Source organism: Billgrantia gudaonensis (genome assembly GCF_900100195.1).
Taxonomy (GTDB): Bacteria; Pseudomonadota; Gammaproteobacteria; order Pseudomonadales; family Halomonadaceae; genus Halomonas; species Halomonas gudaonensis.
This window is the reverse complement of the sequence record NZ_FNES01000002.1, coordinates 281104-337666: the sequence shown is the minus strand read 5'-3', so window position 1 is coordinate 337666 and position 56563 is coordinate 281104. Positions and strand designations below refer to the sequence as shown.

The window sequence follows — 56563 nt, the reverse complement described above, 5'->3', positions numbered from 1 at the left end:
CGAGCCCGTTCACCCAGGAGCCGCGGGTATGCTGATTCATGCCCATGGTCCACAGCGACATCACCTTGCGGTTGGGGTCGGCATAGGCCTGGGCCAGGCGCTCCAGCTGACGCTTGGGCACGCCGGAGAGCTCGTGGACATAGTCCAGCGTGTACTCGCTGACCGACTCGGCATACTCCTCGAAGCCGATCTCGGTGAGCGCTCCCGACCCCGCATTGGCCGCTTCCTGCTCGCGCGGATCTTCGGGGCGCAGCCCATAGCCGATATCGGTGGCGGTACGATGGAAGGTGACGTGGGCCTCGATGAAGTCGCGGTCGTAGGCCTCGTTCTCGATGATGTAGTTGGCGATGTAGTTGAGGATCGCCAGGTCGGTCTGCGGCTTGAAGGTGATGCCCTCGTCGGCCAGCTCGAAGCTGCGGTGCTGGTAGGTCGACAACACCATCACTTCCGTGCCGGGCTTGGTGAGGCGGGTATCGGAGAGACGCGACCACAGGATGGGGTGCATCTCGGCCATGTTGGAGCCCCACAACACGAAGGTGTCGGCGTGCTCCAGGTCGTCGTAGACGCCCATGGGCTCGTCCGAGCCGAAGGCGCGCATGAAGGCCACCACCGCCGAGGCCATGCAGTGGCGGGCATTGGGATCGATGTTGTTGGAGCGCAGCCCCGCCTTCATCAGCTTGACCGCAGCGTAGCCCTCCCACACCGTCCACTGACCGGAGCCGAACATGCCGACCGAGGTGGGGCCTTTCTCCTTCAGAGCGGCCTTCCATTTATCGGCCATGATGTCGAAGGCTTCGTCCCAGCTCACCGGGGTGAATTCGCCCTCCTTGTCGTAGCGGCCGTTGCGCTTGCGCAGCAGCGGCTGCTGCAGGCGGTCGGCACCGTAGAGGATCTTGGCGAGGAAGTACCCTTTGATGCAGTTGAGGCCGCGGTTGACCGGCGCATCCGGATCGCCCTGCACGGCCACCACCCGGCCATTCTGGGTGCCCACCAGCTCGCTGCAGCCGGTGCCGCAATAGCGACACGGCGCCTTGTCCCAGCGGATCTCGTCGCGGCTGCCCGCCACCGCCTGGCTCATGCCGGGCAGCGTCACGCCGGCTGCCGATGCCGTGGCGGCAATGGCACTGGTCTTGATGAACTCTCGTCGCGTCTGTTCCATGTCACGCCTCCTCAACGGGATCACGATAGTGGTAAACCAGGGCCGCACACTGGACGTGTTCCAGCCGCTCGAGGCTGCCAAGCGCCTCCTGAGTCTGTTCGTCGGTCTCCGCTTCCAGCGTGACCACCAGTTGGCCGGCCGGTGTCTGCGCATGCACTTCCACGCCGGTCAGCGTTTCGAGACGCTGCTGCAAATGGACAGAACGCCCCGGCGATGCCGTTACCAGAACCCCTGAAATGTTCATTTCCCCCTCCACGCTTGGTATCGCGCGATCGCGCCATGTCGGGCGCTATCATTCTCGGTTCGAAAAGCACGGCGATACGGTTTTTCCCCACCTTTCCTTACGAAAATTTTCCGCAATTCGGCTGTCGACAAACTCTCCGAGCGCCCCAGTGCTTTTCGCCAAAAACCGCAAAAACCGACATGTCGTATCGAGTTTTCACCGCCCTAACGCGTCATTCATGGCACTAATGAACACTCTAAAGGGGTCATGGCACCCTCATACCTTGACCACCATCAAGAGCGTTAGATGGAAATGGCATTTGAAAAACATTGACAGGCATCAACAGACGATAAAAACCCGACTGTTTTCATCGGGTTAAAAAAAGAGCGACTTGGATTAAAACGAATCATCTCAGCCGGTTATGAAAGCTGCACTTCCATAGGTAGTATTCTAAAATGGCCTCCTAACCCTTTAGAGGTACCTCCAATTATCCGGCTTGAAAAAACTAAAGAGACACTGGATTCGTCGCTCGCATTTCTTCGCTGGTTGAGCATCGATATTCCAAACGATGCCCTACCAAAATACTTGGAAAAATCCCTGCGAGAGACATAGCGAGACGGCATTCATTCACCCGTGACTTGCGGTCCCCTGGCCCGCCTCGGCATGATGGCCAGGAACTCCGCTCCCCTGACGAGGCCCCAATGACGACGCTATTCACTCGCCTACAGGAAGTCGCATCTCCCCGCATCGGCCTGGGCGCCATGAACCTCTCCCACGGCTACGGTCAGCCGGTGCCGGAAGCCGAGGCGGTACGCGCCTTGCACGAAGCCTTCGAGATGGGCTACCGCCACTTCGATACCGCCACCCTCTACGGCGCCACCGCCAACGAACGGGTGGTGGGCAAGGCGCTCGCCGCCAGGCGCAGCGAGATCCTGCTGGCCAGCAAATGCGGCCTGTTCAGCGACCCGCAAACCGGCCGTCGCACCATCGACGGCCGCCCCGAGACGCTGCGCCGGCAGTGCGAGGAAAGCCTCGAACGCCTGCGCACCGACCATATCGATCTCTATTACCTGCACCGCTGGGACAAGGGCGTGCCCATCGAAGAGAGCGTCGGCGCACTGGCACGCCTGGTGGAGGAAGGCAAGATAGGAACGGTGGGTCTTTCCGAGGTATCGGCGGCCACCCTGCGCCGGGCGCGAACCGAGCACCCCATCGCCGCGGTGCAGTCGGAGTATTCGCTGTGGACCCGCAACCCGGAGATTGCGGTGATCGAGGCGTGCCGTGAGGCGGGCACGGCGCTGGTGGCTTTCAGCCCGCTGGGCCGTGGATTTCTGGCCGGAGCCATCCAGGATCCGGAACGCCTGGCGGAAAACGACATGCGCCGCAGCATGCCGCGCTTCAGCACCGACAACTATCCGCGCAATCTGCGCTTGCTGGCCGAGCTCGAAGCCGTGGCGAGAGAGCTCGATGTCACCAGCGGGCAACTCTCTCTGGCCTGGCTACTAGCCAAGGGCGACGACATCCTGCCGATCCCGGGGTCACGCTCCATCGACCACATGCGCGAGAACCTGGCGGCGGAAAGGCTCCGGCTGGATATGGCCACCGTCGCCCGGCTGGACGCCATCATGACGCCTGAGCGGATCGTGGGCGAACGCTACGGCGAGGAGCAGCTGGCCCAGGTCGATACCGAAGCGTTCGCATAGACGACGTCAACCGTTCAGCCACCAGACGCCGGCATTGAGGTAGGCAGCAAGGCTGACCCACGCCAGATACGGGGCCAGCAGCCAGGCGGCGAGCGGCGAAACGCCGGCAAAGCGGCGAATGGTCAGCACGATCAGCGCCCACAACAGCAGCAGATCCGCCAGCGCCAGTCCCATCCAGTGCAGGCCGAAGAACAGCGGCGACCACAGGGCGTTGGCCGCCAGCTGAGCGACGAAGGGCCACAGCACCGTAACCCGCTGCCCCGCCGGCGCGACCCGTGTGGCCCGCCAGGCGGCCAGTGCCATCAGCAGATAGAGCAGGCTCCAGGCAATGGGAAAAGCCAGGTTCGGTGGGGTGAACGGCGGTTTGGCGAGGCTGGCATACCACTCGCCGGGAGGGGTGAAGATGCCCGTCAACGCGGCGAGACCAACCAGCAACAGCCAGGCGAGAAGCAGAGAAAAGGAGCGAATCGGGCGAGGTGGCATGGTGGACATCCATTGCGAGTCGAAGCTGAAGCACGGCCTGCTAGGCTATTAAGATTCTATTCGCCGTTGCGGAGTGCCGTCATGCACCGTCTACCCCTTTGCTGTCTATGCCTGCTGCTCGCCCTGTCGATATCGACGCCCTTGCTAGCCCAGTCACCCCGCGCGGAATACCGCGCCTACGAGCAAGCCCTGGCGGATGGCGCCCGCCAGGCCGACTACTGGCAGGCGGGCTGGGCGACGGTCTACGCCGGGAGCCTGGCCGTGAATGCGTGGCAGGCGAGCGAAGCCAGTGATCGCGACGACCGCTACGACGCCCGCATCGGGGTGGTCAAGTCGGCGCTGGCGCTGGGCGGCGTGCTCACCGACCCGCAACCGCATCCGGCGGCCTACCGCGCATTGCGAGAAGGCGCTGACGATGTCGAAGGGGCCCGGCGACTGCTCGAAAGCGTGGCGGCGGAAGAGCGGCGGCGCCGAAGCTGGCAGGCTCGCCTGAATTCGCTGGCCGTGAACGCCGTGGCCGGCCTGGTGATCGGCGTGGGCGACGGCCGCGGCCGCGACGGCGCGCTCAACTTCGCCACCGGCATGCTGATCGGCGAACTGCAGCTGCGCACCCAGCCGCACCAGGCCACGGCCGCCATCAACCGTTTCCAGCCCGTCGACGTCTCGTTCGGTGACATCCGCCTGGAGGGAGAGTACGCCTGGCTGGTGGGGCCGAATCAGCTCGGCGTGGCGGTGCGCTACTGACGCACGAAGGCCGCACCCCGAGGGGTGCGGCCCTTTCCTGGAGCCGCCTGAAAGGCCGGCTCAGTCGCCGATGGCTGCCGTGTAGGCGTCGGGCGTTTCGCGCTCGACCCACAACGGGTTGCTCCAGGCGGTGTCGCCGTCCCGGTCGTCGACTTCCACGGCGACCCAGCCTTCGGTTTCCTCGCCCAGCGTCAGCGTCAGCTCGGCTTGGCGCCCATCCAGCTCGACGCTTTCCAGCACCTCGCCGCCAGGGCCGATCAGCCGCGCCTCGGCCAGGCCGTCCACGGCCTCTGCGTCGAGCTTCCAATCAAAGGTTTCGCCCTCGGTCAGGCGCAGGGTGTCGCCGAACAGGCCGTTGCGCGGATAGAGCAGCGGCCCCTGGGTGGCGTAGCCGTGGCCATCCTTGATCGCCCGGGCGAAGGCGCGTGGCGTCAGCTCGCCGGGCACCCGGGCCATCATACGGATTCGACCGGTGAGGTCGTTCCAGGCATCGTGGGTATCGGTGCCGGCAGTAAAGTAGATCCGCGTCCCCTGGTCCCAGAGGTTGTGGGCCGTGGCACGGGTCGGCGCGTTGTCGACCTCGGCGTTGAGCTCGAGCAGGTCGAAGCCTGCCGTGAAACCGCCGGGCACGCTGTCACCGGCCAGGTTGCGCAGGTAGCCGTAGTCGTTGAACGGGTGATTCAAGGGGATGACCTCGGCGTTGAGACGCCGGGCATCGGCGAGAATCTCCTGCACGCTGTCGGTACCCGGATCCACCTCGAGTTCGCCGCCCAGATCGATGGGGAAGGGGTTGATGTGACCCCAGGAGGGCGACACCTCGACGGAGGGAATGAAGGGCACGCCACGCCGCTCGGAAAGCGCCTGGAACTCCGCATGATTGACCGTGGAGTCGTGATCGCTGATGAAGGTCAGGTCGAGGTCGGTGGCCAGTTGGGCGCGCACTACCATCTCCGGCGGCGTGGTACCTTCCAGAATGTTGGCGTGGTGGTGCAGGTCACCGCCGTACCATGCTTCGTCGTTGGGCTCGGCGAGCCGCTCGATCTCCAAGTTCTCTTCCACCGTCTCGCCGGAGGCCAGGCTCACCTCGAGTTCCTGTTGCTCGGCGGTGAAGCCGGCACCGGCATCGACACTGAGCCGATAGTCACCGGGCGCCAGCGCCAGTTCGGCACGGCCCACCGGCTCCAGCTCGGTGAAGAAGGTCTGCTTGCCGAGAAACTCCACCGGTGGCTGCTGGCCCTCGAGGATCGCCAGACGGGCATCGCGCGGCTCACCGCTGCCGGCCTCGCGCACCTCGAGGCTGAGCGTACCGGGGCCCTGCAGGCCGTCGAAGTCGAGTGTCCGTTCGTCGTCCGCACCGACTTCCAGGCTTACCGGCTCGCTATTGGCGTGGCCCAGAGCCGTGGCATAGGCGTCGTATTCACCCGCAGGCAGCTCGATGGCGAACTCGCCTTTCTCAGCCAGCGTCCAGGCGTAAGGGTGGCCCTCCTTCTCGATCATCACCAGGCCATCCGGCGGCGCCTCGCCCCGATCGTTGCTCAGGCTGCCGCTGAGGCGTCCGGTGTCCTCGCCGCGACGTTCGGCCTCGGCCGCCACCACCGGCGCCAGATCGCCGTCGGGCACCACCTGCAGCCAGCCCTCGAAGGTACGCGACTCGCCCGGGGCCAGGTCGTGCTCCCGATACATGTCCTGGCCTTCGTAGTTGACGCGGTCGAAGTAGGGGGCATGCAGGGCGAATACCCAGTCGCGGTCGTAGGCCACCATGCGATCGCTGAGCGCGTCTTCGGCGGTGGTTTCCTTGGCATCGCCGAGACCGGGAATGCCGAACAGGTAGCCGGTATCCGGCCACAGGGTGAAGCCGGAGCGAATCGCGTCCAGCGACTCGTCGCCGGCATTCTCGAGCTCGGTCTCGAGATGGATGCGATCGCTACCGGCTTCCAGGGTGTAGGTGGTGGTCACCCAGGCATCGGCCCAGTTGCGACGGATGCGCACCACGGCTCGCTCGGGAGAATCCTCGACGACCTCAACCTCCTTGCCATCGTTGGGCCAGGAGGACCAGTTGTTGGGGATGAAATCGGCGAAGGCGATGCGATCCAGGTCGACCTCGCCCTCCTTCACGGCGGCCAGGTCCACCAGGGTGCCGCGCGGCACCCCCCAGGGCGGACGCGACTCCACGGCGATGGCGAAGGCCAACCGGTCGTTGGCGACGGTCAGGTCCTCCTCAGCCAGCGCTTCGCCATCGGGGATGTCGGTGGCGCCACGGGTGATGCTGACATCGGCCTGGGCAACGGGAATACCGGTCAGAAGGCCGGCCAGTACCAGACGATGGACTCGCTGGTTCATCAGGGCTTCTCCTTTTTTATGACTGGTTGTCATCGAAATGTCACACGGCCAGGGTGATTTATTTTGAATGAACATTCAAATAATCAAGAACCAGGCCGCTTCGCTGACAAGGGATTCCACCCCAACAGCCACGCGGTGAAGCGCTCCACCTCGGGGTCGCCCTGACGATGGCGCCGGCAGGCCAGCCAGTAATGGCACCCCGTGCTCACCTGATGCTGCCCCAACCGCTCTAAGGTGCCCGCCGCCAGGCGGGCATCGACCAGGTGGCGGGTGCCCAGCGCCACGCCCTGACCGTGCTCGGCGGCATCCAGCAGCAGGGAATAGCTGTTGAATACCGCTTCGCGCACGGGCACTGCCTCCTCCATGCCCATCGCGGCGAACCAGCGGCCCCAGTTGACCCAGTTGGGCTCGATGCGCTCGAAGTCGAGCAAGCGATGCTCGAACAATGCCTCGGGCCCCGCGAGATCACGACCGTGCCGATCCAGGTAAGCCGGTGCTGCGACGGGAAACAGGCACTCCTCGAACAGCGGCACCAATACCCAATCCTGGCGGGGCGGGCTGTCGTAGAGGATGGCGATGTCGATGTCGTCGGCAACCAGATCGCTACTGTGATCGCTGGTGACCAGGCGGCAATGAATGGACGCCGCCGGATGGCGACGCCAGAAAGCATGCATGGCGGGGCTCAGCCAGAGATGCGATACGGCGGTATTGGCGGCCAGGCTGAGGTCCAGAGTGGCTTGCGGCGCGCTGACGGTTTGCACGGCATCCACCAGATAGCTGAGCGCGGCGTTGACCCTCTCCTGCAGCTGTTCGCCTTGCCGGGTCAATGCCACCCCTCGTCCCGCTCGGCGAAACAGCGCCGTTTCCAGATAGGCCTCCAGTGCCCTGACCTGTTGACTCACGGCCGCCTGGGAGACGTGCAGTTCGCGAGCCGCCCGCGAAAAGTTCTGCTGGCGGGCGGCCGCCTCGAAAACCAGCAGGGAGTACAGCGGCGGGAGTCGGTGGCGAAAGCTTTTCATCAGATTATCTTATTAGTTTCGATAACAAGGTAAGCCATACACTGACATCTTAGGGACCCATAGACTAACGGAACAGCCAAATTCAAAGCTCAGCTTATCGAAAGCCCTTTTCAGCGAGTCCCTATGCCCTTGATCGATTGGCACGCCGAACGCAGCGACCGTACCCCGCTGGAAGTGGAGGAACCCGCTTCCACCATCGACCTGGTCGCGGTGCGTCGCTACCGCCTGGCCAGGGTGAGAGAGCAGATGCGTGGCCTCGGCATCGGTGCCGTGATCCTCTCCGACCCGATCAACATTCGCTATGCCACCGGGGCACGCAACATGCAGGTGTTCAGCGCCCGCAACGCCCCTGCCCGTTACTGCCTGATCACCGAGCAGCGCGTCATCTTGTTCGAGTTCACCGGCTGCGAGCACCTGGCCCGCGGGCTAGAGACCATCGACGAGGTTCGCCCCGCGCTGACGGCCAGCTTCGTCGCCGCCGGGCCCGAGATTGCGGCCCGTGAAAAAGCCTGGGCCCGCGAGATGGCCGCCCTGATCACCGCCGAGGTCGGTGCCGGCGTACCGGTCGGCATGGAGCGCATGAACGCCGGCAGCGCATTGGCCCTGGCCGCCGAGGGCTTTCCGCTGATGGATGCCCAGCACCCTCTGGAGCTGGCCCGCAGCATCAAGTCGGCTGAAGAGGTCAAGTGTGCCGTCGCCTCGCTGCGCGCCACCGAGGCGGGCGTGGCCGCCCTGCGCGAGGCGATTCGTCCGGGCATCACCGAGAATGCCCTGTGGTCGGTGCTGCACCAAACCATCATCGAACGCAACGGCGACTACTGCGAAACGCGGCTGCTCAATTCGGGCGAGCGCACCAATCCCTGGTTCCAGGAAACCGCCGACAAGCCTCTCGAGGTCAATGAACTGGTAGCCCTGGATACCGATGTCGTGGGCTGCTACGGCTACTACTCGGATTTTTCGCGCACTTTCCATGTCGGCCCGGCACGCCCCTCTCCCGCGCAACGCGAGCTTTACCGACTGGCCCACGAGCAGGTGCACCACAACATGGCCATCATCGAGCCGGGGCTGAGCTTTCGCGAATACGCCGAACGCGCCTGGGACATACCGGCACGCTTCCATGCCAACCGCTACTACCTGTCCGCTCATGGCGTCGGCATGACCGGCGAGTATCCCTACCTCTACCACCGCACCGACTTCCCCGATGCCGGCTACGACGGCGTGATCGAGCCCGGCATGACCCTCTGCGTGGAGAGCTACATCGGCGCCGAAGGCGGCCGAGAGGGCGTCAAGCTCGAGGAGCAGTTGCTGGTGACCGAGACCGGCACCCGGCTGCTGTCGCGCTTTCCCTTCGAGGAAGCGCTGCTGGCGCCCTGACCCATCCTTCCACTTCCGTGACAACAAGGAGATCGCATGACAATGATTCGCCCCCTTTCCCTGAGCATCGTCGGCGGCCTCGCCCTGGCAGGCAGCGGTTTCTCGTCGGTACAGGCCGAGCAGCGCGAGCTGACCATCGGCACCAACAACTGGGCCGAGAACGTCGCCGTGGCCAACATGTGGAAGCTGGTCCTGGAAGAGGAGCACGGCTACGACGTCAGCCTGCAGGATGCCAGCAAGAGCGTCATCTACAGCGGCCTGGCCAATGCGGATTTCGATATCTCGCTCGAGATCTGGCTGCCCGTCACCGATGCCGAGTTCCTGGCCCCCCATGAAGAGCGCATCGACGTTCACGACGGCTGGTACGAAGGTACGGGGCTGGGGCTGGTCGTCCCCAGCTACGTGGACATCGACACCATTCCCGAGCTGGCCGACAGCGCAGACGAGTTCGACTACCAGGGTCGGCCGACCATCCTCGGCATCGACTCCGGCTCGGCCATCGCCGGGCTGACGGAAGACGCCATCGCGGAGTACGACCTGCCGCTCGAACAGGTCAACAGCTCCGACCCGGCCATGATGGCCGCGCTGGACGACGCCATCTCCCGCGAGGAGCCGCTGGTCGTGACCCTGTGGAGCCCGCACTGGGCCTTTGCCGAGTACGATCTGAAGTACCTCGAGGACCCGAAGGGCGTCTACGGCGAGAGCGAAACCATCTACTGGTTTTCGCGCAAGGATTTCGCCAGCGACGACCCCTGGCTCACTGCCGTCCTCGATGCCTGGGAAATGGACGACGACAGTCTCGGCGGCCTGATGGCCGAGATCGAGCAGCGCGACGACCCGGTGGCCGGCGCTCGACATTGGATCGAGGAAAACCGCGACCTCATCGACGAGTGGGTCGCTGCAGGCGAGGCAGCGACAGCCGACGACTGACCCCTTCGTTGCCCCACCAGGAGGGCCGAGGCGATCTCGCCGTCATGCCGTCTGCCAAGTATCCGGCATGGTTGGCACCGCCGAGGCCCTCTCGACTGCCCCTGCGGAAGCTGTCCAGCGCCTGAAACGAGCATGGTCATTTCATGGCTTGTTATGTTATAACCTCCTGCGCAGATTGATGGAGGTCAGCATGGCGCACCAACGACATCGGCACCGCCCGGAAGGGCCGTGCCATTTCTCCCTGATGTCGCTCTCCGCGACGCGACGGCTGCTGCTGGTCGCTACCCCGTTGGCCGGCCTATGGCTGGCGGTCAGCTGGGCTGCAGGATGGTGGAGCTGATGGCGACACCCACCGAGGGCCCGCGCCTGCAGCTGGACGACCTACAGCTCGCCCAGGGCAATCGCACCGTGCTCCAGCATGTCGACGGCGCTTTTCGCGACGGCGCCATCACCGCTCTGGTGGGCGCCAACGGCACGGGCAAAAGCACCCTGATACAGGGCATCATGGGCCTCCTCAAGCCGGTCGCCGGCCGCGTGCGCTGCCGCGTGTCCAAGGAGCGGCGGGCCTGGCTACCCCAGCAGCTGGCACTCGACCTCACCTTCCCGATGAGCGTGGAGGAGCTGGTGATGACCGGCAGCTGGCCTAGCCACGGCGCCCTCAAGGGCTACTGCGCCGCCCATTACCGGCGCGGGCGCGAGGTCATGGCACGCTTGGGCATCTCGCACCTGGCACACCGGCCGCTGGGCGAACTCTCCGGCGGGCAACGCCAGCGCGCGCTGATCGGCCGTACCCTGATGCAGGAAGCCGAGCTGCTGCTGCTCGACGAACCCTTCGCCAACGTGGATGCCGAGACTGTCGACGTACTGACCACGGTGCTGCGCGACATGGCCGACAGCGGCGCGACCCTCATCGTGGTGCTCCACGACACCGAACAGCTCGCCCGTCTCGCCGACGAGGTGGTGGTACTGTCTCACGGCCACGCCCACTGGACCTCCACCGAGGCGGTACTCAAGGGGCACGGGCCGGCGTCGCCGGTGGCCCCCATGTCGCTGGGCCTATCGGGGGTGAGCGCATGCTAGCCCTGCTCGATGCCTGGCTTCTGGCTCCCTTCGATTACGGCTTCATGCGTCGCGCCCTGGTCGCCGGTTTGGCACTGTCGCTGGCCGCCCCGCCGCTGGGCGTCTTCCTGATGCTGCGCGGCATGAGCCTGATCGGCGACGCCATGGCTCATGCCATCCTGCCCGGCGTGGCGCTGGGCTTTCTGCTCGCCGGTTTCTCGCTGCCGGCGATGAGTCTCGGCGGCGTGCTCTCGGGCCTACTGGTGGCGATGCTCGCCGGAGGCGTGTCGCAGATGACCGGCCACCGCGAAGACTCCGCCATGGCCAGCTTCTTTCTGATCTCGCTGGCCGCCGGAGTGATGCTCGTCTCGCTGGGCGGCAGCAGCGTCGACCTCACCCACGTGCTGTTCGGCTCGGTGCTGGCGGTCGATTCCACCGCCCTGCTGCTGATCGCCGCCATCAGCAGCGTGATCGTGGTCACGCTGGCCACGATCTTCCGCGCCCTGGTGGTGGAGAGCCTCGACCCGCTCTTCCTGCGCGGTCAGGGAGTGCACGCCAGCCTGGTTCACGGCATCTTCCTCGGCCTGCTGGTGCTCAACCTCACCGCTGGTTTCCAGACGCTGGGCACGCTGATGGCGGTGGGACTGATGATGCTGCCGGCCACCACGGCACGCTTCTGGAGCCAGCGCCTGGAGGGCTTGATCGGCATCGGCATCGGCATCGGCATGGCAGCGAACGTCTGCGGTCTGCTGCTCTCCTATCACCTGAGCATCCCCTCCGGCCCTGCGATCATCCTGTTCGCCGGCGTCGGCTACCTGGCCTCGGCCCTCTTCGGCCGGCACCACAGCCTCACTGCACGCCTGCGCCGCCGTGCGGCACCGTTGGGCGCCCCGGAACCCCACTGACGATCTCTGCAAGGAGTCCACGCATGCGCACTGTCACCCTCGCCGCCCTGGCCTTCGGCGCCTCGACGCTGCTGGCGCTGCCCAGCGCCCTGGCCGAAGAACGCCTCCAGGTGGTCACCAGCTTCAGCATTCTCGGCGACATGGTCGAGCAGGTCGGCGGCGATCGAGTCAGCGTGACCTCGCTGGTCGGCCCCGACAGCGACACCCATGTCTACTCGCCCAGCCCCCGCGATGCACGCGCCCTGGCCGAGGCCGACCTGGTGGTGTTCAACGGCCTGCGTTTCGAAGGCTGGATGGAGCGGCTGATCGATTCCAGCGACTATGCCGGTCCCCGGGTGACCGCAAGCGACGGCATCGAACCGCTGGACGTTGCCGGTCATGACGACCATGGCCACGATGACCATGGGCACGGCCATGACGATCACGCCGACTCGGACGCGCATGACGACCACGCGCATGGCGACCAGGATCCCCACGGCTGGCAGGATCTGAGTCAAGGCGTCGTCTACGTGAGCAACATCCGCGACGGCCTGATCGAGGCCGACCCAGCCAACGAAGCCAGCTACCGCGAGAACGCCAAGCGCTATATCGGTGAGCTCGAGGCCACCGACGCCGAGATTCGCGAGTGGCTGGCCGAGATTCCCACCGGCACCAGCGTGATCACCGGCCACGACTCCTTCGGCTACTTCGCCAGCGCCTACGGCCTGCGCTTCTTGTCGCCGGTGGGGCTGTCCAGCGAGGCCGAGCCCAGCGCTGCCGACATGGCGCGGCTGATCGACGTGATCCGCGAAGAGAACGTGCACGCGCTGTTCCACGAGAACATGACCAGCCCGGCGATCATCGAGCAGCTCGCCGAGGAGACGGGGCTCTCCATCGCCGGCACGCTGTATGCCGACGCCCTGGCCGTCGAGGGCGAGGCGAGCACTTACCTCGGCATGATGCGCCACAACGCCCGAACCCTGCACGACGCCCTGGCCGAGCCGGGGCATGACGGCCGCGATGACGATCATGGCCATGACGATCATGGTCACGACCACGACCACAGTCATGATCACGATGACCATGAGCACTGACCGCCTAGCCTGAAGGTACCGCCGAGGGATGCCGGATAGCATCCCTTGGTCTTGATAAAAAGCCGTCGCCCCCGCCTCAGACGCTCAGGCGAAGGAATGCTAGACTCAGCATGCCACCATTGGAGTCATCGGCATGCGTTTGACGTCTCATCAGATCTCCACAGTGCTCACCGTTTCACACCGCATTGCCGGCACCGAGGCCGAGGTACGTCTGTTCGGTTCCCGGCTGGATGACAGCCGGCGGGGCGGAGACCTGGATCTGCTAATCATCACGCCACACAGGATGTCGCGCCTGCAGCGCGCCGAGCTCAAGGAAAGTCTCGAAGAGGCCCTCTCCATGCCTGTGGATATCCTCAACTACGTACAGGACAGCCCGCCCACGCCATTCCAGGCCATTGCCTTGGCCCAGGCCCACTCGCTGGACGATGCCGCATGACATCCGACGTACTCGAGGAACAACAGCGCCATCTGGCAAGGCTTCTGGAAGCGATTCAGCGCTGTGCCTGGTTCCTTCATGAGTCGGAGCGCAAGCTCGACTGGCCCATTGACGCCGACTGGCTGGCCAGACACAAGAAGGATGTCGATCTCTTCGAAACCCTGGCCGCCATCAACGAGCGCTTTGCCAAGCTGCAAGACACCCTTGCATCGGCCATGCGCCATACCGCCTTGCTGATGGGCGAGTCCACCGACAGTTTCCTGAAGGTGCTCGCATTCTTCGAGAAGCAAGGCGTCATCGATTCCTTGGAAGGCTGGCAGCGCTGTCGCACGGTGCGCAACATGGCAGCCCATGACTACGATACCGAATACCCGGAGATCGCCGAGCACTTCAACTTGCTGCATCAACAGACGGCCATGCTCTTCCGGGCAGCCCGGCAGTTGATAGCCCTGTGTCATGACCTCCTCGATATTTCGCCCGCCTCCCAGGACTTTTCGACGGAATTCGAGCGCCTCTTCGCCTGAGCATGGCCGACACTCTCCACTGCCAGCCCCCTGACGCGGTATCCTGATGGCGTGACGCACCCACCAGGAGACACGCATGGACGAGACGCAGGACGCGATCATCATCGGCGGCGGCATGGTCGGGGCGGCCGTGGCAGCGGCGCTGGGCCAGGTGGGCATGACGGTGACGCTGATCGAGGGCGGCGCCCCACCGGCGCCCATCGCCGACGGCGAGCCCTTCGACCTGCGCGTCTCGTCGCTGAATCTGGCCTCGCAGCGGCTACTGGAAAGCGTGGGCGCCTGGCCCTTCATTCCCGAGACGCGCCGCTGTCCCTTCCGTCACATCGAGGCCAGCGACGCTGCCGAGCGTCGTCATATCCGCTTCAGCGCCGCCGATCTGGGGCTCGCCGATTTCGGCCACTTCGTCGAGAACCGGATGATTCGCCGCGCCCTGTGGCAGCGCCTGGCCGAGCTGCCCAGCGTCACGACGCTATGCCATGCCAGCCCCACTGCACTGATCCGCGGTGGACAGCACGCACTGGTCGAACTCGAAGACGGTCGCCTGCAGGCCGCTCGGCTGGTGGTCGGCGCCGACGGGGCCGGGTCGCGTACCCGCAAGCTGGCTGGCATCGCCACCCGGGATGCGGATTACCGGCAGCGGGCACTGATCGTCAACGTCCGCACCTGCCGGCCCCAGCAGGACGTGAGCTGGCAGCGCTTCACACCCACCGGGCCCCAGGCCATGCTGCCGCTGCCCGGCCCCCACGCTTCGCTGGTGTGGTACGACACCGACGCGACCACGCGCGAGCGCGAAGCGCTGGATGACGAATCGCTGCGTCAGGCCGTCGAAGCGGCGTTTCCTGCCCGCCTGGGCGGCATCGACGCCGTGCTCGGGCGCGCCAGCTTTGCCATTCGCCGCCGCCACGCCGAGCGCTACACGCGCCGCCGCCTCGCCCTGGTCGGCGATGCCGCCCACGTCATCCATCCGCTGGCCGGCCAGGGGCTCAATCTCGGCTTGCAGGACGCCGCCGAGCTGGCCAGGCAGGTGACCGCCGCCCATGCCGCTGGCGAGGATCCGGGCAGCCGACAGGCATTGGCCGCCTATGCCCGCATCCGCCGCCCCCAGACCCTGGCGATGATGGCCGCCATGGAGACCTTCCACCGGCTCTTCACCGGCCCGGCGCCGCTGCGCCAGGCCGGCTCTGCCGGCCTGGGAGTCGGGGAGCGTCTCGGCATCGCCAAGCAGGGGGTGATGCGCCGCGCCCTCGGCATCTGAAGGACACCCGTCATGCTGGAATTCCGTCAGGTCCGCAAGGCCTACGCCACGCCTCAAGGGCCGCTGCCGGTGCTACGGGGCGTCGATATGTCGCTCGGCCGCGGCGAAAGCCTGGCGCTGATGGGCGAATCGGGCAGCGGCAAGTCGACCCTGCTGCACCTGGCCGCGGGGCTCGACCTGCCCGATGATGGCGAGGTTCGGCTCGCCGGCCAGGCGATCTCCTCGCTCGGCGAACCCGCCCGGGCGCGGCTGCGCCGCGACACCCTGGGGCTGGTGTTCCAGCAGTTCCACCTGGTGCCGAGCCTGAACGTGGCCGACAATCTGCGCCTGCAGGCGCGCCTGGCCGGACGCGAACGCCCTGACTGGTCGACGTATCTCCTGCAGCGCCTGGGGTTGGCGGGACTCGAGACGCGCTACCCGGAGCAACTCTCCGGCGGCCAGCAGCAACGCCTGGCCATCGGTCGCGCCCTGGCACCGCGCCCGTCGTTGCTGCTCGCCGACGAGCCTACCGGCAACCTCGACGAAACCACCGCCGACGCCGTGCTCGCCCTGCTGCGCGAGCTGGTGAGCGAAGCCGACAGCGCCCTGCTGGTGGTCACCCACAGTCCCCGCGTCGCGGCCCCGCTCGACCGCTGCCTGCGCCTGACCCATGGGCGGCTAGGGCCAGCAACGCTCACGGAGCCTGCCAAGTAATGCTCACTGCGCTGGCAACGCTGCTCTCCCACTACCGCCGCCATCCCGGTCAGCTGGTCCTGCTGCTGCTCGGCCTGTGGGTGGCCAGCGCGCTGTGGAGCGGCGTGCAGGCGATCAACGCCTCGGCCCGCGACAGCTACGCCCGCGCCGAAGCGCTGTTCGCCACCGGTCTGGATCGCCTGGAGCGACGCGACGGCGAACCCCTGACCCGCGACGACTTCCTGCGCCTGCGCCGCGCCGGGCTGCCCGTCTCGCCGCTGCTCGAAGGCGAGGTGAAGACGCCGGACGGCTCGCGCCTGACGCTGATCGGTATCGACCCACTCACCCTGACCGGCGACAGCGCCTTCGCCACCGCCGGCAACCGCGGTGAGCTCAGCGGCTTTCTCACCCCGCCCTGGCAAACCCGACTCGCCCCGGATAGCCTCGCTGCGCTGGGCCAGAGTGCCAGCGAAGCCTCTGGTGCCGAACCGCGACTGGCCGACGGCCGGCGCCTGCCACCGCTGGCTCTGGTGTCGAGACTGCCGCCTGACACCCTGGTCATGGACATCGCTGCGGCGGCGAGGCTTCTCGAGCACGGCGAAACGCTCAGCCGACTGGTCGCGGCGCCGGGGGCCCTGCACGAGGCACCATCCGGCTTCCTGCTGACCCGCGCCGACACTCGGCTCGAACCGGGCCAGCTCACCGGGAGCTTCCACCTCAACCTCACCGCCATGGCGCTGCTGGCACTGGTAGTGGGGCTGTTCATCGTCCAGGCGGCGCTGGGCCTGGCGCTGGAGCAGCGCCTGGGGCTGCTGCGCACGCTGCGTGCACTCGGCGTCTCCGCTCGCCAGTTGGTGGGGCTGCTGGCACTCGAGCTGGTGCTGCTCGGTGCGCTGGGAGCGCTTGCCGGCATCGTCAGCGGGGTGTGGTTGGCCCGGCTGCTGCTGCCCGACGTGGCCGCCACCCTGGAGAGCCTCTACGGAGCCCAGGTCGCCGCCGAGCTACGGCTCCCCTGGCACTACTGGCTGGGTGGGCTGGGCGTGACCCTCGGCGGGCTCTTCCTCGCCGGCAGCGGCGTGCTGTGGCGAGCGGCACGGCTCAGCATACTGGGCCTCGGTCAGGCCCAGGCGTGGCGTGCGGGCTTCGTGCGCCAGCTGCGCAGCCTGGCGCTGGCCGGGGCGCTGGTTGCCGTGGCGGGGCTCGCGCTGTGGATCTGGCTCAGCCGTCAACCATCCGGCGAGGGGCTCATCGCCAGCTTCGCGCTGATCGCCGCGCTGCTGCTGGCCAGCGCCCTGTGGCTGCCACCGCTGCTGGGGCTGCTGATCGCCGGCCTGGCCCGGCTGCTCCGTCACCGGCCGCTGGCGCAGTGGGCATGCGCCGACCTGCAGCTTCAGTTGCCGCGACTCTCACTGGCCATGATGGCACTGCTCATCGCGCTTTCCTCCAACCTGGGCATCGGCAGCATGGTGGGGGGCTTTCGCCTCACCTTCCTCGACTGGCTCGACCAGCGCCTGGTCGCCGATCTCTACCTGCGCCCACCGCCGGAACGCTTCGCCACGCTCGAGGCCTGGCTCGACGAACGCGCCGAGGTGGCCGAGACGCTGCCCACCCGCCATGCCGAAGGAACCCTGCGCGAGGCCGAGCGCGATGGCACCGCTCGCCCGCTCGACCGGCCGGTGAGTCTCTACGGCATCACCCCCGGGGCGGCGCTAACTCCCCACTGGCCGCTGCTCGAAACCCAGGCCGGCCGCGACGCTGCCTGGCAGGCCTTTCGCGAGGGGGCGGCCTTCGTCAACGAGCAGCTGGCCATTGCCGCAAGGCTGGCCCCGGGCGACGAGATCGTTGTGAACGCCGGAGGGCGCCGCGCGACGCTCGTCGTGGCAGCGGTCTACCCCGACTACGGCAACACCCGCGGCGAGGTGCTGCTCGCCACGCCGCAACTCGCCGCGCGCTTCGGCGGCGAGGCGAGCTCCATCGGCATCGTGCTTACCGCGGGGGCGAGCGGCGAGGCGCTGGACAATGCCCTGCGCGAGCGCTTCGCGTTCGGCCGCGATGCACTGGTCGACCAACGCGAGGTGAAGCGGCTGGCAGTGACGATCTTCGAGCGCACTTTCACCATCACTCGCGCGCTGAGCGCCCTGACCCTGGCCGTGGCCGCCTTGGCGCTGCTGGCCAGCCTGCTCGCCCAGGCAAGGCAGCGCCGCCGACAGTTGGCGCCGATGTGGGCGCTGGGAGTGCCGCGGGCACGCCTGGCGGCGGTGCAGCTCGCTCAACTCGGCGGGGCGGCACTCGCCACCGGCCTGCTCGCGTTGCCGCTCGGCAGCCTGCTGGCCCTGGGGCTGGTGGCAGTGATCAACGTCGCCGCCTTCGGCTGGCGGCTGCCGCTGCACCTCTTTCCTGGCGAGATGGCGCTGACGCTCGCCACCGCCGTGGGCGTCGCGCTCGCCGCCGCCGCCCTGCCGGCCCTGCGGCTGTGGCGCACGCCGCCTCGCGCCCTGCTCGCCGAGGAGGAATGCCCATGAGCTGGCGTCTCCTGGCCCTGGCCCTCCTCTGCGCCCTGCTGGCCGCGCTGTGGCTGGGCGGCTGCGATACCGACCGAAAGGCCGACCTGGACGCCGGTTTTGCCGGCCTGGGCGAGGCCGCCGGCGACTTCGCCCAGGCCCGCCCCGGCACGCCACTGCACTTCCCCGACGACCATGGCCCGCACCCCGATTACCGCATCGAGTGGTGGTATCTCACCGCCAACCTGGAGGATGAAGCGGGCGAGTCCCTGGGTGCCCAGTGGACGCTGTTCCGCCAGGCGCTGGTGCCGCCCGATGTGCGCCCGAAGCCCACACCCTGGGCGGCCGACCAGCTGTGGATGGCGCACCTTGCAGTGTCGCAGGGCGGCACCCATCGGGTGGCGGAGCGCTTCGCGCGCAGCCATTCGGCTCGCGGTGACGGCCAGGCCGGCGTGCGGTCCAGCCCCTTCCGGGCCTGGCTCGACGACTGGGAGTTACGCGCACGAAGCGAAACGCCCCAAGCGGATGGCTTCGAGCGGCTCACGCTCACCGCTCACCAGGACGACGAGCGTGGCGGCTTCGGCTATGACCTGACGCTGACCGCCGAGGGTCCACTGGTGCTGCACGGCGACGGCGGCTTCAGCCAGAAGGCTGCCGGCGGCCAGGGCTCGATCTCCTCTGGCTCGATGTACTATAGCCAGCCGTTCTGGCGGGTCGATGGCGAGATGACGCTGGACGGCGAGACCCGCACGGTGCACGGCCGGGCGTGGCTCGACCGCGAGTGGAGCAGTCAACTGCTCAATGAGCGCCAGCAGGGCTGGGACTGGTTCTCGCTGCATCTCGACGACGGCCACAAGCTGATGGCCTTTCAGCTACGTGGCGGCGGTGAGGCCGGCAGCGACTACCGCTCGGGCACCTGGGTCGCTGCCGACGGCACGACCACGCCGCTCGCTCCGGACGCGCTCGCCCTCACGCCGCTGGCCACCGCCAAGGTCGAGGGGCGCGAGCTGCCCACCCGCTGGCGTATCGAGATACCGGCCCAGGGCGTCGACGTGGTCGTCCAGGCGCCTCATAGCCAACGTTGGATGAGCACTTCCGTGCCCTACTGGGAAGGCGAGGTGACGGTGACCGACCGCGAAAGCGGCGAGGCGCTGGGCGAAGGCTATCTGGAAATGACCGGGTATTGAGGCGAGCGCACCGGCTCAATGCCGCGCGCGGAAGTGCTGCTCGCCCGGGGCGATGTCGTTGCGTAGACGGTCGCGGAGTTCAGGGTCGAGCGTGGGATCGTCAGGTGCCACCAAACCGCATTGCGAGAGCGCGCGTCGCACGCTCATCCTTTCTCCCAGGCGCTCGTAGACGACACGAACGCAGCAGGGCATGCGTTCGCTGTTGTCAGCGACTCCAAGCTTCAAACCGGTCAGACGATGCACCTGGCTCTGGAAGCTGGGAAACAGGATGGTTTGGGTCACTTCGTTGCCGTTGAGCGTTTCATGATCGACCAGAAAGAGGCGATCTGCCAAACGGACGGCAAGACCATGGTAACGGTTGTGGCAAGTGCGAGCACCGGAGCGTACCCGCATGCGTTCGGTACGCTGGTAGACCACACCCTGCTCACGAGCTTCCAGACAGACCAGCGTGCGGATCAGCCAACCGGGCTGGGACATCGAGTGGTAATACTCGAAGTAGCACCCGAGGTATCGCGCCATCCCCTCCTGCCCTCGGGACAGCAATTCGCTCGGCCATTCCGTGGGCAGCCCAAACGCCGCCGAGCGAGCATGGCGGCCGGCCTGAACCAGAGTGCGAAACTCCGCATGGGGCAGGTCGAGTTCGTGCGACTCGACACCGAACAAGTCGCAAATGCGCTGCAGGGCGACGTGGCGCGGACGGTGGCGTCCGCTGAGGTAGCGATTGAACTGGGCTCGGTTGATATCTAGCCGCCGGCAAACCTCGGCAATGGAGGGGTAATACCCACACAGCAGGCGCAGATTGGCTACGAAATCGTCTTGCATGCCGCTGGCTCCAGGCCACTGAACCGGGCTAGATGGTGCAGACTGGTGCACTCCGAGTGCGCCAAGTATGCACCGCTGTGCGCCAGTGCGCCAAGTTTCCACCGCCAGATCAGCTGCTTCAATGGCCAAGCGCTACCAACAAGACAACAGCGGAGACCCATCATGCTCGATCTGCTCAATGAACTTCTTTGGGGCAAAGTGCTTCTCGTTCTGCTGGTCGCCGTGGGCATCGGTTTCACCATTGCCTCGCGTTTCGTCCAGTTTCGCTACTTCGGCCGCATGTTCCAGATCCTCGGTTCTCGCCAGGCCTTCCGCCATGACAAGCATGGACACCTCAGCAGTTTCCAGGCACTGGTACTGTCCGTGGCCGGGCGTGTAGGCGGCGGCAACATCGCCGGCGTCGCCGTGGCCATCACCCTGGGCGGCCCGGGAGCGGTATTCTGGATGTGGCTGGTCGGGGTGATGGGCATGGCCACGAGCTTCCTGGAATGCACCCTGGCTCAAACCTTCAAACAGCCTCAAGATGACGGCACCTATCGCGGTGGCCCAGCCTATTACATCGTCAAGGGCCTGGGCCGCAACTGGCGCTGGCTGGCCGGTTTCTACTCCGCGTTGCTGCTGCTGACTTTCGGTTTCGCCTTCACCGCTCTGCAGTCCTACGCCGTCTCGACCTCCTTCAACGACGCCTTCGGCGTGCCGGTCTTTTACAGCGGCATCGCCCTGGCCATGCTGGTTGGCCTGATCATCTTCGGCGGCATCAAGCGAATCGCCCGCATCTCGGAAGTGCTGGTACCTTTCATGGCCGTGGGCTACCTGCTGATCGCGCTGATCGTCGTCGGCATGAATATCGACCGCGTGCCCGAGATCGTGACCCTGATCGTCAAGAGCGCCTTCGGTCTCGAGCCGGCCATCGGTGGCGGCATCGGCGCGGCCATCATGATGGGCCTCAAACGCGGGCTGTTCTCCAACGAGGCCGGCCTCGGCAGCGCACCGAACGTGGCCGCCGTGGCTTATGTTCCGCACCCGGCCAACCAGGGCATCGTGCAGGCCTTCTCGGTGTTCATCGACACAGTCATCATCTGCTCATCCACCGCCTTCTTGATTCTGCTCAGCGGCGTTTATGACCCGGGAGCCGGAGGCAACGTCGAGGGCATCGCCCTCACCCAGGCGGCGCTGGCCGATCACGTCGGCGAGTGGGGCCGCTCCTTCGTCAGCGTAGCGTTGCTGCTGTTCGCCTTCAGCACCATCCTCTACAACTACTACCTGGGCGAGAACAGCCTGAATTTCTTCAGCCGCAACAATCAGAACCTGTTCAACGCCTTCCGCGTAGCCATCGTCCTGCTGGTGTGCTGGGGCGCCACCACCGACCTGGGCACGGCATTCGGCTTCGCCGACGTGACCATGGGCCTGCTGGCGGTGACCAACCTGGTCGCACTGATCCTGCTGTTCAAGAAGGGCCTTCGCATCCTCAAGGACTATGACGATCAGCGCCGCCAGGGCGTCTCTCAGCCGATCTTCGACGCCAGCCAGCATCCCGACCTGAACCTCTATCCGCAGGCTTGGGAACTCGAACCGGAGGACCGGGAACGTCTGCGGGCCAGCGGCGCCAAGGCCCAACCCGCTCCTTCAACAACCAAGGCGTGAGCATGGCGCGCCTGTTGGTCCTCTACACTGGCGGCACCCTGGGCATGGAACCCTCGTCGGGGGGCTACGTGCCCTCGCCGCATTTCGCCGAGAGGCTGCAGGCGGTGCTGGCGGCCCAGCCGTCAGATCGCCTACCCAACCATGACCTGCTGGCCCTGAACCCGCCGATCGACAGCGCCGACCTGGAGCCCGCGGCCTGGAACCGGCTGATCGACGCTCTGTCCGCGGCATGGTCGAGCTACGACGGCTTCGTGATCCTGCACGGCACTGACACCCTGGCCTACACTGCCGCCGCACTCTCCTTCCTGCTCGACGCCCTGGACAAGCCGGTGGTGCTCACCGGCGCCCAAATCCCGCTGGGCGAGCCGCGCAGCGACGCCCTGAACAACGTGCTCCTGGCCCTGCAGGCGGCCGGGCACCCATGCGCTCCCCGCGAGGTGTGCATCGCCTTCCATGACCGCCTGCTGCGCGGCAACCGCGCACGCAAATGTCGCACCCAGGGCCTGGACGCCTTCGACTCGCCCAACGCGCCCTGGCTCGGCGAGGCGGGCATCACGCTGCGCCTCGCCGAGCTACCCGCGCTGCCGGCTGGCGCCCCCAACCTGACCCCGGCCGCCTTCGAAGCGGGCCGTGTCGGCGTGTTGCACTGCCACCCTGGGCTGGCAGCGGGGCAGGTCGCCCGGCAACTCGACGATCCGCAGCTGCAGGGTCTGGTGCTGCTGACTTACGGCATGGGCAACCCGCCGGGACTCGACGGTCAGCTGCTCGCTTGCCTGCGCCAAGCCGTCGAACGCGGCCTGGCCATCGTCAACGTGACTCAATGCAGGCAGGGCTCCGTGCAGCAGGGCGCCTACGCCAGCGGCGGGCGACTCAACGACATCGGCATCATCGCCGGGCACGACATCACCCCCGAAGCGGCGATCACCAAGCTGGAGGTGCTGTTAGGCCGCGCAAAGCGCGGCCAGGTGCTGCGCGACGCCCTGTCCCGCCCGCTACGCGGCGAGATGAGCACACCACCGTGACGGAGTCGCCAACTCCCGGCGTTCTGATTCTGATGGTGCAGGCCAGGCCGATGAGCGGTATCTTGACGCTGAGCCGCCACTTCGCTCGAGCTGTCTAAGGTCATACGACGCCTGCTCATCCGGCCAAGCGTGCCCATGTCCCAGGAGATCCGCCATGCAGCCCAGCCTGTTCATTTCCCACGGCTCGCCCATGCTGGCCCTGACCGAGACGCCGGCCCACGAATTCCTGCGTGAACTCGGCCAGGCCCTGGCCCCCGAGGCCGTGGTGGTGGTGTCGGCCCACTGGACCACCGACCGCCTCGCGATCAGCACGAGCGCGCGTCCCGAGACGATTCATGACTTCGGCGGCTTTCCCCAGGAGCTCTTCGAGATCCAGTACCCGGCTCCCGGCGAGCCGGAATTGGCGATGCGCCTGGCCCGGGCGCTCAACGCCGTGCCCACCGAGCGCGGCCTCGACCATGGCGCCTGGGTCCCGCTGTCGCTGATGTTTCCCAACGCCGAGGTGCCGGTAGTCTCGCTGTCGCTGCCGCTGACCTGGTCGAATCAGGCCCTGATGGAGCTTGGCGAAAAGCTGGCGGCGCTACGTGATGAGAACGTGCTGGTGATCGGCTCGGGTAGCCTGACCCACAACCTGGGCGAGCTGCAGGCCCCGGACGCCGCCATGCCGGCCTGGGTGGGCGAGTTCGCCGACTGGGTTCACGCCCGCCTCTTGGAGAACGACCGGGCCGCGCTGCTCGACTGGCAAACCGCGCCTCAGGCCAGGCGCAATCATCCCACCCCGGAACACTTCCAGCCGCTGCTGGTGGCACTAGGGGCAGGCGGCCGGGCCGAGCGGCGCCACCACAGCGTCGAGCACGGCGTACTGGCCATGGACGTCTACGCCTTCGCCTGACGATCAGACCCAGCGCCGGCGGTGCTGGGCAACCGGGGGCGCGGCGGCGTACAGTGTGAAAGGGTCGCTATCGTCTCGTGAGAACCGTCATGACGCCTCAGCGCTCATCACCCCTTCACCACAGCGTCGTACCCTGCCGGACCGCTCGGCTGATGTTGGTGGTCTGGCTTGCCGTGCTGGCGCTCTCGGGCTGCGCCAGCCGTGAACTCTCCACCCGCGATGCCGAGGGTCTGAGCATGGAGCGGGCGCTGATCCTGGCCGAGGCGAAGCGGGCACTGGGTACGCCGTACCGGCCGGGCGGCAGCGACCCACGCGGCCTGGACTGCTCGGGCCTGGTGCAGATGACGCACTCGCGCGCCGGCATCGAGGTGCCGCGTACTGCCGCGCAGCAGTTCGAGGCCTTGCCTTCGGTCGACTCGGCGCGCCCCGGCGACCTGCTGTTCTTCGCCACCGGCCGTGGCGACAAGGCCAGCCACGTAGGGATCTACCTGGGCAACGGCGAGATGATCCATGCCCCCGGACGCGGCCGCCGGGTGGAGCGTACCTCGCTGACCCTGGCCTACTGGCGCGAACGCTTTCTGGGCGCCGCCGGCCCTGCGCCCTGAGCTTCGGCCATTGCCCCCAACAGACGAACGACACACAACACAACAGCCCCCGACGACGCGCCCTTCGCGTCAGCCCGGCTGGTGATGCCTCATTTCCGCTCCATGGAGGCCCTCGGGTTCGAATCGGTACCCGTCTCGTACTCCACGCCGTGATCGCGGAGGTACTCGCGAATCATCTGGCGTACCACCTGAGACGGGGTCAGGTCCTGAGCGGCGCAGAGTTGCTCGAAGGCGCGCTTCTTGTGGGGGTCGATCAACAGGGTCAAACGTGCCGTCTTCTTTTCCATCGCATGTCTCCCGCCATTATTAACATTGAATGTTAATACCTGGCACTGACATGAACAACGGTGGGGGGTTTGTCGACAATGCAAACGACATGTTAATGTGATTTGCATACGATACGACTCTCGCCCGGCATGCGCCATCGGCTCGATCGCGGCGTTGGGCGTACCTGACGAGGATCCAGCCCATGGCACGCCATCGGCCGTCGCTCTCCCTTCCCAGCATCGCCTCCGGCCTGCGCGCCGCGTTGCGAGAAGGCTACGGCCTTGCCGACCTGCGCCACGACATCCTGGCCGGCCTGACCATTGGCACCGTGGCCGTGCCGCTTTCCATGGCATTGGCCATCGCCACTGGCGTTCCCCCGCAGCATGGGCTCTACACGGCGATCGTCGCCGGGGCCATCATCGCCCTGACTGGCGGTTCGCGTTTCAATGTTTCGGGCCCCACGGCGGCCTTCGTCGTCATACTCTTCCCCATCGTCCAACAGTACGGGCTGGGCGGTCTGCTGATCGCCACGATGATGGCCGGCCTGATCCTGGTGGTTCTCGGCATCGCTGGCATGGGGCGCCTCATCCAGTACGTGCCCTATCCCGTGGTGCTGGGCTTCACGGCGGGAATCGCAGTGGTGATCGCAGTGCTGCAAGTGCCCGACTTCCTGGGCCTGGAAGTCGGGCAACTCGGCGAGCATTTCATCGACAACCTGGGCCGGATCGCCGTTTCCTTGCCCAGCCTGGATCCGTTCGAGCTGGGAGTCGGAATTTTCACGCTGGGCGTCATGCTGCTGTGGCCGCGCCTGCGCGTGCCGGTGCCGGCTCCTCTGGTCGGGCTGGTCGCCGGAGCGGTCGTCGTCTACGCGATCAACCGGATGTTCGGCGATCCGGCCACGGGCAATGCGGTGGAAACCATTGCCTCGCGTTTCAGTTGGGAGGTTCATGGCGAGACGGGGGCGGGCATCCCACCGATCGCACCGAGCTTCGCCGCGCCTTGGCGGTTTCCGGGCGCGGACGGCGAGCCCCTGACGCTGAACTTCGGGCTGGTTCGCGCGCTGCTCGGCCCGGCATTCGCCATCGCCATGCTGGGGGCGATCGAGTCGCTGCTGTGCGCCGTCGTCTCGGACGGACTGACCCGGACCCGACATGACCCCAACGCCGAACTGATCGGCCAGGGGCTCGGCAACATCGTGGCACCACTGTTCGGCGGCATCACCGCCACGGCCGCCATCGCCCGCACCGCCACCAACATCCGCAGCGGTGCCCGTTCGCCGATCGCAGCAGTGGTGCACGCGCTGGTCGTGCTGCTGGCAGTGGTCGCCCTGGCGGGCCTGCTGGGACTGGTGCCGATGGCCGCGCTGGCGGCCCTGCTGTTCATCGTCGCCTGGAACATGAGCGAGGCACGCCACTTCCTGCACACGCTGCGCTCGGCACCGCCGGGCGACGTCGCCATCCTGGTGACCTGCTTCACCCTGACCGTACTCTTCGACATGGTGTTGGCGGTGGCCGTCGGCATCGGGCTGGCCGCTGCGCTGTTCATCCGGCGCATGTCACTGCTGACGCAGACCCAGCGCATCGACTCAGGAGCCCCCAGCCTCGATGGGCTGCCCGACGAGATCGCCCTCTACGACATCAATGGTCCGCTGTTCTTCGGCGCTGCCGAGAAAGCACTCACGTCGCTGCATCTCGTGGATCGTCGGGTACGGGTCGTCATCCTCGACATGCATGACGTGCCGAGCATGGATGGCACGGCGATCGTGGCGCTCGAGGCCCTGATCGACGAGATGCACCGCGAAGGGATCGCACTGGTGCTGGTCGGTCTGCCGACGCGAATCCTCGTCAAGCTGCGCCGGGCGGGCATCCGCAAGGCCGCCGGCCGGCTGACGTACTGCCGCGAGCTGTCGCACGCCCGCAGGGTCGCACTGCGCTGGCTCGCTCGGGCCACCTGAGGCGTGCTCGACGAAGCAGTGCCCCAGCGCGGCACTGACTCTGCCGGCGGTGGCCTTTACAGCCGCGCAATCAATGCGGATAGTGAAGACATGACGACAGGGGCGCCGTGGCCCATTGCCACGGCTGAGACGCACCCTCGGAACCTGACCCGGATAGTGCCGGCGTAGGGAGTCGTGCAGCGGCACTCGCCGTCTGCCTCTCCCGCGCCCGGGAGGCCCACATGACCCTTGCGATCGACCCCGCGGCCCACCTCGCCCGCCTCCACCAGACGACGCCGCTCATCCATAACATCACCAATCTGGTGGCCATGAACAGCATGGCCAATGTCCTGCTGGCCATCGGCGCCTCGCCGGCCATGGTGCATGCTCGCGAGGAAGCGGCCGAATTCGCTGCCCTGGCCGACGCCCTGTCCGTGAACATCGGCACTCTGTCGCCGCACTGGGTGGACGCCATGGTCGATGCGGCCGGCGCGGCGCGCGCGGCCGGCAAGCCCTGGGTGCTGGACCCGGTGGCCGTGGGCGCGACTCGCTATCGCCGCGAGAGCGCTGCCCGGCTGCTGGCCCTGTCACCCGACGCGATTCGCGGCAACGCCTCGGAGATCATCGCCCTGGCCGAGCAGCAGGCGGGGGGCCGTGGGGTGGACAGCACTGCCACCGCTGAGTCGGCCCTCGGCGCTGCCATCGCCCTGGCCCGCCACATCGGGGGCACGGTTGCCGTCACTGGCGAAGTGGACCTGGTCACCGACGGCCGACGGGTCGCGCGCATTCACGGCGGCCATTTCCTGATGCCCAGAGTCACCACCCTTGGGTGCGCGCTCAGCGGCGTGGTGGCAGCCTTCCTGGCCGGCGGCGACGACCGTTTCGAGGCCACGGTGGCGGCTCTGGCCTGCTACGCCGTGGCGGGTGAACTGGCCGGCGAAAACGCCGGCGGCCCCGGCAGCTTCATGCCGGCGTTTCTGGATGCGCTCCACGCCCTGGAAGCCGGCACCCTGACCGCACGACTCCGCCTGGAGGTGAGCGATGCGCCTTGATCTTACGCTCTATCTGGTCACCGACCCGCACTTGTGCGCCGAACGCGGCCTGGTGGAAACGGTGGTGGCCGCGGTGCGCGGTGGGGTGACGCTGGTCCAGCTACGCGACAAGCACGCCAGCGACGCCGTACTGATCGACCAGGCGCGGCGCCTGAAGGCGGCGCTGGCCGGCAGCGGAGTGCCACTGATCGTCAACGACCGTCTGGCGGTGGCCGTGGAGAGCGGTGCCGACGGCCTGCACATCGGCCAGGACGACGGCGACGTGGCCGAGGCCCGCACCGCGCTGGGCGAGGCGGCGATCCTCGGCCTCTCGGTACAGAATCTGGAGCAGATGGCCCATATCGATGCCGAACGCCTCGATTACCTGGGCCTGGGCCCGGTGTTCGCCACCCCCAGCAAGCGCGACCACGCCGAACCGCTGGGCTTCGCGGGGCTGGCCTCGCTGGTCGCCGCCAGCCCGCTGCCGGCCGTGGCCATCGGCGGACTCAAGGCGGAACACGCCACCGCGGTGCGCGATGTCGGCGCCCAGGGGGCAGCCGTCGTCTCGGCCATCTGTGGCCAGCCCGACCCGGAGGCTGCCGCACGGGCTTTCTTCACGAGATGAGCCCGGCCGCCGCCACGGCGCGAGGCGGCGGCCACGGCATTCAGTGCGCCAGCATTTCCCGCACGATGCCCTCGCCATCCAGGTGCGAAGGATAGTAGGTCGGCCAGTTCGTGACCTCTTCCAGCAGCGCCTCCCGATCGTCGCCCCAGTAGAGATGGAAGTGGTGCGCATCGGTCGGGTAGATGGCATGATCGCTGAACTGGATGAATGCCGGGAGATCCGGGCCGCCTTCCTCGAGCTCGAAGACGTACCTGACGCCACGGTTGCCGGCTTCGTAGGTCAGGATCTCGTACCCGTCGTAGGCATACTCGCCGGTTCTTTCTTGCCCATCCTCGTAGAAGGAGACGTAAGTCCCGTCGATCACGATGCGCTCGACGTCCGTCCGGTACCCTGTCTCGTAATACGCCTTGACCTCCTCGGCGGTTTTCCCGTCGTCATTCTCCGCCTTGTGGGCGAAGACCTCATCGAGAGTGCCGTCCTGAAGGTAGGGGTAGACCGACTGCCAGTCGCCTTCCCAGTCGGACAGCGCCCGGTCCTCGATCTGACTGTCCTCGAAATACCCTGCGTAGATGTCCTCGACGTGATCATGATCGTGAGCGGAATCGATGGGCGGCGCATTGGCAGCGCAGCGCGTCACGCCATCGGCCAGTTGACGCAACAGTTGCGGATAGAGCTCGGAGCCGAGCGGAATGTCCACGCCCAGAGGATCGATGACGATCGACGTTTCGACCCCGCTGCCCTCGAACACGCTATCCACCAGCGCCGGATTGAACTGCGGTTCGCGAAACACGCACTGAACGCCGAGCTCGGCGACCCGCTTATGGATCTCGCGAATGCGCGCCGGGCTAGGATCCGAGGCATCGCCCAGCGAGATCGCGCCCACTGCCGGCACGTCGAAGCGGCTCTCGAAGTACTGATAGGCGTCGTGGAAGACGATGAAGCGGGCATCGCGAGCGTCCGCCAGGTGGCCGTTCAGCTCGTCGATCAGGGTGTCCAGCTCGGCCTGCCCTTCCGCTGCATGCTGGCGATAGGTGTCGGCGTTGTCGGGGTCGAGGCTGGCCAGCGACTCGGCGATGGCCTCGAGCCAGGCCTGGGCATTCACCGGATCGAGCCAGCCGTGCGGGTCCAGGCCCTCATGGGAGTGCCCGTGATCATGGTCGTGATCGCCACCGGTCTCATCCTGATGGTCGTGGTCGTGGTCGTGGTCGTGGTCGTGGGCATGATCGTCATGCGCGTGTTCGTCGTGCGCATGATCATGGGCATCGAACGTCGCCCCCTGGCGATATTCGAGCCGCCGCGTGCCGCTGGTCTCCATCAGCTCCACTTCCAGCGCATCGTCGGACAACGACTGCCGGGCCCGGGCCAGCCACGGCGTCAGCTCGTCGCTGACCCAGAAGACGGCGTCGGCACTCGACAGCGCCTCGGCTTCCGAAGGCCGCATGGAGTAACCATGCGGCGAGGCACCCGGCTGGATCACCAGGTCGGGCGTGCCCAGCTCGCCCATCACCCGGTCGACCAGCGAGTGGACCGGCGGGATGTCCACGGCCACGGAGGGCACTTCGGCAACCGCAACGGCGGGTACCAACAGCCAGGGCAGGCAAAGAGGGCGTAACGCTTTGTTCATCGATCTCTCCAGGTTTGCATCGCAGGGTGGCGTACGATTGTGCCACCGAATGTTATGATATAACATATCTTGAAATGTCAAACCGGCACCATGTCTCGCGTCGAATAGCGACACGACGGTGACAACAGCGGAGGAAGCCATGCATCTGCTGTCGATCGACGATCTCCACGTTGCCTTGGGAGGGCGAACCGTCCTCGAGGGCATCGGCCTGCACATCGAGCGCGGCGAGATCGTCACCCTGGTGGGCCCCAACGGCTCCGGCAAGTCGACCCTGCTACGCGCCATCATCGGTGCCGTCCGGCCCGCCCGCGGCCGCCTCGTACGCCAGCCTGGCGTGGCCATCGGTTACGTTCCCCAACGGCTGGCCATCGATGCCACCTTGCCGATGACGGTCAGCCGCTTCTTGAACCTGCCGCGCCGCCACTCGACGCGGACGGTACGCCAGGCCCTGGAGCAGGCCGGCGTCCCCGGCCTGGGACGACAGCAGGTGACGGCCCTCTCGGGCGGACAGTTCCAGCGCATCCTGCTCGCTCGGGCGCTGCTGGAGAAGCCCGATCTGCTGCTGCTCGACGAGGCCACTCAGGGCCTCGACCACCGTGGCACGGCCGATTTCTATCGCCAGATCGAGAGCGTGCGGCGCGAGCTGGGCTGTGCGGTGCTGATGGTCAGCCACGACCTGCACGTGGTGATGCGCGCCTCGGATCGCGTGGTCTGCCTGAACCGCCATGTCTGTTGCCAGGGCACACCCGAACGGGTCGTCGCCTCGCCGGCCTACCGCGAACTGTTCGGACCCGACACCGGCGATGCCCTGGCGCTGTATCGCCATGACCACCCACGACAACACGACCGCTCTGTCGGCAACCCCATTCCACCGGCAGCTGACACCAGCCACCTGGAGATCGCTCCCTGATGCTCGACGATTTCCTGGTTCGCGCCGCCCTGGCCGGACTCGGCGTGGCGCTCGCCGCCGCTCCGCTGGGCTGCTTCGTGGTGTGGCGGCGCATGGCCTACTTCGGCGATGCCACCGCTCACGCCGCCATCCTCGGCGTGGCGTTGTCGCTGCTGCTCTCCACATCCATCTTCGCCGGCGTGCTGGTGGTGTCGCTGCTGATGGCCACCCTGGTCTCGCTGCTCAGCGGCCGCGGCTATGCCATGGACACTCTGCTCGGCGTCATGGCGCACTCGGCACTCGCCTTCGGCCTGGTGGCGGTGTCGTTCCTCTCCGGCGTGCGCATCGACCTGATGGCCTACCTGTTCGGCGACATCCTGGCCGTCGGCAAGGGCGACCTGGCCCTGATCGGCACCGGAGCGCTGCTGGTCGTGGGTCTGATCGGGTGGCGCTGGTCGGCGCTGCTCACCGCCACCCTGGATGCCGACCTCGCCCGGGCCAGCGGCGTCGACCCCAAGCGCGAGCAGCTGGTACTGACGCTCTCCCTGGCGGTGGTGGTCGCCGTGGCACTCAAGGTGGTAGGGGTGCTGCTGATCGCCGCGCTGCTGATCATTCCCGCTGCCGCAGCCCGGCCCTTCTGTCGCACCCCGGAAGCCATGGCGCTGCTGGCCGCCGCGATCGGGGCTGCCTCGACCACCGGCGGCCTGCAGGCGGCCTACTGGCTCGACACGCCCACCGGCCCCACCATCGTCAGCTTCGCCGCCATCCTGTTTGCCCTGTCCAGCCTGGCCGGACGCTGGCGACTCAGTCGCTGAGCGCAGAGGTCCAGTTCCACTCGCTGCGCGCGACGGCATCGTGGGCATGCAGGCTCTCGGCATGCACCACGCGCAGGGCGAAGCCGTCGATGCCGGGCTGTTCGCGCAGCGCCTGATGCAGGCGGCGTGCCGCGTCTTCGCAGAACATCAGGTTCTGCCCGTTGGCCAGGGCGAAGGCCTGCTCGTCGATGCGTTTGACCGCCGTCTGCAGGGGCGTGCCGAGCGCCTTCTCGACACGCTCCACCAGTGCCAACAACGGCAGTTCATCTAGGTCGTCCGTCAGACGCACCGACAGGAGGGCCTGACTGCGCTGGCTGTGTGGCGTCGCCAGAATGCTCTGCTCGCTACCCAGCCATGTCCGCACCGCCTCACGGGTCGCCGGCATGTCGACGAAGTCCTCGTCGAAGGCCTGCTGAATGAGCTGGCGGGCCAGAGCGGCGGAACAGGGGCAGGTCGAGGCGTAGCCCACCGTCAGGTCGAGTATCGCCTCCAGGCCTTCGGCATCGTGCCGGCAGCGCAGCGCGAAGGGATAGGCTTGCCACCCCGAGAGCGGGCTGATCAGCGCTGGGCGGCGCAGCAGCGCCTCGCCCTCCAGGTCGAGAAAGGCCCGGCTGGCGAGCCCCTCGTGGCTTTCCAGGAAGGCTTCGAGCACCCCGGCCACCCGCGACAGCGAGAGCTCCTGACCCTCCAGTTCGGCCAGTGCCAGGTAGAGACGCGACATATGAATGCCGCGGGCCGTTGGATCATCGAGGCTGACGCCCGCCGAAGCGCGGCCGGCAATGGCCCGACCGGCCACCTTCAGCGGCAGGGCGATGCCCTCCATCCCGACCCAGGAGAGCGCGCTGCCGCGAGTGCGTCTATCATCGGCCACGTCGGCCAAGTGGCGTGGGGTCATGGGGCAAGGCTCCTCAACGGTTCGCGGAATGAACAATACGTTATAACATAACGTAAATACGTGCGAACCCTGCGCCTTCGATTCGACTCGCCGCACAACGGCTTCAATCAGGCGCACGCTACATACACCGGGGCCTCGGTTCCCAGTACCGGCGGCTGCCAAAGCGCGGCCTTCCTGACCTCGAAGCGGTTTCGGCTACAGCGTCGGACGCCGCTTCAGCGTGGTACGGCGGTCGTGGTAGGCGATGGCCAGGCCGCTGCCGATGATCAGGGCACTGCCGACGAACACCCACAGGTCGGGCATCTCGCCCCAGAACCACCAGCCGAGCAGCACCGCCCACAGCATGGCGGTGTAGTCGAAAGGCGCGGCGATGGCTGCCGGGGCATGCCGAAAGGCCATGGTGATGCAGGCCGTGGCACCCACGCCGAACACACCGGCGGCGAGAAAGCCCAGCCAGTGTTCGGGGTAAGGGGCCTGCCACACCAGCGGCAGACTCAGGGCGGCAACCACCAAGGGCACCAGGTTCATGTAGAAGACCATGGCCCAGAGGTGCTCGCGCCCTCCATAGCGGCGCGACGTGACCATCAGCAGCGCATAGAAGACGGCAGCCCCCAGCATGGCCAGGGCACCGGGGTGGAAGCTCTCGCCCCCCGGTCGCACGATCACCAGTACGCCCACGAACCCCAGAAGCGAGGCGGCCATGACCGGGCCATCCACGCGCTCGCCGAGCAACGGTACCGAAAGCAGGGTGACGAACAGCGGTGCGGCGAAAGCGATGGCGGTGGCTTCGGCGAGCGGCAGCATCGTCAACCCCAGCACGAAGCAACCCATGGTGCCGGTGTAGATCAGCCCACGGATCACATGCACCCCGGGGCGCCGGGTGCGCAGCTTGCGCAGACCGCCCCCGAAGTGAGCCAACAGGGCGATGAGCGGCAGCGATACCAGGGTGCGAAAGAAGATGATCTGCAGCGGCGAGTGCACCTCGCCCAGCCATTTTGCGATGGCATCGCCGATGGCCAGGCACAGCACGCCGGCACACATGAACAGTATCCCCTTGAACGACGGTGACATCACGACCTCCCGATTGGCCCACCCCAAAAAACCACCCCGCCGACCGGAGGGGTCGACGGGGTTGATTGGTTCCCAAGCTAACGGGTTCGGCGGTGGGCGGCAAGAGCCCCGACGTCAGTTGTGTGCGACCACCATGCAGTCCATGCCCTGCTGGCGCAGGCTGCGACACGCCGTGCGGGCATCGCCTTCCTGGAGGTCGACCAGGCGCGCGCGAAACAGCCGTGGTGTGTCCTGCGCTTCGGCAACCGCCACGCGGACATCCTGAAGAACGCTGGCCAGATGGCCGGCCGCCCGTGCCGCCAGGCTGCGCGCCTGGTCGGCATCGCTGAACGCCCCCACCTGCACGGCCCAGGCGCCACCGGACGATGTCGCGTCGTTGCGTGCCAGCAAGGCACGGATGGGATCGTCGGCGGAGCCCATCTCGGTATCGGGTTCGGTCAGCATGGACGATGCCTCGCGAGCGGCCAGCGCCTGCGACCAGGATGGATCAGCCTCGGCCGAAGCCAGCTGTCTGGTGGGCTGCGTTGCCGGCATCGGTTCGGGCAACGCCATGCGATCGCCGAACAGGTCGGCCTGGGCGACCCAGTCGCCACGCTGCTGCATCGCAAGGCGCAGATAGCCGCGGTCGAGCAGGTCGGCCGTGTGCGCATCGCGCGAGGCCGCCGTGAAGCCGCCCATCACCACCGTGAGGATGCGCCGGTCGTCGCGCACCGCCGAGGTGGCCACATTGAAGCCGGAGGCGCGAATGAAGCCGGTCTTGAGGCCATCGGCACCTGGGTAATCGTCCAGCAGCCGATTGTGGCCGGTGATGGTCTTGCCGTTCCAGTGGAAGCGTGTTCGGGAAAAGTAGTGGTAATGCTGGGGGAAGTCCTTCATCACGCGTAGCGCAAGGGTGGCCATATCCCGCGCCGTGGTGACCTGGCGCGCATCCGGCAAACCATGGGGATTGCGGAAGACGGTATCCGACATCCCCAGCTCGTGCGCCTTGCGCGTCATCATGCTGGCGAAGTGCTCTTCGCTACCGCCCAGCGCCTCGGCCACCGTCACCGCCACGTCGTTGGCCGACTTGATCACCAGCGCCTCGATGGCCTTCTCCACGGGGATGGTCGACCCCGCCTTGAGATAGAGCTTGGAGGCTGGCTTGGAAGCGGCATAGGCCGAGACCGGCAGCGGTTGGTCCAGGGTCAGGCCGCCATCCTCGAGGGCCTCGAACAAGAGGTAGAGGGTCATCATCTTGGTCAGCGACGCCGGATAGCGAGTGGCATCGGCATTGGCGGCATGCAACACATCGCCGCTCTCGGCATCGACCACGATGGCCGCATAGCGCGGATTGGCGTGGACCTGCCCGACGCTCAGCAACATCAGGCAGCCGAACAGCACGCCAAGGAGCGTGCCGACAGGATTTCGGTAGGCGGGTGGCATGGCTGGCACCTCTGTTCCCTTGGTGGTTCCCTACTGCCCTTCTTCTTTCAGGTGGGGCCTGCACCAGTATGGACAAAAATTGGTCAATTGGCTGCAACGAATAGCCGCAGGTAGCATAGCCATACTATCGAATGGCAACCATGCCGCATCAAGGTCGTGACCTGGCCTGTCGAGCAACCGGGCAACTCGAGGGCGCGAGAGGGTCGACGCGGCTGGCCCATCACGTGAGCCGGGCCAGCAGCAGACCGACCCCATGGCTCGCCACGGAGAGCAGAACGGCGCTCATGAACCGACGGCTTCGGCAGACGCCAGGCGCTGCCCCAGTGCGGTGAAGCGTTCGAGCTGATCGGCTCGCAGCCAGCGCGCTTCATCGCGGCCGAGGTAGACCTTGAACATGGCATCGCCCTCCTCGTTGAAGAACTGCACCGAGGCCGTTTCCAGGCCCATGAACGGGCGCCGCAGGAAGACGATGGCGGCACAGCGGTCGGGCTTCAGGTGGCCGCCGAGAGCATGCCCGCCCTGCAGGTTGTAGAACCCATGGCCGAGCTTGCCTTCGGGAAAGGGGCCACCGTACTCGAGAATCACGTCCGGGGTGTGGACGATGGTCGTCAGCGCTCCCCAATCGGCCAGCTCGCCGAGCACCTCGACGAAATGCTCGCCAGAGACGCGCTGCCAGCAGTGCCGTGGCAGACAGCTCACCACCTCCAGCAGCGAGAGGGAGTGCTGGACGGCCAGGGCTTCCAGAATGCCGTCCTGGCTTTCCGCCAGCTGCTGGCGAAGTGCGTCCAGGCGGCCTTGGCGAGATGTTGCATCGGCTTGGGGGTGTGACATTGCAGTCTCTCCTCGTTGAAGGGCAGTGATCCGGTTCAAGGTGACTCGCCGTCACCCGACAAGACCGGCAGGGAAGCCAGCCGTTGGTTGAAGCCGGCGATGAGATTGGCGCTCCAGAAGCGGCCGGCAGTGGTCAACGTCACGCTGTCGCCATGACGTTCGGCCAGGCCGGCCCGCTGCCACACATCGACCAACTGGCGCAGCCCCGGCAAGACCTCGGCGGCACCGGGCATCACCGCAGGAAGCCGCTGCAGATCGAGAGCCCCCACTTCCAGATCGCCGCAGACGACGTCCCGAAGGGGCTGCAGCGTATCGCCTTGCAGCATGCCGGCCAGGGGCTTGCGCCCCTGGTCGACGGCCGACAGGTAGGTCTCGAGGTCGCCGTCGAGGGTGTAGCTGTAGCTCCCTCGCTTGCCGCCGGCACCGGAGCCGAAGGCCAGCGTGGCCGCCCCCGTCTTGATCAGCCGGTTGTAGACGTTGCGCTCGCGCGGCGTGGCCGCCCAATGGCTGTTGCTGATCTGCTGCCACCCTGCCGCCGCCAGTCGCTCGCTGGCCATGCCGTACATCTCGGCGCGACATTCCAGCGACGCCGGCGGCACCACGCGGCCATTGCCGACCGCCTTGTGCAGGGGCGTTCCCGGAAACATCGACAGGCAGTAGACGTCGAGGCCATCGGGCGCCAGCGCCAGGCTGGTTTCCAGATCCTGCTGCCAGACTCTCTGGCTCTGCCCGGGCAGGCCATACATCAGATCGATCACCACCGCGGCCCGGTCACGGGCCACCAGCGACTCGATGTATCGGGCCGCGGCCTCTCCGGTGGCACGCCGCCCCTGCTGCTGTCGCACCCGGGTGTCGAAACTCTGCACGCCGATGGAAAGCCGATTGACCCCGGCATCGAGACAGGCATCCACCTTCTCGTCGTCGAAATGCAGGATGCGTCCCTCCACCGTGAACTCGGCATCGGGCGCCAGGGGCAACTCTTGGCGCAGCGCCGTTATCAGGCGTACCAGATCCGGGGTCTCCAGGGCCGAGGGCGTACCGCCGCCCAGGTAGACCGCCTCCACGATGCCTTCCTGCCACTGGCTCGCATCGGCCTCCCGGCGCAGCTCGTCGATGATCGCCTGGACGTAGCGTGCGGAGTCGTCACGCTGATAGCGATTCCGATAGAACCCGCAGAACAGGCAGTGATTGGCACAGAACGGCACATGTACGTAGGCCAGGCACGGGCCGACCGCCATCGGCGTTTCCACCAGACGCTGCCAGATCGCCGGCACGTCCGCCTCCGGCACCGGCCGCTTGTCGCGCCAGGGCATCACCGGCGTGCGCTTGTCGAATGCCCGACGCAGCGGGTTCACGGCGACACGGGGCAGCGCGTGATCCGGCTCAGACAGAGGGATGCGCCTCGGCGAACGGCGCGGCGCATCCCAGGCGGACTGTCCCATCTTCGATACCCTTCACTTTTCACCTGGGTCAGAAATGCAGCGTGCCGGTCAGGCTGGCACTGCGCCCCTCCCCCGGGATCTCGCCATACGGCTGGTAGGCCTTGTCGAACAGGTTGTTCAGGTTCAGTCCGACATCGAAGCGCGCACCATGGCTGAGCCCCAGATAGGCGTTGACGGTGCCGTAGCCGGCGGCCCGGGATGTCAGTTCGCCCTGGGCGTCACGCTGCTTCGCCTCGCTCTCGGCTCGTACGAAGAGGTCGACCTCGGCACGGGTGGCCGGAGTAACCCACCAGTCGTGGCGGATGCCGGCACGCCCGGCAAAGCGTGGCGTGCCGCTGTCGGTGGTGCTCGACGAGCCATAGTCGAACTCGCGCCGCAGCACGCTGCCGTTGAGATAGAGCGAGGCATCCCAGGCCGGCAAACCGTACTCGGCCAGCAGTTCCAGCCCCGTGGTCCGGGCCTCGTGGACGTTGACGTAACCCCGCTGGCTGGGCCCCGAGCCACCCCCGTCCAGGTCTTCCTCGCCGATGTAGTCTTCCGCACGGGTATGGAAGAGCGTGGCATCCAGGGTCACCCGGTCGCCGCGATAGCGGGCACCCAGCTCCAGGGTTTCGGCCGTTTCGGGGGACAGATCGGGATTGCCGACGATGGTCGTTCCGCCCGCCGTCGTGGTGAGGAACAGTTGCTGCAGCGTGGGGTAGGAATAGCCCTGAGCCAGATTGGCGCGCAGCGACCACGCCTGGGAGGGGCGATGCACCAGGCTCAGCGAACCGAGCACGCGCTCATCGCTGTTGTCTTGCAGTACCTTGTCGGCACTCGCTTCGAGTTCGGCCTCCACCGCATAGACTCGGCCACCGAAATAGAGCGTGGTCGCCTCGCCCAGCTCCCACGCTTGCTGGGCATATCCCGACAGGGTCTCGATGCGCGCCTCATCGGCCGTCGAGGTGACGGTGCGCTGGCCGTTGGGCGGCGGGAAAGGCATGAAGACATCCGAGGTCTTGTCGGTGTCGAGCGCGTCGTTCTCGTACTCCACGCCGATCACGGTGTTGCCGACGTCGGCCACGCTGAGATCGGCCTGAACGTCCAGGCCATAGGTGGTCTGGCGATCGTCGCTGGTGCCGCCGATCTCCATGCCGTTGCTCATCGCCGCCTGATTTTCGAACAGCCGGTCGATCGTCTGGTGATAGAGACTCGCTTCGAGGCTCTCGACCCAGGGCAACGGCGAGTCTCCCTCGTAGAACAGGCCGACCTTGCGCAGGTCGCGCTGGGGCAGGCGAATGGAGAAAGCGTCGAACCCCTCGGGAACCGGACTGTAGACGTCCGCCTCGAGCCGGTACTGGTCCGCCTTGAGCGCCCAATAGTGATTGCCGGCGGTATAACCGAGGTGTGCCGAGAGCTGATCCTGCGCGTGGCTGGAAGGTCGCAATCGCCCATCGGGCGTTCGCCGGTCGTCTTCGTCGCCGAACCCCGCGGTCAGGCGCCAATCGACGTCGCCCAGCGCCCCCTGAAGATTGGCGGTGGTGCGGAACCCGTCGGTGGCCGAATATCCCGTCGCGGAAAGACTGCCCTCCAGCGGTCGTTCGCCGCCCCGGCGCGTGATGATGTTGACCACGCCACCGATGGCATTGGAGCCGCTGAGCACTGAGGAGGGCCCGCGAACCACCTCGATCCGTTCGATGGTGGAGGGATCGATCAACAACGGCGTGCCATAGGGCGAGTGATCGGTCAGCGCATGGCCGTCGACCTGGACGGTGACTCGCCGCGACGTCTCGCCGCGGATCATGATGCGCTTCATCCCGGCCGTGCCGTCGTCGAACACCTTGACCCCCGGCACGTCCCTGAGCTGGTCCGCCACGCTGGACGACGCGTTGCGCCGCAGGTCATCCGCCTCCACGGTCGACACCGAAGCCGGGTTGTCGAAGATCGACACCTCGCTGCCGGTGCCCAGTACCACCAGGGTATCCAGAGCGGCCGGCTCGGAATCGCCCTCCCCGGTCGCCGCTTCGGCATGGGCCACGCTGGCGCCAGCCGCGACGAGACACAAGGCCAACCCCCACTCCCTCGTTTCACACATCGCCATGTCGTTCTCCTGGAAACCACGAATGCCTCACGCTCATGCGGCACCCGATGCAATATGATAGCCTATATGCTAATGATAATATTTAGCAAACATTAACGAATCGCAACCATGACCTACATCAAAAAATCCCCTATGGTTTCGCCGCGCCGGTTCGCCGCACTTGCCAAATCGAGACTCGCCGTCTAGTGTTGAGAACGGTTATGCTTCTCACTATCACCAGGGAAAGATCGCCATGCTGGCTATTCCACGCTCCACTCGAGGAGCGGCGACGCGATCGCTGGCGCCAACTTCGGCCGACCAAGCCGCCAACCGCCTCCCATGGCTGTTGGCCGCCGTCATGCTGGCCGCTCTTGCCAGCCTGCCCGCCAACGCGGCCGAACGGCTGGTGGTCGCCGGGGGCGACCTGACGGAAATCGTCTATGCCTTGGGGGAAGGCGAACGCGTCGTCGGCGTCGACAGTACCTCCACCCATCCCGACGCGGCCCTCGAACTACCCAGCATCGGTTACGTCCGCTCGCTGGCCCCCGAAAGCGTGCTCTCACTGCAACCGGACCGGGTATTGGCCAGCCACTATGCCGGGCCGGATACCGCCCTGGAGCGAATCCGCGCAACGGGTGTCGACGTCGAGAAGGCGCCGGAACTGTCGGGCGATGCCGAGCGGGACGTGCCGGCCAAGATACGTTTCGTGGGCAGCGCTCTGGAGCGCCAGGCGGAGGCGGAACGGCTCGTCGGCCGCTTCGAGCGCGAGCTCGAAGCGGTGACGGATCAACTCGCCGACGTCACGCAGCGTCCGCGCGTGCTCTTCGTGCTATCCGCCGGCGAAGGCCCGTTGATGATCGGCGGCGAGGACACCGCAGTGGCCGATGTCATTCGGCGGGCCGGTGGCGAACCGATGACGGCCGGCATCGAGGGCTACGGCCCGCTCTCGCCGGAAGCCATCATGGACCTGCAACCGCAAGCGGTGCTGGTGATGGCCTCACAGAGCGGCCAGGATCGCCTGCTGGATCGACCCGACTTCAGTGAAACCCCTGCCGGCAAGGAAGGGCGCCTGATCGCCATGGACGGCATGTTGCTGCTCGGTTTCGGACCGCGCACGCCGCAGGCCATCCGTGAACTGGGCCAGGCACTGCATCCGCAGCGCTTCGCCTCGACGCCCGATCGGCCATGACATCGCCCACGCTGTCGCGACGGCGCGCCGCAGAAGGGCGACACCGCCCGCAAGCGATCCTTGCGGGACTGGCCATTCTCGCCGCCCTGATGGCGATGGCCGAGCTGCTGCTCGGCCCAGTGGCCATCAGCGGCGCTCGGCTGATGGCGGTGCTCCTTGGCGGTGGCGAGCCGCTGGATGCCGGCATCCTGTGGCAGATCCGCCTGCCGCGCCTGACGCTGGGCATTGCCGTCGGCGTGGCCTTGGCCCTTTCCGGTACCGCCCTGCAGGGCGTGCTGCGCAACCCACTGGCCGACCCGGGGTTGATCGGGGTCACCGCCGGGGCCTCACTGGGAGCGGTCGGCGTCATCGTGCTCGGCGGCCTCTTCACCGCCGAGCTTCCCGCCTTCGTGCAGCCTTTCCTCCTACCGCTGTCGGCCTTTCTGGGCGGCAGCCTGGTCATCGCCTGCGTCTTCGCCCTGTCCCGACGCGGCGGTGAAACCTCGATGGCCACGCTCATCCTGATCGGCGTGGCCATCAACACCATCGCCGGCGCCGTCATCGGCGTGCTGGTCTACGTCTCCGACGACCAGGCGCTGCGCGACCTGACCTTCTGGAACATGGGCGGCCTGGGGCATGCCAGTTGGCCCGTGGTCATGGTGGCACTGGCGGCAACCCTGGCGTGCGTACCGACGTTCTGGCGTCATGCCCATGGCCTGGACCTGTTTCAACTGGGCGAACGCCAGGCCTTCCATGCCGGCCTGGACGTCGAACGCTGCAAGCGACGCATGGCATTGGCCGCTGCCGTGAGCGTGGGCGCCGTCACGGCAGCGGCCGGGCCCATCGGCTTCATCGGGCTGGTGGCCCCCCACCTGGCCAGGCTGCTGGTCGGCCATGGCCACCGCTGGGTGCTGCCCACCGCCGCCCTGCTCGGGGTGAGCCTGGTGCTGGGCGCCGACCTGGCCGTGCGGCTCGCCATCCCGCCGCAGGAGCCACCGATCGGCATCGCCACCAGCCTGCTGGGAGGGCCCTTCTTCCTGTGGCTGCTGACGCGAAGACATCGGAGGCAGGATGCTTGACGCGCGGGGCCTTCGCCTGGTCGTCGACGACCGGGCTCTACTCGACGACGTCAGCCTGCAGCTGGCTCCGGGCGAGTTCGTGGCCGTGCTGGGACCGAACGGCGCCGGCAAGTCCACGCTCATGCACTGCCTCAGCGGCGCCCAGCGTCCAGAAGGCTTTCTGCGAATGGACGGCCTCGTGCCTTCGAGCCTGGCGCCTGGCCAGTTGGCCATGCGACGCGCCGTGCTCGAACAGACCCCGAGCATCGACGCTCCCTTTCGCGTCGCCGAACTGATCCGCCTGGGCATTCCGCGCGAGCTGGCTGCCCGGCGGGCCGATGGCGTCGTCGACACGGCCATGCAGCGTCTGGACCTCCACCCTCTGGCGACGCGCCGGGTACCCTCGCTCTCGGGAGGCGAACGGCTGCGCACGCACATGGCGCGCGTCTTGGCACAGCTGTGGGCGGGGCAGGCGCTGGGCGGCGGCCGCTACCTGCTGATCGACGAGCCGACGGCCAGCCTCGACCTGCGTCACCAGATGACGGTGCTCAAGGCGGCACGCCAGGCCTGCCGGGAAGGTGTCGGCGTATTGGCCATCCTGCATGACCCTACTTTGGCCGCCAGCGTGGCGGACCGTCTGCTGCTGCTCAAGGATGGCCGCATCCTCGACGAAGGCCCAGCGCGCCAGGTACTGACGCACCGGCGTCTCAGCGAGCTGTACGACATGCCGATCTCGGTCCGCGATCTGGGCGACACCCTGGCCGTCACGCCCGACTATGCCGCCTGCCTGTCTCCCGATGACCGGTCCCGGCGCGCCGCAGGTCGGCAAGCAGCGGTGCACCGCTGACCGGGTCGCGCACCAGAGTGCAGTCGATGCCGTAGAGCCGCCGTACCAGCGCCTCCGTCACCACCTCCCGCGGCGGCCCCGCGGCCACCAGCCGCCCTTCGTACAGGGCCAGCAGATGATCGGCATAGCGGCTGGCGCTGGTGAGGTCGTGCAGCACCATCACCACCGTGCGCCCCACCGCAGCCAGCCTTCGCACCAGGTCGAAGACCTCGACCTGATGGCCCAGATCCAGCGCCGAGGTGGGCTCGTCGAGCAGCAGCAGCGGGGTCTGCTGAGCGATGGTCATGGCGATCCAGGCACGTTGACGCTGCCCACCGGAGAGGGTGTCCAACGCACGCTCGGCCAGGGGCTCGAGCCCGGCTGCGGCCAGGGCGTGCTCCACCGCCCGCTGGTCGTCGGCGGACCACTGGCGTAGCCAGCCCTGATGCGGCTGGCGGCCGAAGCGTACCAGGTCGCCCACGGTGAGCCCCTCCGGAGCGCTCGCCTCCTGGGGCAGCAGCGCCAGGCGCCGGGCCAGCTCGCGCGCCGGCAGCCGCTGTATGTCACGGCCATCGAGCAGTACCGCGCCGGCCTGCGGAGCATGCAGCCGTGCCAGACCCGCCAGCAGGGTCGACTTGCCGCAGCCGTTGGGGCCGACGATGGCGGTAACCTGGCCACGGGGCAGGCTCAGCTCCAGGCCGTCGATCACCGGGGTTCGGCCGTAGGCCAGTGTGAGGTCGCATGCGCTCAGCGCAGCGGAAGGCTCGTCGGACGTCATGACGCACTCCTGCAGGCGGGACGAATCAGTATCCACAGCAGCCAGGGACCACCGACCACCGCGGTGACGAGGCCCACCGGCAGCTCGATGGGTGCCAGCAGCAGCCGCCCGGCGAGGTCGGCCAGCACCATCACCAGGGCGCCGGCCAGGGCCGAGGCGAGCAGCGGCACGCCGCGCGGCGACGACAGCGAGCGGGCGATCTCCGGGCCGATCAGCCCCACCATGCCCACCGGCCCGGCCACCGCCACGGCCAGCGCGGTGATCAGCACCGAGAGCGTGAGCACCTGCCAGCGACGCCGCTTGAGCCGCACCCCGAGGCCGCGGGATACGGCATCGGAGAAGCGCATCAGGGTCAGCGAGCGGGCCAGGACGAGGGCCAGCGGCAGTCCCGCTGCAAAACCGGTGGCCAGCACCGCCACGGCATTGCCCGAGCGAGCGTTCAGGCTGCCCACCGTCCAGGGGTAGGCGGCATTGGCGGTGTCGATGTCCACCCGCGCCAGCAGCAGCTGGGTGACGGCGCCGAACACCGCGCCGATGCCGATGCCGGCAACGATGAAGCGGTAGCCCCGAGTGTCGCCGCCGCTGGCCAACCCGAAGGTGATGGCCGCCGCGGTGGCGCCGCCCGCCAGCGCCATGGCGGGCGGCGCCAACGACACGCCGAGCCCCACCACGGAGGCCACGGCGAAGGCGGTGGCACCGTTGTCGATGCCGATGATGCCGGGCGTGGCCAGGCGGTTGCGCGCCAGCGTCTGCATCAGGCAGCCGGCCAGGGCGAAGGCGGCACCGGTCAGCCAGGCCGCCGCCAGCCGCGGCAGACGCAGCTCGTGGATCAGAAACAGGGCGATCGGATCCCCCTCGCCGGCCAGCGCGCGTACCACCCCTCCCAGAGCGAGTCGCTCGCTGCCCAACGCCAGGTAGGCCAGCGACGCCGCCACCAAGGCTGCCAACAGCAACAGGCCCACGACCAGTGCACGGCGCTCCACCAGCAGGCTGTAACGTCCCGTCGACAATCGCCAGCGACCGGGGGGCGGCGACACGCAGGCAGCGTGGCCAGGCATAGCGCGGCGAACCGGGGCTAGAGACGTGTCCGACATGGCAGCTCCCAACCTAGAGGGTTGGCAGACGGCGCGCCCGCACCACGGCCACCAGCACCGGGGCGCCGACCAGGGCGGTGAGCACACCGATGGGTAGCTCAGAGGGGGCCACCACCAGCCGTGAGATGACGTCCGCCACCAGCACCATCAGCGGCCCCAGCGGCAGGCACAGCCACAGGGTGCGACGGATGTCGGGGCCGGCCAGGGCCCGGGCGGCGAAGGGCACCACCAGGCCGACGAAGGCGATGGGCCCGGCAATGGCCGTGGCCGCCCCCACCAGCAGCGCCACGACGACGATCACCAACAGACGCACTCGGCCCGGGCGGTGTCCCAGCCCCGAGGCGACCCGCTCACCCAGTGCCAGAGCCGCCAGGGGGCGCGCCACCAGCACCGTGATGGTCAACGCCACGGCTAGGCTGGGCAGCACCGCCAGCAGGTCGTCCAGACGCCGGCCGGCCAGGCTGCCCACCACCCAAAAGCGGATTTCGTCGGCGCTGCGCTGGTCGAACAGCAGCAGCAGCGAGGTGAGCGAGCCGAGCAGCGCCGAGAAGGCGGCGCCAGCCAGCACCAAGCGCACGGGGTCGCGGCCCATGCCGCGCACGCGCACCACGGCGAGCACCGCCAGACAGCCCGCCAGCGCGCCGACCTGTGCCACGGCGATGCGCAGGGTCGCCGCACTGGCCCCCAGCCACAGCGCCACGGCCACCGCGAAGGCGGCACCGGCACTGACCCCGAGCAGTCCCGGCTCGGCCAAAGGATTGCGCGACACCGCCTGCAGCAAGGCCCCGGCCACGCCCAGCGCGAGCCCGACCGCCATGCCTACCAGGGTGCGCGGGCCGCGCAGCGATGCCACCACGAAGCGAGCCTCTGCATCGCCGTGGCCCGCAAGCGCCGCCAAGGCGCGTTCCGGCCCCACCTCACCGGCACCCAGCAGCAGGCTGGCGAGAGCGGCGAGTGCCACCAGCAGCACGAGGACCAGCATCGCACGCACCCGCCCCGCCGGTCGGCGGGGCGAGTGTCTCGCAGCGACGATGTCGACCATCAAGGCAGCAGGGCCGCTTCGATATCGTCGAGTATCGCCTGGGCGGCCAGCGGGCCGTTGGCGCTGGTCCACAGTTGGCCGTCGACCGGCACCACCTGGCCGTTCTTCACCACCGGCAGACGAGCGAACGCCGGGGACTCCTCAGCGGCGGCGAGTGCCTCATCGCCCTCCTCGTTGAGCGTTGCCAGGAATAGCCAGTCACCTTCCAACTGCGAGAGATTCTCCAGACTCAGCGGATCGCTGTGCACGCCACGACCGTTGAGTAGACCGGCATCGTCCACGTCGAGGCCCACTTCCGCCAACAGCCCGGTCGAGAAGAGCGAATCGGACATCACCAGCGGCCCCTGGGGCATCCAGCGAACCAGGTTGGCCGTGCCACCCACCTCGGCATCGCTCAGGGCCTCGGCCAGCTCGGCTGCGCGCGCCTCGACCTCGCCGATGGCCGCCTCCAGCTCGGCCTCGCGCCCCAACGCCGCGCCGTAGAGCCGAGCCTCGGCCTTCCAGTTGTCCGGTGCGACCTCGCGGGACTCGGGCACCACGGTGGGGGCGATCCTGGACAGCAGAACGTACTGCTCGTCGGCGAGCCGCGGCGCGGCAAGAATCAGGTCGGGGCGCTCGGCCAGCACCGCCTCGAGGTTGATCTCGCGCACCACGCCGACGATGGCCGGACGCTCGCCGTCGAGATGCGTCTCGATGTAGCGGGCCACGCCATCGCCGCCGCGGGTGGACACCGCGCCACGCGGGGTGACGCCGGCCGCCAGGGCGGCATCCAGAGCCCCTTCGTAGAGGGTGACGACGCGCTCGGGAGCGTCAGGCACTTCGATCTCACCGTTGGCAGTCGCCACGCTGGCAGCCTGAGCCGAGCCAGCTGCCAGAGCGAGCATGGCAGCGAAACCGGCAGCGGCATGGCGCTGGGGCCGGAAAAGCGACGCGAACATGGAGTCTCCTTCCAATTCGTGGGTGCGCACGCAGAGTGCGAACCCGGATGTTGACGATGATAATGAATCTCAGGATCACTCGCATCCATTCCGTCGGGCAACGGCTGGTTCGACAATCCTGAACGCGGTTCGCCATCGAGTCAGCCGACCTCAGAAGTCCACCTGCAGCCCCAGCCACAGACGGCGGCCATCTTCGACATAGCCGTACTCGTCATAGGTAATGTCTTCATCGAAGAGGTTGTAGATACCGACGTTGACCTTGGCCTGGGGAGTCAACTGGTAGCCGACCCCGGCATCCACGAAGGTATAGGACGGCGCCACGATGCTGCTCTGGGAGGGGCCGGTAGTGGGCTGGCTCTCTTTGCCGCGGTAGGTCACTTTCGTCCACTGGGAGAGCTTGTCGTTGATACTCCAGTCCAGGGAGGCCGACACCTGGTGCTCGGGCAGTTGGGTCAAGGGTTCGCCCTCATACTCGCCGCTCTTCTGCTCGGAGTCGGTGTAGGTATAGCTGCCGGTCAGTGCCAGGGCGTCGCTCAGCGGTGCGGTCAGCGAGAGCTCGACGCCCTGGGTCACCGCTTCATCGACGTTGACTCGCGTATTCGTATTGAGATTGCCGTTCTCATCGAGATCGTACTGCGTCTCCGGAGGGCACTCTGCTGCCGACATCCCTACCGATAGGCATGGCAACCGTGTGATCTTGTCCTCGAAGTCGTTGTGGAATACGGTCAGACTGCCGCTGAAACCATTGGCCGCACTGTAGAGCAGCGAGAGTTCCTTGTTCAGCGAGGTCTCGGGTTCGAGGTCGGGGTTTCCATAGGTAGTACCACCGCGGCTGATGGCGCCCCAATCAGACGTCATTTCGCGCAGGTTGGGCGAGCGGTAGCCGGTGGAGACACCCCCCTTGAGGGTCCACTCCGGGGCCAGGTTCCAGACGCTGTAGAGCCTCGGGCTGACATGGCTACCGTAGTTCTCGTCGTCGTCCAGGCGCACGCCGCCGGTCAGCGCCCAGTCGTCGGTCAACCACCATTCATCCTCGACGAACAACGCCCACTGGCTGTTCTCGACGTGCGTCCGGTCGGATATCTGGTTGGAGGTCGCATCGTCCAGGGCCTCTTCCTCGTAGCTAACCCCCAGGGTGAGCATGTGCTCCCTCAGTGGCAGAACCAGGCTGGACTTGGCCGTGGTATTGGTGATTTTCATGTCACGGGCCTCGTTCTTGGTAGCCTCACGCTGAACGAAGCTCTCGCTGGTGCCGATCCCCCAACGACCGGTATGCGATAACGACGCATGCTCGCGGTAATGCTCGCTGAAACTGTCCGAGCAGCCGCCGCGGCAGCCCTCACTGGGCGCCGAGTGCCCCATCAGCGAAGTGCGTTCCTGGTCGGTCCGCCCCGCCTCCAGGGCGAAATCATGATTCTCGCCAGGCGTCAGCGACAGTCGCGCGGTGAGGCTCTGCAGGCTCTTTTCTTCGTAGCCATTGATGATGTCGTCCTCGTCACGCTCGGAGGCGCGACCATAGACCTGCAGGCCCAGCAGGTCCTCGACGAGAGGACCGCTGAGGTAGACGTTGCCCTGACGACTGTCGCCTGAGCGGCTGTCATCCTGAAGCACGCTGTCGAGCTGAACGCTGCCGTGCCATTCCCGTGCCACCTTGCGCGTGATGACGTTGATCACCCCGCCGATGGCATCGGAGCCGTAGAGCGTCGACATGGGGCCACGCACGACCTCGATGCGCTCGATGGCCTGCAGCGGCGGCAGCCAGTCCTGCTCGAAGCCGGCGCTGCCGTTGGGGCGTGATTCCCGACTGCTGCGCGGCTTGCCGTCCACCAGAATCAGGGTGTACTGGGCCGGCATGCCGCGAATGCTGATATCGTAACCATTGTCGCCCGATCCACCGCCGGTGACGATGACGCCCGGCACGTCGCGCAGCGCATCCGTCACGTCTCGATAGTGGCGGTCTTCCAGTTGCTCGCGAGCGATCACGCTGATCGAGGCAGGGGCATTCTTCGTCTGCTGCTCGAAACCGGCGGCGGTGACGACGACATCGCTGAGTTGTTGCGTCTGCTGGCCAAAGGCTGGCCCCCCAGCCAGCAAGGCGAGCCCTCCGGCCAGCACCGTCCGATTCATGGGTAGGCGCATGACGTTCTCCTTCGGTTCCACTGAAATGATCCGGCTTCGCTGTTAATGCGAATCCATATCATTATCTCATGAAACCGAACGAACCGGCCGGAACGGGCCATCCAGGATTTCGCAACGACCGCAGCGCCGCCGACTCGGCAATATCGACGACGCACGGTTTGCGGTAGCTTTCTTCTCTAGATAGCGGCTGGAGCATCGCCACCGCATAGAGAAGCGAACGAAACTCGACGACAACAGCAAAGAATTTTCATCTTCTCGCTTTGCTGGCAGAATGCGCCTGTCGTTTCTTCCTGGGTCACTCCCTATGCACGACTTCGACGAACTGGCCGCCTTCGATGCGGTGATGGCCACCGGCAGCCTGACGCGCAGCGCACAAGAGCAGGGACTGGCCAAATCGACACTGAGCCGGCGCATCAGCCAGCTGGAAGCGCGGCTGGGCCAGCCCCTGCTGCGCCGCCAGGCCAATCGGCTGATTCCCACCGAAGCGGGACTGCTGTTTCACGACTACTGCCAGGAGATGCTGGCCCTGGCCAACCGAAGCCGCGAGGCGCTGGCCGAACTCTCCGAGGCGATCAGCGGACGCCTGACCCTCGAGGTCCACTCTACCCTGGCGCGTAGCTGGGCAGCCCCGGTGATCGACGCTTTTCTGACCCGCCATCCGGATGTGGAGCTGACCCTGCACACCCGAGGGCATGCGCCCAACGCGCCGGACAGCCACTGCGTGCACGTATGGGTGGGCGAGCTGCCGGCCTCGGGGCTCAAGCAGGAGTCGCTGGGCCGGCTGACGCGGCGGCTTTATGCCAATCCCGACTATCTCGCGCATCACGGTGCACCCCGACACCCCCGCGAACTGGCCCACCACGCCTGGATCGACTTGCTGGGCACTACCCACGAGGGCCTGACCCTGCATCACGCCACGCAGGGATGTTTCCAGTTTCGTCCGCCGTGCTCACGACTACGGGTCGACATGCCGGTACTGCACATGGACCCCATCGCCCATGGCCGTGGAATCGGCATGCTGCCGGATTGGCTGGTGGCTGCCCGCGAGAAGCACCATCCCGGCGAACTCACCCCCTGCCTGCCGGCTTGGCAGCCGGAGCCGTTACCGGTCACCCTGCTCTACCCCTATGGCCAGCGGCCACGCCGCGTCACCGCTTTGCTCGAATTCTTGCGCAAGGCCGCGCCCGGAGAGTGGCAGCCACGGGAGGCCTTGGTCTGACCCGCTCATCGACGAGCGGGAAGCCTGGCATAACCATTGTATGAAGCTATCGAAACCATCCAGGCAATCCGTTTCAATCATCGCCCATGCCGTTCTAGGCTATGCACATGATTCTCACTCCTGGAGCTATGCCGTGAAGAAGACCGCCACCTTCGCCCTCGTGCACTTCTGCGTGGCCTTCAGCGTCACTTACCTGCTCACCGGCAGCTGGGTGCTCGGCGGCATGGTCGCCCTGATAGAACCCGCGGCGAACACCGTGGCCTACTTCTTTCATGAGAAGGCGTGGGAACGTATCGGTCGTCGGCGTGCACTCCAGACGGGCTGAGCGCCCCTTCTCAGGGCATCTCATCCAGCCTGAAATGCACCCGATAGCGGTTGTCGCGATCCGTGCAGTGGCGCACGGAGAGACACGCATGCGGGTCGCGGGTGCGCAGATACCAGGTGCCGGCCGGCAACTCTTCTTCGATGCGGAAATTGCTGCCGCGCCCGCTGGTCCAGTCGCGGGCGACCTCCCGCCCCTCGCTGTCGAGCAGCACGCCGGCCGGCGAACTGACGAAATCACCGGGTCGGGTCTCGCTTTCCAGCACCACCCGCGAACGGGTGTCTAGCGTGAAGGTGAAAAGATAGGCCCCCGGCGCCATCACCTCGTAGGATTCGTCCGGGCGCAGCTCGATGGCCCTCTCGCGCGAATCCTGGATACCGGCACAGCCGCTTAGCCCCCCGAACAGAACCACCGCAACGAGACACCTTGCCCAGTGCTGCATGTCAGTCTCCTCTTTGCGAATCGGCGGTGACACCACGACTCTGAGACCCGCGAAGGGATGAGACGATTCCCCATGTCTCGCACGAGGACCGCCTGCACGCCCTTCAGCCCCCCCACAGGCGCTGGCCACCCAGCCAGATCAGGCGCAGGGCGAGCAGCGTCAGCACCCATTTGAAGAGCGCATCGAAGCGCCGGTCGCTGACCCTCTGCATCAGCCGCAGGCCCAGCCAGGTGCCCACGAAGCCGGCCGCGACCATCGCCAGGATGAAGGCCAGCCAGTCGCGGAACACGAAGCCCGCCGCCCCGAAGATGATCGCCTTGGGTAGGTGCTGCACGGTCATGCAGGCGGAGAAGGTGGCCACCCGCGGCAGCCGCTCGGCTCGCCCCTCCTTGATGAACGCCGCCACCAGCGGGCCGCTGGCTCCCACGAAATTGGAAAGCACCGTGGTGGCCGTCCCGGCCACGAAGGTGCCGGCGCCGCCCAGGGCGCGCTTGGGTAGCCCCCAGCCCCAGCAGGAGTAGAGCACGAAGGCGGCGATGCACAGCTCCAGCACTCCCGGCGGCAGGCGCACCAGCAGCCAGGCAGCGAGCAGCGCGCCGAGCACCACACCAGGCACGAAGGCGGCCATCACGGCACGGTCGACGTGACGCCAGGTGAGCGCCACCCGTCCCACGTTGGAGCCCAGCTGCACCATGCCGTGCACCGGAATCACCGCTGCCGCTGGCATCACCTGAGCCAGCGCCATGATCATCAGCACGCCGCCCCCCACGCCCAGCGCCGCGGTAATGGCCGAGGTGAGGGTGGACAGCGCCAGCAGCACCAGGTTGGCACCGCCCGAGAGCGGCGAAAGCGCTTCCATGGCCGTCAGTATCACTCGATACGCTCCTCTCCAAAGCGTGGCAGACCGCCTCACGGCCGTCGCTGCACACGATCAGCGGCGGCACCTCGCTAGCCGTGAGCTGTGGTCTGGTGCGCCCCATCGACAGGATACGCCACTTCTCCTTCTGCTCTCCATACGCGACACTCCACTCCATCTCTGCGGCTCTGCCTGTCGATGTCGCCCGTCGACAGCCCGCCAGGTGCAGTCAACGCCTCCGGAATCGGCTATCCTGGCAACCTGTCGGACTTGCCCGACCATTGCCAAAATGACCGGGTTCGGCCATAAAAACCAACCATCCGCCGAGCCCGTCCGCTCCACCTCGACGCCCCCTCCCTGTCGACGAGACATCGCCTTGTGCCCAAGCCCACCGCCGTGCGCTGCGCGTCCGGCCCAGAGAATCTCGTCACATGCTGTCGTTCTTCAATCGCCTCTCCCTGGAGGCCCGCTTCGTCATCGCTCTCGGCCTGCCGCTGGCAGCCCTGTTCTGGCTCGCCTTCTCGGGGGCCATCGAGCGCCAGAAACTGGCCGTCAACATGGCGGAGCTGGAGTCGCTCACTCGCCTGGCCGTCGAAGCCGGTGAGCTGGTTCACGTCCTCCAGGTAGAACGCGGCATGAGCGCCGGGCTGTTGGGCAGCGCCGGGCGCCATTTCAGCGAGCGGATCGTCGCCGCACGCGACAGCGTCGACCGACAGGTCGCTCGATTCATCGAGCACCTGGAAGCGGTCGACATCGATGCCCTGAGCACCCAGTCGCGGCTGATGGAAAGGACCAGTCGCTATGCGCTGCCCCAGGACATGCCCCAGGCCGAAAGCCGCTATCTGAGCTTCCTGCGCGACCTCGAATCCGTCACCGCACTGTTCCAGGATGTCGATGCGCTGCGCCAACGCACCGATGCGCTGACCATCACCAGCCAGGACGCCGTCAGCCATTACACGCGAATCACCCGGGAGCTCAATGTCCTGGTCGGCCGGCTCACGCACCTGACCGACGAAGGCACCATCAACCGTCGCCTGGGCGCCTACCACGCCCTGCTGATGGCCAAGGAGCTGGCTGGCCTAGAGCGTGCGACGCTCTCCGACGCTCTGGCCGAGAATGCGCTCTCACCCGCCATGTACCGCCGCACGGTGGAACTGGTCGGCCAGCAGGCCGCCTACCTGACCACGTTCAACGGCCTGGCCGACACGTCACCCCGGGAGCGCCTGTTCTCGGCACTGAGCCAGCCCGAGCTGCAACCCCTGAACGCCTTCCGCGAGCGCTTGCTGGAACAGCCGGGGTCCGTCTCGTCGGGGCCCGCCCCCGAGCAGTGGTTCACCTGGCAGACTGCCAAGATCGAGACCATCAAGGCGGTGGAGGATGGGCTGGCCAACGACATTCTCGCCACGGCCCAGCGCCTGCAGGAGAAGGCTCGCATCGACCTGGCCAAATACCTGGCCGTGACACTGCTGGTGGCGCTGGCCACGGTGGGGCTGTCGTTTCTGATCCTGCGCCACATCCAGGCGCGGCTGACGCTGGCCGCCAACGTCTTCCAGCACACCCAGGACGGCATCACGGTCACCGATCCCAGCGCCACGATCCTCGACCTCAACGACGCCTTCACCCGCATCACCGGCTATTCCCGCGACGAAGCCATCGGCAAGAACCCGCGCATCCTGCAGTCGGGCCGCCAGGACGACGCCTTCTACCGAGCGCTGTGGCAGCAACTGACCAGCTCCGGCTCCTGGCAGGGCGAGATCTGGAACCGCCGCAAGAACGGCGAAGTGTATGCCGAGCTGTTGACCATCAACGCCGTGCACGACGAACGCGGCAAGTTGCAGAACTACGTGGCGGTCTTCTCCGACATCACCGACCGGGCCAGCGAGCATCAGCGGCAGTTGGAGCACAGTGCCTACCACGACCCGCTCACCGGCCTGCCCAACCGCATGCTGCTCAGCGATCGGCTGCAACACGCCATCGCCACGAGCCGACGCACCGACAAGGAGCTCGTCGTGGTTGCCATCGACCTCGACGACTTCAAGACGCTCAACGAGAGCCACGGCCATGCGCTGGGCGATCGCGTACTGGAGCTGCTGGCCAAGCGCCTGCATGCCGCCCTGCGCGACGGCGACACCCTGGCCCGCCTGGGCGGCGACGAATTCGTTGTCGTCATCGAAGAACTGGGCACGGTGCAGGAAGCCGAGACCGTCCTGCAGCGCCTCCAGCAGGAAACGTCCAGCCCGCTGTGCATCGGCGATGTCACCGTGCGCTGCTCGGCCAGCTTCGGCGCCACCGCCTTTCCCGAGGATGGCGTCGATGCCGACACGCTGCTGCGCCACGCCCACCAGGCGCTGCACCAGGCCAAACTCAATGGACGCCAGCGCCTGCAGTGGTTCGACCCACAGCAAGAGCGCCACCAGGCGGCCCTGTCCCGCTTGGTGCAGCGTCTGGAAACGGCCCTGGCGAACCACGAGCTGCAGCTTCACTATCAGCCCAAGGTGGATCTGAGCAGCGGCCGACTCATCGGCGCCGAGGCGCTGCTGCGCTGGCAGGACCCCCGACGAGGCATGGTTCCGCCCGGCGAGTTCCTACCCACCATCGAACAGCATCCGATCTCGATCACCATCGGCCACTGGGTCATCGAGACGGCCCTGGAGCAGATCGAACGTTGGCACCGACAAGGGCTTACGCTCACCGTCAGCGTCAACATCAGCGCCCTGCAGCTGCAGCAGCCCAACTTCGTCGCCTCCTTGCGCCGCCATCTGGCCCGCCACCCCACGCTGCCAACCAACGGCCTGGAGCTGGAGATCCTGGAAAGTGCCGCCATCGGCGACATCCAGCGTGCCGGCGAAGTGATCCGCGAATGTCGAGCGCTCGGAGTAGGCGTCTCGCTGGACGACTTCGGTACTGGCTATGCCGCCCTGGAGTACCTCAAGTACCTGCCCGCCGAACGTCTCAAGATCGACCGCACCTTCATCCGCGACATGCTCGAGGACCGCGGCGATCAAGCCATCGTCAAGGGCATCATCGGGCTGGCCAAGGCCTTCGATTTCCGAGTCATCGCTGAAGGCGTGGAGACGGAAGCCCAGGGTTGCCGGCTCATCGAGCTGGGTTGCCCGGAAGCCCAGGGGTTCGGTATCGCCCGCCCCATGCCGGCCGCGGCACTGCTGGATTGGCATCACCAGTGGCAACCCCCCATCAGCTGGCGTTCGGCCCGGCACTCAACGGCATAACTCGTCGGTTTCATGGCGTCTCGAGTCAAAATTTGACCAAACGGCAAAACCTGGTCTAGGGTCTTCTTTACCGACTGGTAAAAACAGTCATGAGCGCACAACAACAACAGGAGCGCCGATGACCATGCTGACCCGCCCGGAAGCCCTGGCGCTGAAAACGGCGTCCCCCGGTGAATTCGACGACCTGACCCGGCATGCAGCCCGGCTGCGCGACGATCGCTGGGGCAAGACGCTGACCTACTCGCGCAAGGTCTTCGTTCCCCTCACCAACATGTGCCGCGATGATTGCGGCTACTGCACCTTCGTCCAGAAACCGGGCTCGCCCAACGCGCGGATCATGACGCCGGATGAGGTCATGGCCGTGGTCAGGGAGGGCGAGCGGCTGGGCTGCAAGGAGGTTCTGTTCAGCCTCGGCGAAAAGCCGGAGCTGCGCTATCCGGAAGCCCGCGAGGCCCTGGCGAGGCTCGGCCACGTGAGCATGATCGATTACCTGATCGAGATGTGCCGCCGCGTGCTGGACGAGACTTCGCTGCTTCCCCATGTCAACGCCGGCACGCTCTCCGATGAAGAGGTCGCCCGTCTCAAGCCGGTCAGCGTCAGCATGGGCATGATGCTGGAGAACGTCAGCCGCCGACTCTTGCAGCGCGGCCAGGCCCATTACGCCTGTCCCGACAAGGTACCGACCCAGCGCCTGCGCACGCTGGAGCGGGCCGGCCAGCACGACGTGCCCTTCACCACCGGCATCCTCATCGGCATCGGTGAGACCTGGGAAGAGCGTGTCGACAGCCTGCAGGCCATCAACGCCCAGCATCGCCATTACGGCCACATCCAGGAAGTGATCGTGCAGAACTTCCGCGCCAAGCCGGGGACGGCCATGGCCAATCATCCGGAACCCGACCTGGACGACATGGTCCGCACCCTGGTGCTAGCTCGCCTGACGCTGGATCCCTCCATCAGCCTCCAGGCGCCTCCCAATCTCGAATCGCGCTTCTCCGCCTACATCGGCGCGGGCATCAACGACTGGGGCGGCATCTCGCCGGTGACCATCGATCACATCAACCCGGAACGCGCCTGGCCCCAGATCGAGGCCCTGCGCCAGGCCACCGCGCGCTGCGGCTACGGCCTGGAGGAGCGCCTGGCCGTCTATCCGCGCTACCTGAAGGAGCCACAGCGCTTCCTGGCCGCCCCCCTCGCCGAACGGCTCGACGACATCGTGCGCGAAGACGGCCTGGCACTGCAGCAGTGCGTCTGAGACCGCGACCCAGAACAGGAGACACCCAATGACGACAACCACAGCACAGCTACGAGCGTTCGATCGCCAACCGGCAGAACTGGCCAGCCACAGAGTGAGTCGCAAAACGCGGCACATGCTGGAGAGCGTGCTGGCGGGACGGGAGCTCAGCGAGGCTGACGCGGTACACCTCTTCCAGGTCGAGGGCGCCGACCTGGACGCCCTGACGGCCACCGCCGACGAGATCCGTCGGCGCCGGGTGGGCGACGATGCCACCTTCGTGATCACCCGCAACATCAACTACACCAACGTCTGCTACATGGGGTGTCGTTTCTGCAATTTCGCCAAGCGCAAGGACGACCCCGAGGCGGAGTTCTTCGACCTCGACGAGATCGTGCGCCGCGCTCAGGAGGCCTGGGACCGGGGCGCCACCGAAGTGTGCATCCAGGGCGGCCTGCATCCGAACGTTCCGGGCCACTTCTACCGGGACATGCTCAAGGCCATCAAGCGAGCCTTGCCGGACATGCACATCCACGCCTTCTCGCCCTTCGAGATCTGGTTCGGCGCGCACAAGAGCCGTCTCTCCTACCGCGATTTCATTCGCGACCTGGTGGACAACGGTCTGGGCTCCATGCCGGGTACCGCTGCCGAGATCCTCGACACCGAGGTGCGCAAGCAGCTGACCCGCGACAAGCTGACCACCGACCAGTGGGTGGAGATCATCACCACGGCCCACGAGGAAGG

Annotated in this window: 52 protein-coding genes and 1 riboswitch (2 of these 53 running past the window's edge); of the genes, 31 read left to right on the top strand and 21 right to left on the bottom strand. The window is 66.9% G+C overall.

Annotation, left to right across the window (positions count from 1 at the left end; all coding sequences use genetic code 11):
* Together napA and BLP96_RS03650 are read right to left on the bottom strand one after the other, a co-directional pair.
* Positions 1–1159, bottom strand: the start of a protein-coding gene (gene napA, locus BLP96_RS03655) for a nitrate reductase catalytic subunit NapA (protein ID WP_089683170.1). 1349 nt of this gene lie to the left of the window's left edge; the window shows 1159 of its 2508 coding nt (coding positions 1–1159); its start codon is at positions 1157–1159; its stop codon lies beyond the left edge, outside the window.
* A 1-nt stretch (position 1160) separates the two neighbouring features.
* Entirely contained in the window at positions 1161–1403 is a 243-nt protein-coding gene (locus BLP96_RS03650; RefSeq protein WP_089683168.1) for a chaperone NapD, read from the bottom strand.
* A 680-nt stretch (positions 1404–2083) separates the two neighbouring features.
* On the opposite strand from BLP96_RS03650, the gene BLP96_RS03645 reads away from it, so the two are divergent.
* Positions 2084–3085: an aldo/keto reductase gene (locus BLP96_RS03645; protein ID WP_089683166.1), complete on the top strand. Its 1002-nt coding sequence runs from the start codon at positions 2084–2086 to the stop codon at positions 3083–3085.
* A 6-nt stretch (positions 3086–3091) separates the two neighbouring features.
* Here BLP96_RS03645 and BLP96_RS03640 read toward each other — a convergent pair whose 3' ends face one another.
* Positions 3092–3568, bottom strand: coding sequence for a TspO/MBR family protein (locus BLP96_RS03640; protein WP_176761445.1), 477 nt, complete (start codon positions 3566–3568; stop codon positions 3092–3094).
* 81 nt (positions 3569–3649) lie between these two features.
* Between BLP96_RS03640 and BLP96_RS03635 the strand changes: the two genes are divergently transcribed.
* On the top strand, positions 3650–4312 hold the full coding sequence (locus BLP96_RS03635) for a hypothetical protein (RefSeq protein WP_089683162.1): 663 nt from the start codon (positions 3650–3652) through the stop codon (positions 4310–4312).
* 60 nt (positions 4313–4372) lie between these two features.
* Here the strand turns inward: BLP96_RS03635 and BLP96_RS03630 are convergent, their stop codons facing one another.
* Both BLP96_RS03630 and BLP96_RS03625 read right to left on the bottom strand, forming a co-directional pair.
* Positions 4373–6652 (bottom strand): CehA/McbA family metallohydrolase, encoded by a 2280-nt coding sequence (locus tag BLP96_RS03630; RefSeq protein WP_089683160.1) that lies wholly within the window; start codon positions 6650–6652, stop codon positions 4373–4375.
* 83 nt (positions 6653–6735) lie between these two features.
* On the bottom strand, positions 6736–7671 hold the full coding sequence (locus BLP96_RS03625; protein WP_089683158.1) for a LysR substrate-binding domain-containing protein: 936 nt from the start codon (positions 7669–7671) through the stop codon (positions 6736–6738).
* Between the two features lie 123 nt (positions 7672–7794).
* On the opposite strand from BLP96_RS03625, the gene BLP96_RS03620 reads away from it, so the two are divergent.
* From BLP96_RS03620 to BLP96_RS03570, 12 genes are all read left to right on the top strand, one after another.
* Entirely contained in the window at positions 7795–9045 is a 1251-nt protein-coding gene (locus tag BLP96_RS03620; protein WP_089683156.1) for a M24 family metallopeptidase, read from the top strand.
* A 36-nt stretch (positions 9046–9081) separates the two neighbouring features.
* Positions 9082–9975: a glycine betaine ABC transporter substrate-binding protein gene (locus tag BLP96_RS03615; protein WP_340147949.1), complete on the top strand. Its 894-nt coding sequence runs from the start codon at positions 9082–9084 to the stop codon at positions 9973–9975.
* Positions 9976–10165: 190 nt separating this feature from the next.
* Complete coding sequence (locus BLP96_RS20075; protein ID WP_176761444.1) at positions 10166–10315, top strand: hypothetical protein; 150 nt, start codon at positions 10166–10168, stop codon at positions 10313–10315.
* On the top strand, positions 10315–11055 hold the full coding sequence (locus BLP96_RS03610; protein WP_089683153.1) for a metal ABC transporter ATP-binding protein: 741 nt from the start codon (positions 10315–10317) through the stop codon (positions 11053–11055). The genes BLP96_RS20075 and BLP96_RS03610 overlap by 1 nt, the downstream gene beginning before the upstream one ends.
* Positions 11049–11939, top strand: a complete 891-nt coding sequence (locus tag BLP96_RS03605) for a metal ABC transporter permease (RefSeq protein WP_089683152.1) — start codon at positions 11049–11051, stop codon at positions 11937–11939. Before BLP96_RS03610 ends, BLP96_RS03605 begins: the two co-directional genes overlap by 7 nt.
* A gap of 23 nt (positions 11940–11962) precedes the next feature.
* The gene (locus tag BLP96_RS03600) at positions 11963–13012 is read left to right on the top strand and encodes a metal ABC transporter solute-binding protein, Zn/Mn family (RefSeq protein ID WP_089683149.1); all 1050 of its coding nucleotides are present in this window, start codon (positions 11963–11965) and stop codon (positions 13010–13012) included.
* Between the two features lie 133 nt (positions 13013–13145).
* Complete coding sequence (locus BLP96_RS03595) at positions 13146–13448, top strand: nucleotidyltransferase family protein (RefSeq protein WP_089683147.1); 303 nt, start codon at positions 13146–13148, stop codon at positions 13446–13448.
* Positions 13445–13972 carry a hypothetical protein gene (locus tag BLP96_RS03590; protein WP_089683145.1) on the top strand — a complete coding sequence of 176 codons (528 nt, stop codon included), beginning with the start codon at positions 13445–13447 and terminating at the stop codon, positions 13970–13972. The genes BLP96_RS03595 and BLP96_RS03590 overlap by 4 nt, the downstream gene beginning before the upstream one ends.
* Positions 13973–14048: 76 nt before the next feature.
* Positions 14049–15227, top strand: coding sequence for a UbiH/UbiF/VisC/COQ6 family ubiquinone biosynthesis hydroxylase (locus tag BLP96_RS03585; protein WP_089683144.1), 1179 nt, complete (start codon positions 14049–14051; stop codon positions 15225–15227).
* A gap of 12 nt (positions 15228–15239) precedes the next feature.
* A complete protein-coding gene (locus BLP96_RS03580) occupies positions 15240–15920 on the top strand; it encodes an ABC transporter ATP-binding protein (protein WP_089683142.1) in 681 nt (226 codons plus the stop codon).
* On the top strand, positions 15920–18421 hold the full coding sequence (locus BLP96_RS03575) for an FtsX-like permease family protein (RefSeq protein WP_089683140.1): 2502 nt from the start codon (positions 15920–15922) through the stop codon (positions 18419–18421). The genes BLP96_RS03580 and BLP96_RS03575 overlap by 1 nt, the downstream gene beginning before the upstream one ends.
* Positions 18418–19587 carry a lipocalin-like domain-containing protein gene (locus BLP96_RS03570; protein WP_089683138.1) on the top strand — a complete coding sequence of 390 codons (1170 nt, stop codon included), beginning with the start codon at positions 18418–18420 and terminating at the stop codon, positions 19585–19587. The genes BLP96_RS03575 and BLP96_RS03570 overlap by 4 nt, the downstream gene beginning before the upstream one ends.
* 15 nt (positions 19588–19602) lie before the next feature.
* On the opposite strand, the gene BLP96_RS03565 is transcribed toward BLP96_RS03570, so the two are convergent.
* Positions 19603–20409 carry a helix-turn-helix domain-containing protein gene (locus BLP96_RS03565; protein ID WP_089683136.1) on the bottom strand — a complete coding sequence of 269 codons (807 nt, stop codon included), beginning with the start codon at positions 20407–20409 and terminating at the stop codon, positions 19603–19605.
* A gap of 162 nt (positions 20410–20571) precedes the next feature.
* Between BLP96_RS03565 and BLP96_RS03560 the strand changes: the two genes are divergently transcribed.
* From BLP96_RS03560 to BLP96_RS03545, 4 genes are all read left to right on the top strand, one after another.
* Positions 20572–22053 carry an alanine/glycine:cation symporter family protein gene (locus BLP96_RS03560; protein ID WP_089683134.1) on the top strand — a complete coding sequence of 494 codons (1482 nt, stop codon included), beginning with the start codon at positions 20572–20574 and terminating at the stop codon, positions 22051–22053.
* Between the two features lie 2 nt (positions 22054–22055).
* Positions 22056–23075: an asparaginase domain-containing protein gene (locus BLP96_RS03555; RefSeq protein WP_089683132.1), complete on the top strand. Its 1020-nt coding sequence runs from the start codon at positions 22056–22058 to the stop codon at positions 23073–23075.
* 154 nt (positions 23076–23229) lie between these two features.
* A complete protein-coding gene (locus tag BLP96_RS03550; protein ID WP_089683130.1) occupies positions 23230–23967 on the top strand; it encodes a dioxygenase family protein in 738 nt (245 codons plus the stop codon).
* Between the two features lie 89 nt (positions 23968–24056).
* Positions 24057–24572, top strand: a complete 516-nt coding sequence (locus BLP96_RS03545; protein WP_089683128.1) for a C40 family peptidase — start codon at positions 24057–24059, stop codon at positions 24570–24572.
* Between the two features lie 89 nt (positions 24573–24661).
* Here BLP96_RS03545 and BLP96_RS03540 read toward each other — a convergent pair whose 3' ends face one another.
* The gene (locus BLP96_RS03540; RefSeq protein ID WP_089683126.1) at positions 24662–24859 is read right to left on the bottom strand and encodes a CopG family transcriptional regulator; all 198 of its coding nucleotides are present in this window, start codon (positions 24857–24859) and stop codon (positions 24662–24664) included.
* A gap of 182 nt (positions 24860–25041) precedes the next feature.
* Between BLP96_RS03540 and dauA the strand changes: the two genes are divergently transcribed.
* The 3 genes from dauA (at position 25042) to thiE (ending at position 28428) form a co-directional block, all read left to right on the top strand.
* Positions 25042–26793: a C4-dicarboxylic acid transporter DauA gene (dauA, locus tag BLP96_RS03535; RefSeq protein ID WP_089683124.1), complete on the top strand. Its 1752-nt coding sequence runs from the start codon at positions 25042–25044 to the stop codon at positions 26791–26793.
* An 88-nt stretch (positions 26794–26881) separates the two neighbouring features.
* Positions 26882–26981: riboswitch (TPP riboswitch) on the top strand.
* A gap of 33 nt (positions 26982–27014) precedes the next feature.
* Entirely contained in the window at positions 27015–27824 is an 810-nt protein-coding gene (gene thiM, locus BLP96_RS03530; protein WP_089683122.1) for a hydroxyethylthiazole kinase, read from the top strand.
* Positions 27814–28428 (top strand): thiamine phosphate synthase, encoded by a 615-nt coding sequence (gene thiE, locus BLP96_RS03525; RefSeq protein ID WP_089683120.1) that lies wholly within the window; start codon positions 27814–27816, stop codon positions 28426–28428. The genes thiM and thiE overlap by 11 nt, the downstream gene beginning before the upstream one ends.
* A 40-nt stretch (positions 28429–28468) precedes the next feature.
* On the opposite strand, the gene BLP96_RS20525 is transcribed toward thiE, so the two are convergent.
* Positions 28469–30052: a metal ABC transporter solute-binding protein, Zn/Mn family gene (locus BLP96_RS20525; protein WP_340147948.1), complete on the bottom strand. Its 1584-nt coding sequence runs from the start codon at positions 30050–30052 to the stop codon at positions 28469–28471.
* 139 nt (positions 30053–30191) lie between these two features.
* Here BLP96_RS20525 and BLP96_RS03515 point away from each other — a divergent pair, with 139 nt between their 5' ends.
* On the top strand, positions 30192–30962 hold the full coding sequence (locus BLP96_RS03515) for a metal ABC transporter ATP-binding protein (RefSeq protein ID WP_089683118.1): 771 nt from the start codon (positions 30192–30194) through the stop codon (positions 30960–30962).
* The gene (locus BLP96_RS03510) at positions 30962–31756 is read left to right on the top strand and encodes a metal ABC transporter permease (protein ID WP_089683115.1); all 795 of its coding nucleotides are present in this window, start codon (positions 30962–30964) and stop codon (positions 31754–31756) included. Before BLP96_RS03515 ends, BLP96_RS03510 begins: the two co-directional genes overlap by 1 nt.
* Here the strand turns inward: BLP96_RS03510 and folE2 are convergent.
* The 6 genes from folE2 to BLP96_RS03480 all read right to left on the bottom strand — a co-directional run bounded on the left by folE2 (position 31746) and on the right by BLP96_RS03480 (position 39497).
* Complete coding sequence (folE2, locus tag BLP96_RS03505) at positions 31746–32651, bottom strand: GTP cyclohydrolase FolE2 (protein ID WP_089683113.1); 906 nt, start codon at positions 32649–32651, stop codon at positions 31746–31748. The genes BLP96_RS03510 and folE2 overlap by 11 nt on opposite strands.
* 195 nt (positions 32652–32846) lie before the next feature.
* Complete coding sequence (locus tag BLP96_RS03500; protein WP_089683111.1) at positions 32847–33722, bottom strand: DMT family transporter; 876 nt, start codon at positions 33720–33722, stop codon at positions 32847–32849.
* A gap of 114 nt (positions 33723–33836) precedes the next feature.
* Positions 33837–35144 (bottom strand): serine hydrolase, encoded by a 1308-nt coding sequence (locus tag BLP96_RS03495; RefSeq protein WP_089683109.1) that lies wholly within the window; start codon positions 35142–35144, stop codon positions 33837–33839.
* Positions 35145–35426: 282 nt separating this feature from the next.
* Positions 35427–35975 carry a heme utilization cystosolic carrier protein HutX gene (gene hutX, locus BLP96_RS03490; RefSeq protein WP_089683107.1) on the bottom strand — a complete coding sequence of 183 codons (549 nt, stop codon included), beginning with the start codon at positions 35973–35975 and terminating at the stop codon, positions 35427–35429.
* A gap of 35 nt (positions 35976–36010) precedes the next feature.
* Positions 36011–37417: a heme anaerobic degradation radical SAM methyltransferase ChuW/HutW gene (gene hutW, locus BLP96_RS03485; protein WP_089683105.1), complete on the bottom strand. Its 1407-nt coding sequence runs from the start codon at positions 37415–37417 to the stop codon at positions 36011–36013.
* 28 nt (positions 37418–37445) lie between these two features.
* Complete coding sequence (locus tag BLP96_RS03480; RefSeq protein ID WP_089683103.1) at positions 37446–39497, bottom strand: TonB-dependent receptor plug domain-containing protein; 2052 nt, start codon at positions 39495–39497, stop codon at positions 37446–37448.
* Between the two features lie 232 nt (positions 39498–39729).
* Between BLP96_RS03480 and BLP96_RS03475 the strand changes: the two genes are divergently transcribed.
* The 3 genes from BLP96_RS03475 to BLP96_RS03465 are packed head-to-tail and all read left to right on the top strand — an operon-like array spanning position 39730 to position 42549.
* Entirely contained in the window at positions 39730–40665 is a 936-nt protein-coding gene (locus BLP96_RS03475) for a heme/hemin ABC transporter substrate-binding protein (RefSeq protein ID WP_089683102.1), read from the top strand.
* Positions 40662–41723, top strand: coding sequence for a FecCD family ABC transporter permease (locus BLP96_RS03470; protein ID WP_089683100.1), 1062 nt, complete (start codon positions 40662–40664; stop codon positions 41721–41723). Before BLP96_RS03475 ends, BLP96_RS03470 begins: the two co-directional genes overlap by 4 nt.
* Positions 41716–42549, top strand: coding sequence for an ATP-binding cassette domain-containing protein (locus BLP96_RS03465; protein ID WP_089683098.1), 834 nt, complete (start codon positions 41716–41718; stop codon positions 42547–42549). Before BLP96_RS03470 ends, BLP96_RS03465 begins: the two co-directional genes overlap by 8 nt.
* Here the strand turns inward: BLP96_RS03465 and BLP96_RS03460 are convergent.
* The 5 genes from BLP96_RS03460 to BLP96_RS03440 form a co-directional block, all read right to left on the bottom strand.
* Positions 42467–43306 carry an ABC transporter ATP-binding protein gene (locus tag BLP96_RS03460; protein ID WP_089683096.1) on the bottom strand — a complete coding sequence of 280 codons (840 nt, stop codon included), beginning with the start codon at positions 43304–43306 and terminating at the stop codon, positions 42467–42469. The two genes, BLP96_RS03465 and BLP96_RS03460, sit on opposite strands and share 83 nt — an antisense overlap.
* Complete coding sequence (locus BLP96_RS03455; RefSeq protein ID WP_089683094.1) at positions 43303–44400, bottom strand: FecCD family ABC transporter permease; 1098 nt, start codon at positions 44398–44400, stop codon at positions 43303–43305. Before BLP96_RS03455 ends, BLP96_RS03460 begins: the two co-directional genes overlap by 4 nt.
* A 13-nt stretch (positions 44401–44413) precedes the next feature.
* Entirely contained in the window at positions 44414–45382 is a 969-nt protein-coding gene (locus BLP96_RS03450; protein ID WP_089683092.1) for a FecCD family ABC transporter permease, read from the bottom strand.
* A gap of 59 nt (positions 45383–45441) precedes the next feature.
* Positions 45442–46380: an ABC transporter substrate-binding protein gene (locus tag BLP96_RS03445; RefSeq protein WP_422666799.1), complete on the bottom strand. Its 939-nt coding sequence runs from the start codon at positions 46378–46380 to the stop codon at positions 45442–45444.
* 150 nt (positions 46381–46530) lie between these two features.
* Positions 46531–48519 (bottom strand): ligand-gated channel protein, encoded by a 1989-nt coding sequence (locus tag BLP96_RS03440; protein ID WP_089683090.1) that lies wholly within the window; start codon positions 48517–48519, stop codon positions 46531–46533.
* Positions 48520–48823: 304 nt separating this feature from the next.
* On the opposite strand from BLP96_RS03440, the gene BLP96_RS03435 reads away from it, so the two are divergent.
* Both BLP96_RS03435 and BLP96_RS03430 read left to right on the top strand, forming a co-directional pair.
* Positions 48824–49738, top strand: a complete 915-nt coding sequence (locus BLP96_RS03435) for a LysR family transcriptional regulator (protein WP_089683088.1) — start codon at positions 48824–48826, stop codon at positions 49736–49738.
* Positions 49739–49871: 133 nt separating this feature from the next.
* The gene (locus BLP96_RS03430) at positions 49872–50063 is read left to right on the top strand and encodes a DUF2061 domain-containing protein (RefSeq protein ID WP_089683086.1); all 192 of its coding nucleotides are present in this window, start codon (positions 49872–49874) and stop codon (positions 50061–50063) included.
* A 10-nt stretch (positions 50064–50073) separates the two neighbouring features.
* On the opposite strand, the gene BLP96_RS03425 is transcribed toward BLP96_RS03430, so the two are convergent.
* Positions 50074–50502, bottom strand: coding sequence for a hypothetical protein (locus tag BLP96_RS03425; protein WP_089683084.1), 429 nt, complete (start codon positions 50500–50502; stop codon positions 50074–50076).
* 103 nt (positions 50503–50605) lie between these two features.
* On the bottom strand, positions 50606–51376 hold the full coding sequence (locus BLP96_RS03420) for a sulfite exporter TauE/SafE family protein (RefSeq protein WP_245682148.1): 771 nt from the start codon (positions 51374–51376) through the stop codon (positions 50606–50608).
* Between the two features lie 413 nt (positions 51377–51789).
* Here BLP96_RS03420 and BLP96_RS03415 point away from each other — a divergent pair, with 413 nt between their 5' ends.
* The 3 genes from BLP96_RS03415 to cofH form a co-directional block, all read left to right on the top strand.
* On the top strand, positions 51790–54588 hold the full coding sequence (locus tag BLP96_RS03415) for an EAL domain-containing protein (protein ID WP_089683082.1): 2799 nt from the start codon (positions 51790–51792) through the stop codon (positions 54586–54588).
* Positions 54589–54706: 118 nt separating this feature from the next.
* A complete protein-coding gene (gene cofG / locus BLP96_RS03410; protein ID WP_245682147.1) occupies positions 54707–55840 on the top strand; it encodes a 7,8-didemethyl-8-hydroxy-5-deazariboflavin synthase CofG in 1134 nt (377 codons plus the stop codon).
* Positions 55841–55868: 28 nt separating this feature from the next.
* A protein-coding gene (cofH, locus tag BLP96_RS03405) for a 5-amino-6-(D-ribitylamino)uracil--L-tyrosine 4-hydroxyphenyl transferase CofH (RefSeq protein ID WP_089683080.1) crosses the window boundary here: on the top strand, positions 55869–56563 show its 5' portion. Its footprint extends 526 nt past the window's final position; 695 of the gene's 1221 nt are visible here — the first part of the coding sequence; it begins with the start codon at positions 55869–55871; its stop codon lies beyond the right edge, outside the window.

Bases quoted from the DNA above. Each gene is read 5' to 3' on its own strand.
- BLP96_RS03495 (WP_089683109.1), bottom strand. From the start codon at position 35,144: ATGCCACCCGCCTACCGAAATCCTGTCGGCACGCTCCTTGGCGTGCTG.
- hutW (WP_089683105.1), bottom strand. From the start codon at position 37,417: ATGGGACAGTCCGCCTGGGATGCGCCGCGCCGTTCGCCGAGGCGCATC.
- dauA (WP_089683124.1), top strand. From the start codon at position 25,042: ATGGCACGCCATCGGCCGTCGCTCTCCCTTCCCAGCATCGCCTCCGGC.
- BLP96_RS03575 (WP_089683140.1), top strand. From the start codon at position 15,920: ATGCTCACTGCGCTGGCAACGCTGCTCTCCCACTACCGCCGCCATCCC.
- BLP96_RS03560 (WP_089683134.1), top strand. From the start codon at position 20,572: ATGCTCGATCTGCTCAATGAACTTCTTTGGGGCAAAGTGCTTCTCGTT.
- BLP96_RS03415 (WP_089683082.1), top strand. From the start codon at position 51,790: ATGCTGTCGTTCTTCAATCGCCTCTCCCTGGAGGCCCGCTTCGTCATC.
- BLP96_RS03510 (WP_089683115.1), top strand. From the start codon at position 30,962: ATGCTCGACGATTTCCTGGTTCGCGCCGCCCTGGCCGGACTCGGCGTG.
- BLP96_RS03435 (WP_089683088.1), top strand. From the start codon at position 48,824: ATGCACGACTTCGACGAACTGGCCGCCTTCGATGCGGTGATGGCCACC.
- hutX (WP_089683107.1), bottom strand. From the start codon at position 35,975: ATGTCACACCCCCAAGCCGATGCAACATCTCGCCAAGGCCGCCTGGAC.
- BLP96_RS03515 (WP_089683118.1), top strand. From the start codon at position 30,192: ATGCATCTGCTGTCGATCGACGATCTCCACGTTGCCTTGGGAGGGCGA.
- BLP96_RS03605 (WP_089683152.1), top strand. From the start codon at position 11,049: ATGCTAGCCCTGCTCGATGCCTGGCTTCTGGCTCCCTTCGATTACGGC.
- BLP96_RS03460 (WP_089683096.1), bottom strand. From the start codon at position 43,306: ATGACGTCCGACGAGCCTTCCGCTGCGCTGAGCGCATGCGACCTCACA.
- BLP96_RS03630 (WP_089683160.1), bottom strand. From the start codon at position 6,652: ATGAACCAGCGAGTCCATCGTCTGGTACTGGCCGGCCTTCTGACCGGT.
- BLP96_RS03615 (WP_340147949.1), top strand. From the start codon at position 9,082: ATGACAATGATTCGCCCCCTTTCCCTGAGCATCGTCGGCGGCCTCGCC.
- BLP96_RS03590 (WP_089683145.1), top strand. From the start codon at position 13,445: ATGACATCCGACGTACTCGAGGAACAACAGCGCCATCTGGCAAGGCTT.
- BLP96_RS03610 (WP_089683153.1), top strand. From the start codon at position 10,315: ATGGCGACACCCACCGAGGGCCCGCGCCTGCAGCTGGACGACCTACAG.
- BLP96_RS03550 (WP_089683130.1), top strand. From the start codon at position 23,230: ATGCAGCCCAGCCTGTTCATTTCCCACGGCTCGCCCATGCTGGCCCTG.
- BLP96_RS03545 (WP_089683128.1), top strand. From the start codon at position 24,057: ATGACGCCTCAGCGCTCATCACCCCTTCACCACAGCGTCGTACCCTGC.
- BLP96_RS20525 (WP_340147948.1), bottom strand. From the start codon at position 30,052: ATGAACAAAGCGTTACGCCCTCTTTGCCTGCCCTGGCTGTTGGTACCC.
- BLP96_RS03475 (WP_089683102.1), top strand. From the start codon at position 39,730: ATGCTGGCTATTCCACGCTCCACTCGAGGAGCGGCGACGCGATCGCTG.
- BLP96_RS03600 (WP_089683149.1), top strand. From the start codon at position 11,963: ATGCGCACTGTCACCCTCGCCGCCCTGGCCTTCGGCGCCTCGACGCTG.
- BLP96_RS03445 (WP_422666799.1), bottom strand. From the start codon at position 46,380: ATGTTCGCGTCGCTTTTCCGGCCCCAGCGCCATGCCGCTGCCGGTTTC.
- BLP96_RS03645 (WP_089683166.1), top strand. From the start codon at position 2,084: ATGACGACGCTATTCACTCGCCTACAGGAAGTCGCATCTCCCCGCATC.
- BLP96_RS03540 (WP_089683126.1), bottom strand. From the start codon at position 24,859: ATGGAAAAGAAGACGGCACGTTTGACCCTGTTGATCGACCCCCACAAG.
- BLP96_RS03635 (WP_089683162.1), top strand. From the start codon at position 3,650: ATGCACCGTCTACCCCTTTGCTGTCTATGCCTGCTGCTCGCCCTGTCG.
- BLP96_RS03625 (WP_089683158.1), bottom strand. From the start codon at position 7,671: ATGAAAAGCTTTCGCCACCGACTCCCGCCGCTGTACTCCCTGCTGGTT.
- BLP96_RS03440 (WP_089683090.1), bottom strand. From the start codon at position 48,519: ATGCGCCTACCCATGAATCGGACGGTGCTGGCCGGAGGGCTCGCCTTG.
- BLP96_RS03640 (WP_176761445.1), bottom strand. From the start codon at position 3,568: ATGCCACCTCGCCCGATTCGCTCCTTTTCTCTGCTTCTCGCCTGGCTG.
- folE2 (WP_089683113.1), bottom strand. From the start codon at position 32,651: ATGACCCCACGCCACTTGGCCGACGTGGCCGATGATAGACGCACTCGC.
- BLP96_RS03500 (WP_089683111.1), bottom strand. From the start codon at position 33,722: ATGTCACCGTCGTTCAAGGGGATACTGTTCATGTGTGCCGGCGTGCTG.
- BLP96_RS03480 (WP_089683103.1), bottom strand. From the start codon at position 39,497: ATGGCGATGTGTGAAACGAGGGAGTGGGGGTTGGCCTTGTGTCTCGTC.
- BLP96_RS03565 (WP_089683136.1), bottom strand. From the start codon at position 20,409: ATGCAAGACGATTTCGTAGCCAATCTGCGCCTGCTGTGTGGGTATTAC.
- BLP96_RS03595 (WP_089683147.1), top strand. From the start codon at position 13,146: ATGCGTTTGACGTCTCATCAGATCTCCACAGTGCTCACCGTTTCACAC.
- BLP96_RS03425 (WP_089683084.1), bottom strand. From the start codon at position 50,502: ATGCAGCACTGGGCAAGGTGTCTCGTTGCGGTGGTTCTGTTCGGGGGG.
- BLP96_RS03580 (WP_089683142.1), top strand. From the start codon at position 15,240: ATGCTGGAATTCCGTCAGGTCCGCAAGGCCTACGCCACGCCTCAAGGG.
- BLP96_RS03585 (WP_089683144.1), top strand. From the start codon at position 14,049: ATGGACGAGACGCAGGACGCGATCATCATCGGCGGCGGCATGGTCGGG.
- thiM (WP_089683122.1), top strand. From the start codon at position 27,015: ATGACCCTTGCGATCGACCCCGCGGCCCACCTCGCCCGCCTCCACCAG.
- thiE (WP_089683120.1), top strand. From the start codon at position 27,814: ATGCGCCTTGATCTTACGCTCTATCTGGTCACCGACCCGCACTTGTGC.
- cofG (WP_245682147.1), top strand. From the start codon at position 54,707: ATGACCATGCTGACCCGCCCGGAAGCCCTGGCGCTGAAAACGGCGTCC.
- BLP96_RS03470 (WP_089683100.1), top strand. From the start codon at position 40,662: ATGACATCGCCCACGCTGTCGCGACGGCGCGCCGCAGAAGGGCGACAC.
- BLP96_RS03455 (WP_089683094.1), bottom strand. From the start codon at position 44,400: ATGTCGGACACGTCTCTAGCCCCGGTTCGCCGCGCTATGCCTGGCCAC.
- BLP96_RS20075 (WP_176761444.1), top strand. From the start codon at position 10,166: ATGGCGCACCAACGACATCGGCACCGCCCGGAAGGGCCGTGCCATTTC.
- BLP96_RS03465 (WP_089683098.1), top strand. From the start codon at position 41,716: ATGCTTGACGCGCGGGGCCTTCGCCTGGTCGTCGACGACCGGGCTCTA.
- BLP96_RS03620 (WP_089683156.1), top strand. From the start codon at position 7,795: ATGCCCTTGATCGATTGGCACGCCGAACGCAGCGACCGTACCCCGCTG.
- BLP96_RS03570 (WP_089683138.1), top strand. From the start codon at position 18,418: ATGAGCTGGCGTCTCCTGGCCCTGGCCCTCCTCTGCGCCCTGCTGGCC.
- BLP96_RS03450 (WP_089683092.1), bottom strand. From the start codon at position 45,382: ATGCTGGTCCTCGTGCTGCTGGTGGCACTCGCCGCTCTCGCCAGCCTG.
- BLP96_RS03555 (WP_089683132.1), top strand. From the start codon at position 22,056: ATGGCGCGCCTGTTGGTCCTCTACACTGGCGGCACCCTGGGCATGGAA.
- BLP96_RS03650 (WP_089683168.1), bottom strand. From the start codon at position 1,403: ATGAACATTTCAGGGGTTCTGGTAACGGCATCGCCGGGGCGTTCTGTC.